Below are 55732 nucleotides of genomic sequence, written 5' to 3'. Positions count from 1 at the left end.
GGAGGACGCGACGCTCGCGGTTGCCGATGTCGCCAAGAAAGTCGGCCTGTCGACGACGCCGTGCTGGCGCCGCATCCAGAAGCTGGAGGAAGAGGGAGTCATCAAGCGGCGCGTCGCCATCCTCGACCACGAAAAGGTCAATGTGCGCGTCACCGTCTTCGTGTCGATCCGCACCAATTCGCACAGCCATGAATGGCTGCGGCGTTTCTCGGAAGTCATCCAGGAATTTCCCGAAGTTGTCGAATTCTACCGCATGAGCGGCGACGTCGACTATCTCCTGCGCGTCGTGGTGCCCGATATCGCCGCATATGACGCCTTCTACAAGCGGCTGATCGCCAAGATCGAGATCCGCGACGTGTCGTCGTCCTTCGCCATGGAGCAGATCAAGTACACGACCGAAATGCCGCTCGACTACATGCTGCTGGACAAGGAATCCGGCGCCAACGCGGCCTGAGCGCGGTTGTCCGTGACTGGGCGGTGACGCTGCACAAGCAGGCGGCGCTTAGTTTTTCTTTTTGTTGAGGAAACTCCAGGGCGAGTTGACCGGGAGCGTGATCGTGTCCGGCACCGTGTCGACTGCCACCACATCGGCTTTGCGTACGGTGTAGCCGGACTGGATGATGCTGACGCCGTCGAGAATGAACAACTGGCTCTTCTCCAAGCCGGGCCGCAAGGCGCCGGTTACGGCAACCGACTCATAGGCCTGCGACATCTTGTAGGGACGGGCCGGCGTCACCAGCACGATCTGGTTGGGCGGCGGCGTCGGCATGTGGCTGCAAGCGCCTGTCCACGGCACCAGCAGGAACTGGTAGACGAGATCGCCATCACGGTCGACCGGCAATGCATAGCCGGCTAATTGTACCGTCTTGTCCTGCAGGTTGAGCGACAATGTCTCGCCACGATCGGGCAGTTTTGCCGCAATCATCGGCAGGCCGGCATCTTCGGCCACCGCCTGCGTCGCAGGACGCAGATCTTTCCAGAAGATGTGCGCGGTTTGGCCTGAGGCGTTGGTAGCGGTGAACACCAACAACGCGGCTGCAAGCGCCAAGGTCGATTTGAGAGGACTGCTCATCGGCCGCTTCCTTTGTGCAGGAGTAAAGACGCCGCGGCCGATCGCGTCAACGCTCGAGCCGCATCACATGTCTGCGAGAGCCGGCCAGGCCGACCTCATGGAACCCGCGAGCGATGAACACGCCGCGAAACCCCATGAAACGGTAGCTCGGCGATGCCTCGTCGACCGGGTAGGCCTCGATCACGCCGGCGCCCTTGGCAAAGGCGTGATCTATGGCAGCGTCAAGCAGCGCTGCCACCAGCCCGCCGCCGCGCAGCGCCCTTGGCACATAGAAGCAGACGATCGACCAGATGCCGGTCTCGTCATCGTCCTGTTGCGACGTCAGCTTCCGACAGGTCTGGCGCGGCGCGACCGAGCACCAGCCGACGGTCTTGCCGTCAATCTGGGCCAAGATTCCCACCGGCGTACCGGCCTCGACAAGCGCCATCATGGCCCGTTTCAACTCGGCGTGCTGGACATGCTCGCGGCGGCCGGGCAGGGGCCGCCAGGCCATGCACCAGCAATACTTCGGACCGCCTTGCGCTTCGAAGAGGCCTTCGAAATCGGCGCGCGTCTGCCGCGTCACCTCGGTGAACCGGACGTTGGCTAGGTCAGCCTTTTCTGGCGGCGATCCGCTCGACGATCTTGGCATTGGTGAGTTCCCGTACGGCGTCCTTGCCAATCCAGCGCGCCGTCTTGTCGGCCGACTGGGCCAGTCGTTCGGCCACGGCAAGGGCAGCGCCGTGCATCTCCAACGATCGCTTGCCGATCGAACGAAGCGCCCAGTTTGCCGCCTTCTTCACGAAATTGCGGCTGTCGGCGGCATGCGCTTCGATGATCGGCAGGAAGCCGAGGAAAGTCGCCACCGGCTCCTGCTTCCGGTGCACGACGGACCACGCCATCATGGCGAAGGCCGTGCGTCGAACGAACTCGCGCTCGTCCGCCGCGAACTCTTCAATCAGCTCCTTCCAGGCGTCCGTGTCGACGAAGAGATCGGAGACGCCGTCGACGATGTCCCAGGAATCGAAGGACGCGGCCCATTGTCGTGCATCCGCGGCTGAGAAGCGCTTCGGGTCGGCCGTGACGGAAGCGATGAACTGCGCCTCCATGATGCCGGTCTGCCAAAGCTCGAAAGCACGCTCGTGGTTGCGCTTGATCTTTTTGGCGATCTGCCGCTGCATGCCATGCGAGATGCCGAGCGCGCGTTCGATCTTGATGCCGTAGCGCAGCATGCCGCGGCGACTGTCTTCCGAGCCGATCGAGCGCAAATGGGCGACGATCTCATCGGCGCTCGATTGGGGCGAAAGCTCGGCCATTGCGAACGCCTATTTTTCCAGGCGCGCCAGCAGGGACGAGGTGTCCCAGCGCTTGCCGCCCATCGCCTGCACATCCTTGTAGAACTGGTCGACAAGGGCGGTCACCGGCAGTCTGGCGCCATTGCGGTCGGCTTCATCGAGGCAGATGCCGAGATCCTTGCGCATCCAGTCGACGGCAAAGCCGAAATCATATTTACCGGCATTCATCGTCTTGTGTCGGTTCTCCATCTGCCATGACCCGGCAGCGCCCTTGGAAATCACCTCGATGACCTTCTCGATGTCGAGCCCGGCCTTCTTGCCGAAATGGATGCCTTCGGCCAGTCCCTGAACCAGCCCGGCAATGGTGATCTGATTGATCATCTTCGTGAGCTGGCCGGCGCCCGACGGACCCATCAGCCCGACCATGCGGGCAAAGGCGTCGATGACCGGCCTGGCTTTGTCGAAGGCAGCCTGCTCGCCGCCGACCATCACCGTCAGCACGCCGTTCTCGGCGCCCGCCTGGCCGCCGGAAACCGGCGCGTCGAGGAAGGAAAAGCCAGCCTTTTCAGCGGCGTCGGCCAGTTCGCGCGCGACTTCGGCCGAAGCGGTGGTGTTGTCGATGAAGACGGAGCCTTTTTTCATCGCGGCGAAGGCGCCATCGGCCCCGGTCGTCACCGAGCGCAGATCGTCGTCATTGCCGACGCAGGAGAAGACGAAATCCTGGCCCTCTGCGGCGTCCGCCGGCGTCAAAGCAAGCTTGCCGCCATGCTGGGCCACCCATTGTTCCGCCTTCGCCGCGGTGCGGTTGTAGACGGTGACGTCGTGGCCGCCTTTGTTCCTGAGGTGCCCGGCCATGGGATAGCCCATCACGCCAAGACCGAGAAATGCCACAGATGCCATGGGTTTGCCCTTCAGACGGAACGGAATTGTCTTGGACAGCTCTAGGCTCTACGCGCCATTCGTCAAGACGCGCATGAGCCGATCGACTGGTACAGCCGAACGCTCAGCGGATCAGATGAATGGTGATCCGCCGCTCGATCCATTCGACGCCGTGGCGCAGGATCTCGACCATCACCAGATAGACGATGGCGACCCAGACATAGGCCTGGAAGTCGAAGGACTTGGCGTAGGCCAGCTTCGCGTTGCCCATCAAATCATAGACGGTGATGATGGCAACGATGGCGGAGGCCTTGATCATCAGGACGAGTTCGTTGCCATAGGGCCGGAGCGCGACGATAAACGCCTGCGGCAGGATGACCTTGCGCAGCGTCTGCAATTTGTGCAGGCCGAGCGAAGCAGCGCCCTCCCATTGGCCCCTCGGAACACTTTCTATGGCGCCGCGCAGGATTTCGGCCTGGTAGGCGGCGGTGTTGAGCGCGAAGGCGAACACACCGCAATTGAAGGCGTCGCGGAAGAACCACCACAGTCCGACGGATTCGAGTTGCACCCGGAATGAGCCCAGGCCGTAATAGACGAGATAGACCTGGACCAGCAGCGGCGTGCCGCGGAAGAAATAGACATAGCAATAAGCCAGGACGGACAAATAGCGGTTCTTCGACATGCGGGCATAGGTGACAGGCAGCGAAAAGAGCGCACCGAGCACCATCGAGATGGCCACCAGCGCAAGCGTGGTTCCCAAGCCCTGCAGATAGGCAGGCGCGTATCTGGCGAAGAATTCGCCATTCCAGGCGTAAACCAGATAGACGGCGATGCCGATGCCGAACAGGATCCAGAAGCCGACCAGCGCGTAGCCGACGATACGGGCCCGCGGCCAGCCTCGCGCCCGTGGTGGTGGCTTCTCGATGTCGACGGCGGCGCGCGTCACGACGCTCATCGTGCCTCCCTCCTCCCGAGCGAACGCAGGATGAAGCCGGTGGCGATCGACGACAGGATGGCAAGGATAAGGAACACCATCGCCGCGACGCTGTAGAACAGGAAGGAATGTTTGGTGACACGGGCCGCCACGCCGGCGTTGCGCAAGGTTTCAGCCAGGTTGACGACCGACACCAGGGCCGTGTCCTTGAGCAGGCTCAGCCAGCAATTCTCAAGGCCGGGGAAGGCGATGCGCAGCAGCTGCGGCAGGATCACCTTGCGCATCGTCTGCCATTTCGACAGCCCGATCGCATAGCCGCCCTCATACTGGCCCTTCGGAATGGCGCGAAAGGCCGACAGGAAGACTTCGCTGGAATACGACGAAAAGATCAGCGACAGCACGATCATGCCGGCGAGGAAGCTGTCGACATCGACCGTCGCTTCCGGCCTGAACAGACGGATGACATACTGCAAGAGGATCGGCATGCCGAAGAAGAACAGGAAAAGCGTCACTAGTTCCGGCAGTCCGCGAAACACCGTGGTGTAGATGTTGGCAGCCACGCGAAGCGACGGCTCTTCGGATTGTTTTGCCCAGGCGACGAAAAAGCCGATCGTCAGGCCGATCGGCAGTGTCGCCAGCGCGAGCGCAATGGTGACCAGTGCGCCATAGGCAATATCGTCAATCCAGCCATCGGGTCCCCAAGTGAGAAGTATCCATATGTTCTGGCTTGGCATTGACGGGTCTTGTCTCCACTTCTGTCAGGCCAAGGCGGCAGCAGGAAACTTCCCCTGCCGCCTTGTTTCAGACGATCAGGACTCGGCGCCGAAGACGTCGAACTTGAAGTACTTGTCGTTGATTTCCTTGTACTTTCCGTTGGCGCGGATTGCGTCGATGGCGCTGTTCAACTTGTTGACCAGATCCGTCTCGCCCTTGCGCACGGCGATGCCGGCGCCCGGTCCAAAGATATCGACCGGCTGCGGCGAAGGCTGGCCGAGAATCTTGCAGCAGGCGCCATCAGGCGAATCCAGGAACTGTTGCAACACGACGATATCGTCCTCGATCGCGTCGAGACGGCCATTGGCGAGATCGGCCTGCTCTTCGGGGCTGCTCGGATAGCCCTTGACCGTGCTGTCCGTATAGGTTTTCGAGGCATAATTGAAATGCGTCGTGGTGGTTGCGACGCCGATGGTCTTGCCGGCCAGGTCTTCCTTGGTCACGCCCTTGAGGGTCGAATCCTTGGGTACCGCGATCGCCGACGGCGTGTTGTAGTATTTGTGGGTGAAGTCGACCTTCTCGGCGCGCTCCGGCGTGATCGACATCGAGGCGACGATGGCGTCGAACTTGCCGGCCTGCAGGGCCGGAATGATGCCGTCCCAATCCTGGGCGACGAAGGTGCACTTGACCTTCATCTCGTCGCAGAGCGCCTTGGCGATGTCGATGTCGAAGCCCACGAGCTGGCCGTCGGAGGTCAGGTTGTTGAATGGGGGGTACGCGCCTTCGGTGCCGATTCTCAGGGTCGTTTCCTGAGCCTGGGCGACGCCGAGCGTCAGCAGCGCAGCCGATGCGGCGAGCGCGATACGCAGTGCAATACGCATGATAGTCCTCTCTTTATGGCTCCCGGCCGTCGTTCCGGAACGGCTCTGTGGGGCGGTGCTTTTGACCGCCCGCTGGCGCGATACTCCCACTGTTTTCGGGAGAAAAGCAACTGTAAAACCGTTGCTTGCGGGATTTGCGGGTCCAGCCAATGCCGACGCCGGGTTAATGCATGTCGCCCAAAAGTGCGCAGCGGTTTTGGGACGACGACATGCATAAATAAAACAACCTGAAGCGCGTCGCATGAGGCCGTTCAGGCGCGACGCGCTTAGACAATGCAACGGCTGAAGAGGGCGGCTGACCCGGGCGAGGGCAGGGGCCTCAAGGTTTGAGGCCGGTCATGCGCTCGATGAAGTCGGCTATCCCTCCCGAGTCGTCGAGATCGAACACAGGCAGGCTTTCGCCGGTAACCGCGAAGTCGGCGGCAATCGCCACGATATGTCCGTCGTTGGCCGACAGCGGCGAGCGGTCCTTGGCCTCCCGCCGCCGGGTCTCGATCTTTTTGTGCGCCTCGCGCTTGTAGCCTTCGACCAGCACGATGTCGCACGGGGCCAACCGCGACAGGACCGTCTCCAGCGTCGGCTCGTCCTCACCGCGCAATTCATGCATCAGCGCCCAGCGTTTGCCCGACACCACCGCGACTTCGGTGGCGCCCGCCTGGCGGTGACGAAAGCTGTCGGCGCCAGGCTTGTCGATGTCGAACTCATGATGGGCGTGTTTGACCGTTGACACTGTCCAGCCGCGCCGGACGAGCTCTGTGACCAGCTTCTCGGTCAGTGTGGTCTTGCCGGAATTCTTCCAGCCGGTGATGCCGAAGATGTTCATGGGCCGATGCTCTGCAACAGACGCTCGGCCACCGCAAGGTCGTGCGGTGTGTTGATGTTGAAGAACGGGTCGATCTCGTCACTGCCGTGGGTCAGCAACGGAAATTCCACTTCGACACAGTCGTGCCGCTCGATGAAGGCGGAGACGCGCCTGTTGTCCTCGTCGATCAGGAAATGCCGCAAGGCCTCACGCAGCACGAGCGGCCACAGCGCGAAGGTCGGATGCCGCCTGCCGCCGGAACTGGCAACCGCCATCGAGCCCGGCCGACTGGTCGCGGCAGCGGCCAGCTTTGCCACCAGATCCACCGGCAGAAACGGCGTGTCGCCGGGGGCCGTCGCCAATGCCGTGCAAGCGGTGTTCGCTGCCGCCCATTCGAGGCCGGTGAGGATTCCGGCAAGCGGTCCGGCATAGCCTTCCACCGCATCGGCGAGAACCGGAAGACCGGCCGCCTCGAAGCGCGCCGGGTCACCATTGGCGCTGAGCGCCAGCGATCCGACCTGCGGCGCCAGGCGGGCAACGACATGGTCGAGAAGCGGACGCCCGCCAAGCGCCAGCAAAGTCTTGTCGCCGCCGCCCATGCGCCGTGACAGGCCTCCGGCCAGGATAATTCCTGCAATGTCTTGGCTCATGGCCAAGCTATATGCCGTCCGGCGCCATGTCGGGTCCAGCGCTTTCGGCTGCGGGTTTTTGCCGGCCGGCGACCCGCTCGCGATAGAGCGCGTAGAGGCCGGAGCCGATGATGATGGCGGAGCCGAAGATCATCGGCAGGTCGGGGACATCGCCGAAGATGATGAGGCCAAGCAGCATCGACCAAAAGAGGGCGGTGTAGCGGAATGGCGCAATGAAGGAGATGTCGCCAGCCCGCATTGCCATGATGATGAACTGGTAGCCGATCAGCACCAGCACCGCCGCCAATGCCAAAAGTGCCGTGCCTTTGCCGGACATTGGCGTCCAGCCGCCCATCGGCGACAGCAGCACGGCGCCAACGATGGTCATGGCGATTGCCGTTGCCGTCGACACCAGCAAGGTCGGGATAGCCCTCGGGATGCGCTTGGTGGCGAGGTCACGTACTGCGCAACAGGCGACGCTGACGAGTGCGTACAGCGAATAGACGCTGAAGCCTTCGAAGCCTGGCCGCACGATGATCAGAACGCCGCCGAAGCCGACCGCGATCGCCAGCCAGCGCCGCCAGCCGACCGTTTCGTTGAATACGAGTGCCGCCCCCATCGTCACCGCCAGCGGCAGCGCCTGCAGCACCGCCGAGACATTGGCGATCGGCAGATGCGCTAATGCCACAAGGAAGGCGACGGTGGCGCCGGCCTCGGCGACCACGCGAAGCGCCACCAGCGGCTGCAGCATCGACCTCGGTCGCGCGAGCGCGCCTTGCTGCCAGGCGAGCAGGCCGACGAGCAGCGACGCAAATGCGCCGCGCACCAGCATGACCTGCGCCATGTTCATCGATTCCGACGAGAACTTGGTGATGGCGTCGTTGAGGGTGAAGCCGATCATGGCCACCATCATGCACAGCGCGCCGCGAATGTTTGGGGAAAGAGGCAAGGGCGTTACCGGTTTTGCAAGAGCAATTCCAGGAAAAGTGTGAAACGGTTTTCCGTCCGGAATTGCGTGAAAACAAAGAATAAAGCGGTTCGACGTTTCGGCGAAACGGTGAACCGCTCAAGCCTGTAGCAGCCGGCGGCAAGACAGCAACGTCAAAGAAATAGGCCACGGATTTTCACCCGTGACCCATAGAAATCCCTGAGAGGGCTGGCCGGATGACCGGCAGGCTCATTTCGGCGTCAGCACCTCGGTGCCGCTGCCGTTCTTACCGGCGATGGTCCACAGGCCGTGCAGCGAGCCGTCAGCCTCTACCTTGTAGACGACGAGACCGATTTCCTTGCCCATGACATAGCCGGCGGAGAAGGCATCGTCGTTGCGCATGCAGATGCCGTCCGACGATGATCCGCCCGTCTCCCAATGGATGGTGCAGGTGGTCTCGCTGGTCAGCGTGATGGTGGCTTCGCCGCCATATTTCGAGCCGTCGAAATTGGTGCCCGCAACGGTGTAGCTGCCACCGATGGACTGTGCTGCTGCCGGCGCGGCGGCAAACCCAAGCATTGCAAGAGAAAGTAAGAATGTGCGCATGTCGTATTCCCCCAAACCGAGCGACGAGCCGCTATAGGCCGAAATTTAGGGCGGAACGCGATGGCGGTAAATCGGGTTTGCAGCGTCGAGAGCGATTTATTCCCAGTGTTGCTCAGCCCCATGCAGGCTGTCGCCGATAGCGCCGACCAGTGGGTCGTACTTGGCCTTGAGCGAGGCGGGATATTCGATCCAGACTGTATGGATTGCATCCTCTTTTTCGAAGACGATTCGGGTATAGAAGATCTTGTCGCCTTTGGTGCCTGAGACCACTGCCCAGTTCTTACCGGTTTTGCTGTAAGTGACCTTTTCCCCAGAGTCAGGGTCGGCTTTTTCCTTTTCAACCAGACTGTCGGGCGTATCTTCCGTCAGCTTGTATCCGCCGTAACAGGACAAGCTCGCACCATCGGGGCTAAGCCATTTTCGACCGTCGCCATTGAGGGACTCAGGCATCGGCTTGCTGAAAATCTGGCTCGGGAACGTGCACACCGTGCCATAGCGCGCATTGATGTAGGTGAACGGCTTTGCGAGCGCCACTGTGGTCGCCAATGATAGGGCCACGACCAGCGCTGACAGCCCGGTTTGGCAAACACGCTGCATGGAAATCCCCCTCGCTTCCAACGGAAGCATTCTGCACCAATCGCGGAGAAAATCAGCCGCCGGTGACGCTCATATGTCTCGACACCGACGGGCGGCTGGTGCGGCGGTCGATGATGAAATCATGGCCCTTCGGCTTGCGGCCGATCGCTTCGTCGATGGCAGCAGCGACCAGTTCGTTGCCTTCGGACGCACGCAGCGGGGCGCGCAGGTCGGCGGCATCCTCCTGACCCAGGCACATATAGAGCGTGCCGGTGCAGGTCAGCCGCACGCGGTTGCAGCTTTCGCAGAAATTATGCGTCATCGGCGTGATGAAGCCCAGCCTGCCGCCGGTCTCTGCGACATGGACGTAGCGGGCCGGGCCGCCGGTCTTGTAGGGGATGTCGCTCAGCGTGAACTGGCGCTCGAGCGAAGCGCGCAGCAGCGACAGCGGCAGATACTGATCGGTGCGGTCGGCGTCGATCTCGCCCATCGGCATGGTTTCGATGACGGTCAAGTCCATGCCGCGGCCATGCGCCCAGCGCATCATCTCCGGCAGCTCGACGTCGTTGAAGTCCTTCAGCGCAACGGCGTTGAGCTTCACCTTCAGCCCCGCCGCCTGCGCGGCATCGATGCCTTGCATGACCTTGCCGAGATGGCCCCAGCGGGTGATGGCGTGGAACTTGTCGGCATCGAGCGTGTCGAGCGAGACATTGATGCGCTCGACACCGCAATCGGCAAGCTCGGCGGCAAAGCGCGACAGCTGCGAGCCATTGGTGGTCAGCGTCAACTCTTCCAGCGCGCCGCTCTTCAAGTGCCGCGACAGCTGGCGCACCAGATGCATGATGTTCTTGCGCACCAGCGGCTCGCCGCCGGTGAGGCGCAGTTTGCGCACGCCCTTTTCGATGAAGACGGTGCAGAGCCGGTCGAGTTCCTCGAGCGACAGCAGGTCCTTCTTGGGCAGGAACGCCATGTCCTCGGCCATGCAATAGGTGCAGCGGAAATCGCAGCGGTCGGTGACCGACACGCGCAAGTAGCTGATCGTGCGACCGAAGGGATCGATCATGTCCATGCGTTCAAGCGTTTCCAATGCTGCGAGTGGTGCCGTTATATACGGCTATGTGATACGATCCAACCCGCCATTCAAGATAGCCGCTCTCGATCTTTGGTGACATTCCCCGGCCGACATCCGATGTCGGCCGGGTCCAAATGGCCTTTTCCGCTCGCGCGAAGCAGCGTAGGGAAGGGCGGATCGATGCGGGATGCAGAACAATGACGGCGCCGAAGGAACTCAGGGTCTCGAAGGACAGAAAACTGCTGTCCGTCACCTTTCCCGATCATCGGCCGTTCGAGCTGCCGGCCGAACTGCTGCGCGTCGCTTCACCCTCGGCCGAGGTGCAGGGCCATTCGCCGGACCAGCGGGTGACGGTTCCCGGCAAGCGTAACGTTGCTATCCTGAAGATCGAGCCGGTCGGCAACTACGCCGTGCGCATCACCTTCGACGATTTTCACGACACCGGCATCTTCACCTGGAATTACCTGCACACGCTTGGCCACGAAAAGGACGCGCGCTGGAATGCCTATCTCGCCGAGCTCCAGCAGAAGGGACTGAGCCGCGACCGCTAGTCGGCACTGTCCGCAAAACGTCATTGACTGGGGGTAACGCCGGCAAAGGTTCGGAGACGGGAAAATGTCTGACATCACCACGGTCGAACAGCTCGAAGCCCTCTACGGCCTGCCCGGCGAAGCGTCGACGATCAAGGAACTCGACCACGTCATTCCCGAATATGCCGCCTTCATCGAAGCCTCGCCTTTTGTCGCTCTGGCGACGAGCGGGCCGGAAGGGCTGGACTGTTCGCCGCGCGGCGATCTCGCCGGCTTTGTGCGCATGCATGACCCGAGAACGCTGATGATGCCGGACCGACGCGGCAACAACCGCGCCGATTCGCTTAAGAACATCATCCGCGATCCTCGCGTCGGGCTGCTGTTTCTTGTGCCGGGTTCGGGCACGACGCTGCGCGTCAACGGCCGCGCCCGCATCGCCACCGACGCCGCGCTTTGCGCCTCCTTCGCCGTCGAAGGCAAGCCGGCGCGCTCGGTCACCGTGGTCGATGTCGATTCGGTCTATTTCCAGTGCGCCCGCGCCATCGTTCGCTCGGAGCTGTGGAACCCGGCAAAGCACGTCGACCCGAAATCGCTGCCGACACCCGGAACAATCCTGGAAGTCACCAGCCGCAAGAATATCGATGCCGGTACTTACGACAAGGAATGGCCGGAGCGGGCGAAGAAGACGATGTGGTGAGGTGGGAGGCGCGTGGATCGAACGGCTCAGGTATCCTTCAGCACGTCATAGATCTTGCGCATCTGTTCGCCGATCATGTCGCACTGTTCCGCTGTCGACTGGCTCATCGCCTTTTCGATCAGCGCCATATGCACCTTCAGCGCTTTCATCAGGAGCTCCGTGCCGGCCTCGGTAAGCGTCAGCCGCAGCACGCGCTTGTCCTTCTCGTCGCCTTCGCGGCGCAACAGGCCGCGCGCCTCGAGCTGCGGCAACAGCATGGTGATGTTGGAGCGGCCGACCAGCAGTTTGCGGGCGAGATCGTGCTGCGACATGCCGGGATGGCGATAGAGGTTCATCAGCACGTCGAGCTGCGCCGGCTTGAGATCCAGCGGCGCCAGCTTTACCGCCAGCGCACGCTCCAGCACATGGCAGGCGCGCGCCACCGCGACCCAGTTGCGAAAGCGCGGGTTGTCCCAGGGCAGCTCTTGTTTAATGTTCATGTTTGAACTATTATGTTCATGCTTGAACGGAATGGATGGATCGCCACTATGGCATCATTTGGACTGAAGGTCATCCGGGGCGTGTTCGGCGCGGCCGAGCTTGTGGCGCCGCGTCTGAGCGGGCGCGCGGCCTTCGAACTGTTCTGCCGCACGCCGAGCGTGAAGGCGCTCAGCGACGGCGAGCGGCGTGCGGTCGACCGCGCCGCCGGCTTCATGGCCGAGGCGCGCCATCATCGGCTGACGACCAAGGCCGGCTGCGTCATGGTGCACGAATTCCGGCCCGAGCCGGGCAGGGCGTCCGCCGGCACGGTGCTGGTGGTCCATGGCTGGCGTTCGCGCACGGAATATATGCGGGCGCTGATCGAAGGCTTTCGCGATGCGGGCTACCGGGTCGCCTCGCTCGACCTGCCGGGCCATGGCCAGTCGCTGGGCCGTCATCTCAATATGGTCAATGCGGTCGAGGCGGTCAGGGTCGCCGGCGAATGGTTCGGTCCGTTCAAGGCGATCGTCGGCCATTCCTTCGGTGGCGCCGTCGCCGCCAATGCCATTGCCGGTTCGATCAAGGGTATCCAGCCCGTCGCGGCCGAGCGGCTGGTGCTGGTCGCCGCGCCAAGTTCCCTGCCGGCGATCTTCGCCGACTTCAGCCGCATGCTCAATGTCGGTCCGCGTTCGCAGGTTTCCATGGCCGATCAGGTGAAAAGGCTGTCGGGCCGGCCGCTGCATGAATTCACCGGCGACCGCCAGTTGGCTGAGGCGCCGGTGCCGACGCTGGTCATCCACGCGCCGGACGACCGCGAAGTCCCCGCCGATCATGCCACACGTTATGCCGGCGCCGGCAGCCATGTGCGGCTGCACTGGGCCGATGGGCTCGGCCACCGTCGCATTCTCGCCGACAAAGGTGTTGTCGAACGCGCTGTGACTTTTGTCAAAAACGAGCGCGAGCTGATACTGCATTGATTCCAATGGGTGTATTGTCGACTCCGACAACGCCGGAGCGGTGAGCTAACCGTTCTTCTTGCCGCCCGGCTCGACGGGCAATCCGGCCGCCTTCCAGGCGGTATAGCCGCCAAGGATGTGCTTGACCGGCGACAGCCCCATATCCTGCGCCGTCTTGGTGGCCAGCGCCGAGCGCCAGCCGCCGGCGCAAAAGAAGACGAAGCTTTTGCCCGAGGCAAAGAACGGCTTGTGGTAAGGGCTTTCGGGATCGATCCAGAATTCCAGCATGCCGCGAGTGACATGTTTGGCGCCGGGGATCTGGCCGTCCCGCTCGATCTCGCGTGGATCGCGCAGGTCGACGAAGATGGTGTCCTCGTCGTCGAGCAGCCCGGCCGCTTCCTCGGGCGAGACCACCTCGATCTCGGCATTGGCCTCGTCGAGCAACTCGCGATACCCTTTTTTCACGGATGATCCCTCCCGGCGCATTTCGCCGCCGACTGGATTTCCAGCACAAGCTCCGCGCTTTGTCACGCTGTTCCGACCAGCCCCTGCCACGCCGCCATCGCTCCGGCCACTGTGGCCATCAGCGCTTCGCACGAGGCGCCGTCGCGGGCCTGGATCGACATGCCGTGCTGGACCGTCGCATAGAAGGTCGCCGCCGCGTTGCTGTCGAAGCCCGCTGGCAATTCGCCTTCCGCCACACCGCGTTCCAGCCGTCTCAGCAAGAGGGTGTGGTTTTCGGCGCGGCGGCGGCGCAAATCATCGCAGATCGCGCCGCTGCTTGAATCCTGGTGCAGTGCGCCCAGCGCGATGAGACAGCCCTGCGGGCGGTCGTCCTGAGAGTACGCTTTTGCCGTCTGGCGCAGGAAATTCTCGATCGCCTGGCATGCCGTCGGCGCTTCGTCCAGCGCGCTCCAGATCTCGGTGCCTTCGTTGCGGGTGTAATACTCGGTCGCTTCCAGAAACAGCGCCTCCTTGCTGCCGAAGGCGGCATAGAGGCTGGGCGAGCTGATCCCCATCGCCGCGGTCAGGTCGGCGATCGAGGTGCCCTCATAACCTTTGGCCCAGAACAGCTCCATCGCCTGCCGCAAGGCGGCGGTTCGATCGAAGGTGCGGGGGCGGCCTCTTTCCGGCATGGCGCTCTTTTCTGTGTTGATCGATACATAATTCACTTGACGTCGCCAGGCAAGGCTGCCAGATATTTATGTATCGAACGTTACATAAAAGGAGAAATGACATGTCAGCGAACGGATTGAACGGCAAGGCAGCACTGGTCACCGGCGGCAGCCGCGGCATTGGTGCTGCGATTGCCAAACGGCTCGCGGCCGATGGCGCCGACGTCGCCATCACCTACGTCAACAGCGCGGCGCCGGCCCAAGCTGTCGTCGCCGAGATTATAGCGGCAGGTGGTCGCGCGATCGCCATTCAGGCCGACAATCGCGACGCTGCCGCCATCGAAAATTCGGTCACCGAGGCGGTGAATGCCTTCGGCCGGCTCGACATCCTCGTCAACAGCGCCGGCATCTGGCGCGCGGCGCCCATCGAACAGATGTCGCTGGCCGACTTCGATGAAACCATTGAGGTCAATCTGAGAGCGCCGTTCGTGGCCTCGAAGGCGGCAGCGGCTCACATGGGCGAGGGAGGCCGCATCATTTCGATCGGCAGCAATCTGGCGGAGCGCGTCACCGACACCAACCTCAGCGCGTATTCGACCAGCAAGGCAGCGCTCGTCGGCCTGACCAAGGCGCTGGCGCGAGACCTCGGTCCGCGCGGAATCACCGCCAATGTCGTTCATCCCGGTTCGACCGACACCGACATGAACCCGGCCGAAGGCCCGCATGCCGAACACCAGCGGCGGAAGATGGCGACGCCCCGCTTCGGCAAGGCTGACGAGATCGCCGGCATGGTTGCCTGGCTCGCCGGTCCGGAAGGGCGCTTCGTCACCGGCGCCGCGCTCACCATCGACGGTGGCGCCAACGCCTGAAGCAGCAGCCGCTTTGACCGGTCTGGAGCGGCAACGCCGCTCCAGACGTCACGATGTTGTGAAACCGTTCTGCAACAGGCCTGCGGAAATTTATGGAAGCTTAACGAAATCGGTATGAATCGGTATAGTAGCGCCTTACATCCGCCATGCGGTTGGCAAGATCGTCTAGCGGCGCGGAACGGGAGCCGGCTTGCAGCCGGAGCGGGTGATTAATGAAATTCCTCGGAAATAAAGCCACCGTGATGCCGCTTGCAGTGGCGGCAGCACTGGCCTTCGGTGTGCCGCAGGCAAGCGCGCAAGGCCTGTTCGACATGCTGTTCGGCGGTGGCGTCAAGCACAGGCCGCAAGGCGAATTCCCGCCGCCGCCAAAGCGCAAGCCGAAGCCCGCCGTATCGGGCGGCGGCGGCACCAGGATCAGCAGCCCGTCCTACTACACCTACAAGGCCGACCGGCTGGTGCGCGTCGACTTTGCCGCGTTGGTGGCAGCACCTCCCCAGGTGGCAACAGCTGAAGACGCCGCCTTTGTGCAGTCGGCGACCAGCACTGCCTTCCGCGAAGCCGTTGCAGGCCTCAGTGACTATGAACTCTATGCCGAGCCCGATATCGCCAAGGCACTGATTGCCTATTACTCTGCCAATCCTGATTTCATCTGGGTGAACGAGGGCAATCCCAATGCCCGCGCCCAGGATGCGGTGCGGGTGCTTGGCGAAGCCGCAAGCTATGGTCTCACGTCGGCCGACTACACGCTCGAGGTGCCGGCAGCCAACGCATCGGCAGTCGATGCCGACGCCCATCTGAAGGAACTCGTCCGCTTCGAGATGGCGCTGTCGGCGCGCGTACTGCGCTATGCCCGTGACGCCCAGAGCGGGCGCGTCGATCCCAATCGCATCACCGGCTACTATGAGTTTCCGCCGAAGCCGGTCGACATGGAAGGCGCGCTCAAGACGCTGGCCCACACCCAGGAAGTGCGCACCTACCTCGAATCGCGGCACCCGCAGAACGCGGAATATCAGGCGCTGCGCGTCGAACTTGAATCGCTGCAGGCGAGCGCCGAAAACGAAATAGTCGTCGATCCCAAGCTGTTGCTGAAGCCCGGCGAGACCAGCGCCGAACTGCCGAAGCTGCTGACGCTGATCGCGCGCAATCTCGACGACGAGATGGGCGGCGCCTATGGCGAGATCCTGTCTCGTCTCGGCACCAGCGATGTCTATGTTCCCGAACTGGTTCCGATCATCAAGGCCGTGCAGGTGAAGGCCGGCATGAAGGGCGATGGGGTCATCGGCCCGCGCACCGTCGCCTCGCTCGCCGGCGCATCCAAGGCAGACAGGCTGCAGAAGGTGCAGGTTGCGCTGGAAGAGTTGCGCTGGCTGCCGTCCGATCTTGGTAGCCCGCGGGTCTTCATCAACCAGCCCGCCTTCACCGCCAGCTATATCGACAATGGCGAGGAGAAGCTGAAGACCCGCGTCGTCATAGGCCGGACCACCAACCAGACCGCCTTCTTCTTCAAGGAGATCAAGCAGGTCGATTTCCATCCCTATTGGGGCGTGCCGCAGTCGATCATCGTCAACGAGATGCTGCCAAGGCTGCGTAGCGATCCGGGCTATCTCGACCGTGCCGGCTACGAGGTGACCGATTCGCGCGGCAGGCGGGTTCCCTCTTCCTCGGTCAATTGGGGCGCCTACGGCGCCAACATTCCCTACAGCGTGCGCCAGCAGCCGAGCGAAGCCAATGCGCTGGGCGAACTGAAGATCCTGTTCCCCAACAAGCACGCCATCTACATGCACGACACGCCGCAAAAATCCTTCTTCCAGCGCGATATGCGGGCGCTCAGCCATGGCTGTATTCGCCTTCAGGATCCACGTGGGATGGCGGCGGCGGTGCTCGGCGTCTCGGTCGACGACATCGCCGAAAAGCTCAAGCACGGCCATGCCAGCGAAGACGTGACACGCACGATTCCAGTCTATGTCTCCTACTTCACTGCCTGGCCGGACCTGTCCGGCAAAGTCGAATATTTCAACGACGTCTACGACCGCGACACGCGGCTGATGCAGGCGCTGGACGCGACCGAAGCGGTGCGTTCGCCGACGAGCTGAACCAGCGGAGTTCCTCGTTCAACGAAACGAGGAACTCACTTTGTCTCTCTGGTTTTATTAGATTTTTGGCCGATAGACGGTCGCCCGTTTCCTGCGATCAGCGCTGGATGAGCGGACGCCGGAAGCCGGCGTCGCGGCCCGCGATCAGCCAATAGACCAGGCCGGCTACGAGGCCGGCGGCGGCGATGATGCCGATATCGGCCCAGCGTCCGGCATCCTCTTCCGCGGCCGGCCAGACCAGGAAGAAGCCGGCTGCAGCGGCAGCGGCGCCAAACAGCATGTGCACCAGGAAATTGCGCAGGGCAAAGAATTCGGCGAGCAGCGCGAAGATCAGCGTCTGCAGGCCGGTCAGCACGATCGTCAGGAAATAGACGACCATGCCGAGCGGCGGCCACAGCAGCACGACAATGGGCGAAAATTGCATGGCGCCGAAATAGTCCGGCGCGTTGGGCAATACGGCGAGTGCGCAATATATCGCCACCACCGCGAACAATCCGATCAGCACCGAAACGAAATAGCCGGCAAGCATCATCAGGATGCGCTTCAAAACATGCTTAACCATGGCCATGCACCCCCCGTGCCCTGCAACTGTTACGCGCACTCAGCCATCAAAGGCGGATCGGCGCAAGAGTGCATCCAGCAGTGCTTTGCGGCAAATCTTCAGGCGCCGCCGCATAGATGTTGTGAATCCGGCAAAACCCATGTGCCTTTTATCGTGAGGTCGACGCCGTAATAGACCCGCCCGCGCTCGTCGCCCTGCGGACAATCCCTCGGGATCGATATCAGGCACATGACGACAGGATCGCCGGCTTTCGAACTGGCAAGGCCAGGCTCCCGCTCGTAGGAAACCCCGGCGCCGCCATTGCTGAACCGCGCCAGGCTGCCGGCTTCAGGGCCGGCGGTTTCCAGCGGGTCGTCGCCGAGCCGCGTCGTCAGCGCGGTGATGTGGGTCAAGGCGCATTGGCCGATCGACGAGGGCAGGGGCTGGTCGGGGCTGCCCGGATGGCGGGCCGCGGTGTCGAGCGCCTTCTTGCCGATCAGGGCGATGTTGTAATCCTGCACCCAGGACGGCGCATTGCCGTAGGTCTGCAGCGCATTGTTCTGGGCGCTGACGATGCAGGCGGCATCCTGCCCGCAGGCGTTCCTGTCAGTGATGAGCGCACGGGCGATCTTGCGCTTTTCGCGGCCAAAGGCTGGCTCGAAACCCGTAAAGGCCTTGGCGACCAAGGCATCAATTGCCGACAGTTGCGGGTCGGCACAGATCGCCTTTTCAACCGGCAGGCTGGCTTTGCGGCAGTCGAAGGACGGCCCGTCGGCACGCGCTGGACCAAGGCAGACCGCCCCGCCAGCAAGTGCGACGACAAGCGCAAACGAGTTGGCAATTCGATTGGAAGAAAGCATGGTCGCCCCGTTGTCCGACAACTGCCACCATTCTAGGCAAAAAACGCAGCGGACGGAATTGCCGAAGCGGTGTCGGTATCGGCGCTATTTCGGTTCGGCGGTCACGGGATCGAAGGTGATTTCGACTTTCGCCTTGTCGGCGGTGTAATAGGTGACGGTGTACCCTTCCTTGTCCCAGTCGACCTCCTTCACATAGCGAAAGCCGTCGCGCTGCTCGACCTTGGCGATGATTGCCGACAGTTTCTGGGCATTCGTCGGCGGCAGTGGGCTGTCATCCGCGGCAAAGGCCGTCGAGCCGGCCAGAAGAACGACGACACCGGTCGCCAGAACAAGATTTCGCATGATTACCCTCATTTCACGTTGGCATGAACCGCACCGGAAACTCGCAGGCAGCACAGTTTGTTCCGAGAGCTGACATCGCGCAGCTTCCGTGAAGCCCTGGATCGCCGCGCTCAGAGCGACGGCACGCCAATATTTGCGCCAACCGCCGGCCAACCATGAGTGCTGCTACGGCCTGGACAACCCGATGGTGGTAGAGCTTTGCCCAAGACCCTGCTAGACTTCTGGTCCTGGCGGGGTGGCATGGCGCGCCAACCCCGCCGGAATCTTCATCTCTCAGCGCGCGGCGAAGTGTTTCAGGAACGGGTCGTCGCCTGTGCTGGACCAGAACCAGAAAGGGAGCGGGGGCTCGAACATGGCTGTACGGAACTACACCCGTCAGCTGGCGACAATCATTTCTATCGATGCCGTCGGGTTCTCCCGGCTGATGGGCATCGACGACGAGTCTGCTGTCGCGGCATTCGAGGAACGGCGCGACATCATCGCCGACAGCTGTGGCACATTTGGCGGCCGCACGTTCGGCGACGCCGGCGACAGCATCATGGCCGAGTTCGGCAATCCGATCGAGGCGTTGCGCGCGGCCTTTGATTTCCAGGGCCGCATCGTCGCCCTCAACGCCGAGGTTGCCGACGACATGCGCATGCCGTTTCGGGCCGGCATCAACACCGGCGACGTCATCGTGCGTGGTGGACGCCTCTACGGCGACGACGTCAACATCGCCGCGAGAATCCAGGAATTCGCGCCGGGCGACGGTCTCGCCGTTTCGGAGACGACCTGGCACCATGTGAAGGACAAGACGGCGGCCGAATTCACCGATCTCGGCGAATTCATGCTGAAGAACATCGCCTTGCCGGTGCGCGTTCTGATCGCCGGCCGCAGTGGCAACGGATCCTCGCCGGCGGCGTCGTTCGCCGCCATTCCCCAGGCCAATGCGCAGCAGAAGCTGTCGTCCAAGGGGCCGCCGGCGATCGCCGTCCTGCCCTTCCACGCCGATGGCGGCGAGCATGACATCGGCTACATGGCCGACGGCATCGCCGAGGACATCATCTATGGTCTTTCCAACACCAGATGGCTCTCGGTCATCGCCAAGGGCTCCAGCTTCCAGTTCCGCGACGACACGCTGGGCACGCGGGTGATCGGCAACGCGCTCGGCGCGCGCTACATCGTCAGCGGCACGCTGATGCGCAATGGTGGCCAGATCCGCCTCAACACCTCGCTGGCCGACGCGTCCAACGGGCGGCTGGTGTGGTCGCAGCGCTTCGATCGCGATCTGGTCGACATCTTCAACCTGCGCGACCAGATCGGCGCTGAGATCGTTTCGATCCTCGACAAGGAGGTCGACCGGGCGGAACAGGCACGCACCTTCCAGGTTCCCTGGGAAAGCCTGGAGACCTGGCAACTGGTGCGACGGGGCCGCTGGCACATGAACCGGCGCACCCGCGGCGACACCGAAACCGCACTCGAGTTCTTCCAGAAGGCCTACCGCGAGGACGCCAACTCGAGCGCCGTGCTCAACGAACTGGCGTGGTGGTATTTCTGGCGGGCATGGCTGCGTTTCGGCGACAGCGACGATTTGAACAAGGTCGAGCAGTTTGCCCGCAAGGCGTTGCTGGTGGACAGCCTGGATGCGCGCCCGCACGCCCATCTCGGCGCCGTCGACATCATGCGCGGCGAACCGCGGTCGGCCGTCGACCATCTCGAGGAAGCGATCCACATCAATCCGAGCTTTGCCTTCGCGCGCTCGGCCATGGGCAGCGCCCAGCTGCTGCTCGGCAATGCCGCGACCGCGATACCGTTCTTTCTCGATACCGAGCGATTGAGCCCGTTCGACCTCTACCGCTTCCACAATCTGGGGGAACTGACGGCGGCCTATTGTTTGGTCGAGAACTGGCCGGCGGCGATCGCTGCCGCTGACCGCTCGCTCAACCTGTCTCCCGGCTATTTCTATTCCAGGTTCCTGAAGATCGGCGCGCTGATGCGAAGCGGCCGGCCGGAACAGGCGCGGCGCGAGATGACCATTTTCACAACCCGGCATCCCGATTTTTCAGAACAGCGTGTGCGCTGGATACCGTTCACCGACAAGGCCGCGAACGAGTTCCTCGTCGCCAATTTCCAACTGGCCAAATGAACATGGCGTCAGTGCTGGCTGGAACATGGACCAACTGTGAAAAGATTCACATACGTGCAACCGATGCAAACCTAGGCCTTGAACGGCCGGCATCGCAATAACGTGGATAGCCGGGGGGCTTGAACGCGCATGACCAAACTGAAGTATTTCGACGCTATTCGCGCGGCCCAGAAAAACCAGCGCCCGCTGTCGGAAATGCCGCCCTTCGATCTCGGCCGGATCCGGAAGACAGGGCTGATTGCGCGCATCGTCGGGTCTCTGGCCGAAGACCCCCGCTGGGCGCTTTCCTTGTTGCGGCGTTTCCGGCCGACCGGCAAGCTCTTCGGTGTTCTCGTGGTCACCAAGAACGCCGATGTCCGCGACATATTGGAGCGCGGCGACGAATTCCAGACCCCATACGGCCCGGAAATGACCGAGCTTGCCCGGGGATCCAACTTCATCCTCGGCATGCAGGACGGCGCCGACTACCGGCGCATGAAATCGTCGGTGCTGAGTGCATTCCCGCCGGCCGAGGTCGAAGCCGCCGTCAGGCCGATCGCGGCGCGTCATTCGCAAGAGATCATGACGCGCGCCAGCCCCGGCTTCGATGCGATCTCCAGGTTGATGAAGATCGTCCCGGTGCATATCTGTCGAGATTATTTCGGCGTCGAGATCGACGATGAATCCGAATTCGCCGACTGGGCGATCGCGCTGAGTGCGCTGTTCTTTTCGGACCCGACGGCGAGCCCCGTCATGCGCGAACTCGCAGTGGTGGCGGGCGACCGTCTTCTCAAAGTCATCGATCGCTCCATCCAGTCGGCTAGGGACCGGGGCTTGAAGGCCGAGCAACCGCTGGCGAGGCTGGTTGTCCAGATGGATCAGGGCCGCCTGTCGCGGGACGACCTCAATTCGATCATGCTGGGCATGATCGCCGGCTTCGTCCCGACCAATGTGCTGGCCGCCGGCAATTGCCTCGACGTGATCCTGTCGCGGCCCGACGCAAGGCAGGCTATCGATGCCGCATTGGCCGAAAACGATACCGCCAAGCTCGACAGGGCCGTCCTTGAAGCCATGCGCTTCAAGCCGATCTGGGTCGGCCCCTGGCGCTACACGGCCCGCGACGCGATCATCGGCAAGGGTACGCGCCGCGAGCGCCTGGTGAAGGCCGGCACGGTGGTGATGCCGGCGACGCTGTCGGCGATGTTCGATGCCGACGCCGTGCAGAACCCGGACCAGTTCGACACATCGCGCCCGCATCGCGACTACATGGTGTTCGGCCACGGCATTCATCAGTGCATCGGCGCCGAGATTGCCAGGATCCAGATCGGCGAAAGCCTGCGCGCCCTGTTCCAGAAGCAGGGCGTGCGCCGCATGCCCGGCAAGGCCGGGCGGATGACCCGCATCGGCGCCTATCCCGAAACCCTCAAGGTCGATTTCGAACGGGCAGAACTCTGCCGCACCGTAACGCAGTCTATGGTGACGGTGGTCTGCCCGGTCACCCGATCCGCGTCGCTGGATGCTGTCCGCGACAAGGTTGCCAGCCTCGGCAACCCGGCCGTCGAAGATATCCGCCCCGCGCTCGACATTGCCGGCACCGTCCACTTCACCAGCCTGACCGTGGTCGGCACCGGCGAGATCGGCGCTGATTCCGGTCAGGAAAAAGGAGCTCTGGTTCTCGAGATTTCCGGTGACGGCAGCATCGACGATGTCATCGATGCGGTCACGCACGCCATCGGGCACCGGCTACGGCCGATCTTCAAGGATGTCTGCGATCTGCGCGATGGCGGCGCATTGAACGATTTCCTGCGCAAGCACAATGTCGACATATCGCCGTCCTTCGGCAGCAATGCCGGACTGGTGTTTTCGGGCACGCCGGGGCACTCGGTCCAGCGTATCAAGGCCGAGCAGCAGCTTTTCGAAGCCGTGCGCGACATCGTCGAGCGGCCACGCAAAGGCGCCGGCAACGCTCCTGCCGTGCTCGCTGAAGTTCGCCAGCATGTCCAGTCATTAGAGACGTTTGCCTGGGCGTTCGAGCCGGCCGAGAGCCTGCTGGAAAAGCCGCCGGGTCATTGGGGCCGTGCTCTGATGACGACGTTGCTGGTACCACCGGTCTTCGTCACGGTGGCGATCATCTGGGCTGCTTGCTGGTACATGACCTACAGTGTGGTGTTCGGCAGATCTATCGACATCAGTTCCCAGGAAATCTCCTTCACCGCTATAGCCGTGGCAATCACCTCACTTCTGTTGTCCGGACTTGGAGTGTTGGTGGCAGCGGCGCTGCTGGCGTTTTCGTGCTTGCTGGCGCTGCGACGCCGCGAGGACAGGGATCGGCCGGAAAGCACATCGATCGGCATATCTGAATTGAACGCGATACTCGTCAAGGAGGGCCACGCGGCACAGAACCATCTGACTGCGATTTCGACGATGAAGGCCGGCATCCTGCGGCGGCTGGCGCTCAGGTTTTCTTTCTACCTGATCTCGATAGCTGCCCAGAAGGTATTCAAGCCAGGCTTCCTCAACACCATCAACACCATCCATTTCGCCCGCTGGATACTGCTGCCCGGCTCCAACCGATTGATGTTCTTCTCCAACTACGGCGGCAGCTGGGAAAGCTATCTTGAGGACTTCATCGCCAAGGCGTCCGCTGGCCTCACCGGCGTGTGGAGCAACACCGTGGGCTATCCACGCACACGATGGCTGTTCCTGGACGGCGCGCGCGACGGCGATCGTTTCAAGCGCTGGGCGCGGCGCCAGCAGGTGCCGACCCTGTTCTGGTACTCCGCCTATCCCCAAATCAACACAGAGCGCATCCGGATCAATTCCCGGGTCAGGCGCGGCATTGCTTCCGCCGTCGGCAACGAGGCGCGCGACTGGCTGAGCTTGTTCGGTTCGCTACGGCGCCCGGCGAGCGAAACAACCACCGTTCAAAAGACCACTTCGCTGCTGGCCAATATCAGCTCTGCCTTTCCGGCGCCTCTCGAACAGCAGCTGGAAACCGGCGAGATCCAGTCCATCTTCTTCGGCCCGCTCGGCCCGCTCGCTTATTCGCATATGCTTGCGATCCGGGTGCCGGACAAGTTGCCGGTGCCCAAGCGCAGAGCCTGGCTCGATTTCGTTGTCGAGCAGACGAGTTTCGGCGAAGGCAGGCCCGCCGGGCGCGCTATGATAGTCGCCTTTGGTCCCGGTGGCCTGCGGCAGTTTGGGCTCGACGAGGGTGTGGAGGGCGATCCACTGGAAACATTTCCGATCGCCTTTCGCCATGGCATGGGCAATCCCGAGCGTGGGCGCATACTGGACGACCGAGGCCGCGACGGCCCGGACGAATGGGAGTGGGGGTCGTTGGAGAACCCTGTGGACCTGGTCATCGTCTGCTATGCCGAAGACCCGGGACGGTTGAAGACCGAGATTGCCACAGTGAGACGAAAGACGACCGGTGCAGGCATGAAGGTCGTTGCCGAACTGCCGCTCGCCGTAAACCGGGGTCAGACCGACACGAAGACGAAATCTTCCGACGGGGCAAAGCGTGACGATCGGTCGGAACGTGGGCCAGCCTACGAGCATTTCGGTTTCGCGGACGGGATTTCGCAGCCGATTGTCCGGGGCACGACCCGCGCCAGCAGGGGCGCCGCGCCCATGCATCTGGTCGCGCCCGGCGAGTTCCTGTTCGGCTATCGTGATGAGCATGGGTTCTATCCAGCCTCGCCCTCGGTAAGCGCATCACGCGATCGGACCGGAATCCTTTCGCAGGTGCGCCGTAGCCGGCTGATTCCGGGCCTGCCGCCACCGCCGCGCGATTTCGGGCGCAACGGTTCATTCCTGGTTATTCGCCAGTTCGAGCAGCACGTCGACGTCTTCAACAACTACTGCAAAAAGGCTGCAGCCTTGGTCGCGAGCCAAGTCGGCAACCAAGCCATCACGCAAGACTGGATTGCCGCCAAGATGCTCGGCCGCTGGCAGAACGGTAGCTCGCTGGTGCGCAACCCCGATCATCCGGGACGCGTCATCGACAACAACTTCGCCGCTGGCGCCGAGGATCCGCAAGGCCATCGCTGCCCGCTTGGTGCCCACATTCGCCGTTCCAACCCACGCGACTCGCTGGGTGAGGACCGCGATACGCAGATCAATATCGGCAAGCGCCATCGTATCCTGCGGGTCGGCCGTACCTATGAGAAGCAGGACGGCAAGAATGGCAAGGTCGAAAAAGGGCTGCTGTTCATGTGCCTCAACGCCGACATAGAGCGCCAGTACGAATTCATTCAGCAGACCTGGGTTTCGTCGGCCACGTTCCAGGGCCTCGTCGCTGAAAAGGACCCGACGATTGGTTCGCGCAGCGGTGATGGCAGGTTCACCATTCCGTCATGGGAAAAGGTCACGACGCTCCGTGACATGCCGCAATTCGTCACCACCAAGGGTGGTGGATACTTCTTCATGCCCAGCCGCTCGGCGCTGCGCTACCTGATTTCGCGGCTCTGAGTCTTAGCCGGGGCTGATTCGGGATCGGCGTCAGTCGTCGTCCTGCGATTCGGCGATATGGCGCAGCGCCCCGGTGTCGGTGATGCGCAGGCCGCCGCGTTTGATGGCAATGAACGAGCGGTTGCGCCAGTCGTTGAGCGTCTTGTTGACGGACTCGCGCGTGGCGCCGAGGAACTCTCCGAGTTCCGATTGCGAGATCGGGATCCAGCCGGCGCTGTCGGCCATCACCTTGGCCAGGAAGACCAGGCGTTTGGCGAGCCTCGCCTCGATGCCGAAGAAGGCCTGGTCGCCGAGTTCGCCGCTGACCCAGCGCAGCCGGGCGCACAGAAGTTCGATCATCGCGCGTGCCAGCGGTGGATTTCTCTCAATGCGATCAAAGAGTTGTGTCCTGCTGAGCGAAACCAGCTCGCAAGCGGTCAGGCAGATGGCGGTGGCGGTGCGTGGCCGCCCGTCAAGCGCGCCGATCTCGCCGACGAGGCTGCGCGACAGCTCGATATTGGCCACCAGCTTCTGCCCGCCAGGCGAATAGATCGAGATTTCCACCGTGCCGCTCATCACCCCGTAGATCCGGTCGGCGGCATCTTCCTGGACGAACAGATGCTGGCCGGCGGCGTAGCGCTCGACCTTGCAGCCGCTGAACAGGATATCGAACAGCTTTGGATCGATGCGTGCCAGGCGCGGCAGATCGTTTCTGTCGTTTGGGCCGCCAAAAGCCATGTTCCAAATTCCCAATTGCCGCAATCGGCGAAGTTTAAGGGCCGAAGTCTAAGGCAAGAGTGCACCGCGTCAAAGGCCGGCGTTCATCCCTTGCGATTACGCCTTCTAAAGGCTTGGCGCAGTGGTCGCGCCCAGTGCCTGGCTCGTGCCGGGCGGAAAGCCGCCTGCACGCGCGGCGACGAGAGGAGCCGCGCGTGCAGGCGCCAACTGATAAAAATGGATAGGTGATAAAATTTCTGTAAAACCGAGCGGCCGCAATGGCCCTTCCACCCGTTGCGATAGGTGGGCGCAAACAGCGTGAGCGTCTGTGACGGAGATCACATACGGCATCGCTGAAATAATGCGAGCGTCATACATCGCGCGAGCGACTGCGGCAAAGAGACATGCCGACGTTGCACTCCGGTCATCTTCGACGCGAGTTGATTTGTTTCCTTGCCTGCCAATCAGAATTGCACCAGTCTAAAATGGGGCAATACAGTTCTTTACTTCGACAGAACCTTTGAGGGCGACTATGCCGGTCAGCAGAGAGCAGCGAATCCGTCAATATCTCGATCTCGTCACCGGGGGCGAGGGGACTGAATCGGTCCTCGGCAACATGGAGACGATGGCAGGCGGCGGCCTGGAATCCCTTGCGCCTGCGGAAGCCGGCAAGACGGAGGCGGCGTTTGAATCGGCGCGCGCTGGCCTGGAGAGCCTCGCGCGGGGCGCCGAAGTCGCGCCCGAGCAGCTTTCCGATCTGGAAGCCATAATCATCCCGGAGTTGCGGCCGGTCTATGACATCAAGGATGGCACCTTTACGACGCTGACTTTCGACGGCGCTCCGACACCTGGCCATTCGCTGTGGACGAAGCTTACCAGCGAGGCCGCATTGAAGCAGCGCATCGAAGCCGCCCTGCCGGCGATCGGGCGTATCGAACTGTTGTGGGACACCAATATCCCTTACGGCGGCACGGGCTTCGTCGTCGGCCGCAACCTGTTGATGACCAACCGTCATGTGGCGCAGATATTTGCGGACGGCCTTGGCGACCGCAATCTGCAATTCATCAACGGCCGCGCCGCCGGCATCGACTTCAAGCGCGATTCGGCGGCAGGAAACGTCTTCAAGATCCGCAATGTCCGGATGATCCATCCCTATTGGGACATGGCGATACTCGAAGTCGAAGGCCTGCCCGACAACATCACGCCGCTGTCGCTCGCGGTCGCCGACGCGCGCGATATGCTGCGCCAGGAAGTCGTCGCCATCGGCTATCCCGCGTTCGACAATCGCAACGCGGTCGATGTCCAGAACGAGCTCATGCGCAATCGTTTCCAGGTCAAGCGCCTGCAACCGGGCATGCTGCAGGGCGGCTTCGATACGGAGAGTTTCGGCAAGATCGTCAGCGCGGCGACACATGATTGCTCGACCACTGGCGGCAACTCCGGCACCGCCATGATCAACCTCGCCACCGGCGAGGTCGTGGCGCTGCATTTCGCCGGCCGCTATCTCGAGCGCAACTACGCCGTGCCCACCGGCGCGCTCGCCAAGGACCAGCGTGTCGTCGACCTCGGCCTCAATTTCGCCGGCGCCGCCAGCGGCGGCCCAAACGATTGGGGCGCATGGTGGAACAAGGCGGACAGCGGGTCGCCGGCCGAGGGCGTAAACCTGGTTGAAGTCGGCGGCGTCCAGCAGATCCCGGGCGTCGCCACTCAGACGCCTCCATCCGGAGGTGTCGTCGTTTCGCCGGGCAGCAGCGTCACCTTCGAAGTGCCGTTGCGCATCACCGTCTCGCTCGGCGCAACGCCAGCCCATGAAGCGGTCACGGAATCGGTCGATCTCGAAGCGGCCAAGCCGACCCCTCCAGGCGGCGCATTCGTTCCCAAAACGGTCGCGGACTATGCCGGCTATAAGGGCTACGACGAGAAATTTCTCTCTGGCGGCACTAAACTCGCGCCGGTCGTTGTGCCGATGCCTGAGGCCACCGACCTCTCCGTGCTGGCGCCGCTCAAGGCCGGCGGCACGCAACTCGACTACCAGAATTTTTCGCTCAAGATGCACGCCAAGCGGCGGCTGGCGCTGTTCACCGCCTCCAACGTCACCGAGGAGAGCAATCTGCGCGAGCCGGAAAAGGGCCGCAACTATTCGCGCGGCGGCCTGTTCAGCGAGCGCTGGTTCCCGGATCTGCGGCTCGATGACGAGTATCAGATCCCCGATGTCTTCTACACCCAGGATCAGGGCGCCTTCGACAAGGGCCATATCGTCAGGCGCGATGACGTGGCCTGGGGCAGCACCTTCGAGCTGCTGCTCAGGGGCAATGTCTGCTCCTTCCATGTCACCAATTGCTCGCCCCAGGTCGAAGGCTACAACCGCTCCGACAGCGGCGAGAAGAACTGGGGCGATCTTGAGAACCACGTCCTGTCGGAGGCGGCCAGCGAACGGCTGTGTGTCTTCGCTGGCCCGGTGCTCGCCGATGACGACCGAACCTTTGCCGGCAAAGGCCCCAAGGGAACAAGTCTTCGCGCGCCGGTGCCGCGCCGTTTCTGGAAGGTGATCGTGGCGCGCGTCACAGACGGGCTCGCCAGCTATGGCTTCGTCCTCGAACAGGATCTGTCGGACACGGAGCTGGAGTTTGCCGTCTCCGACGAATTCATCGGCGCCATGTACCCGCTAACGGAAATCTCCGAAATGACCGGCATCACCTTCGACAAATCGATTGTCGACGCCGACCAGTACGAAACGGTTCGTGGCGGCGAAATTGCAATGCGGGCGGGATCACGGAGACGAAAGAAGAAGGCTTAGGCTCGCGCGGCGCTGCGATGCCTTGCAGGGAACACCATGACCGAATGGACGCAATCCAAGCCGACCTCCCTGCTGCCGGCCACGCGCCCCCGAGCGGTACCAATTAGCGCCAACACAGCGGAGATCTGGATCAGCACATAGCTGACGGCGAGCCGGGCACCGGAAAGAATTCGTTCGTCAAAAAGCCGTGATGCAGCGCTTCAAGATAGCGGCAATAATACGGGCTGGTTTCCATTCGGGGTTTTTACATGCGCACACGTCACGCCATCATGCTTGCACTTTCCGTGCTTTCCATTCCTGCCGTCTCCATCCCGGCGCAGAAGGCACGAGCGCTGGAGCCTGAAAAATACACGGTCTACTGCGCCAACGATCACATCGAGGTTTCGTTCTGGGATCTCGAGCAGATGAAGGTGCGGAACGGATCCGATGTATGCCAGTTCCAGAGCTACACGAGCTACTCAAGCGCCTTGAACTTCGCGCAGAAGAATTTTGGTGGGGAAGGGGCGAGTTGCAGCTGCTAGGAGTGCTGGCTTGGAGTGCGCTGTTCAGGGAAAGAAAATGGTGGGCGATGCAGGGATTGAACCTGCGACCCCACCCGTGTGAAGGGTGTGCTCTCCCGCTGAGCTAATCGCCCGCTCGTTGCCCGAAGGCCAAGCGAGCCGCGATATAAGGGAGGCATGCCGTTGAAGTCAAGGCGATGCGCCCGCCTTCTATGCCTGAAATAGCCGAGGACAGGCGCTGCCGCGGAATCCCCGTTTCGCTCAGCCGGCCGCCGCTGCGATCAGCCGTTCCGCCAGGTCGAGCGTCAGCGCGTCGAAATGCGAAATCACCGCCGATGGTTCGAATTCCCTGACATGGCGGTCGGTGTAGCCGAAATCGACGGCGACCACCGGAATGCCGGCGGCCTTGGCCGTGTCGATGTCGGTCTGCGAATCGCCGACCATCAGCGCATGATGCGGATCGCCGCCGGCGAGCCGGATGGTCTCGGTCAGATGGCGCGCATCGGGCTTGCGGAAGGCGAACGTGTCCTGGCCGGCGATCGCGGCGAAATGCTTGGTCAGGCCGAGCGCCTCGATCAGCGCTTTCGAATTCGCCTCATATTTGTTGGTGCAGATGGCAAGCAGGTAGCCGGCCTTGTCGAAGCGGGCGATCGCCTCGACCACGCCGGGGTAGGGGCGGGACTTGCCGGGGATGTTGAGCGTGTAGTGGTCGAGGAACAGCTTGAGCAGCCGGTCGTGCTCCTCCACCGCCAGCGACTTCTGCTGCGCGGTATGCGCGCGCTCGATCATCACCCGTCCGCCCTGGCCGACAAAACGCCGGAAGCCGGCCTCGTCGACAGCGGCAAGCTCGCTGGCGGCAAGGCTGTGGTTGAGGCTGTCGAGCAGGTCCGGCGCCGTGTCGATCAGCGTCCCGTCGAGGTCGAACACGATGATCGGTTGGGTCATGGCCTGTCCTGTGGCTGATGCATTGCAGGCAGGCGATAGCGGCTGCGCTTCTTTCAGGCAAGCCGGTGCGAGCCAAAGTCTTTGACCCTGCGGGCAAAAGTGCTAGGAGCGCGCATCCAGAAAAATCAGAACCAAGCCAAACCCCTGGGGCGAGCATGGATGCGAGGCAATTGAAAGTCGAGGCCGCGCGGGCAGCCCTTGCCCATGTCAGCGACGGCATGCGCATCGGCATCGGCACCGGGACGACGGCCGACGAATTCGTGCGGCTGCTGGCCGAAAAGATCGCCACCGGCTTGTCCGTCATCGGCGTGCCGACGTCGGAGCGCACCGCAGCCCTTTGCCGCGAACTTGGCGTGCCGCTGTCGACGCTTGAGGAAACGCCCGAGCTCGACCTTACCGTCGACGGCGCCGACGAGATCGACGCGGCGCTGACACTGATCAAGGGCGGCGGCGGCGCGCTGCTGCGCGAGAAGATCGTCGCGGCGGCATCTCAGCGCATGATTGTCATTGCCGATCGCTCGAAGATGGTCGACACCCTTGGCCGGTTTCCCTTGCCGATCGAAGTCAACCAATTCGGCCTGTGCGCGACCGAAATCGCGGTCGCGGCAGCGGCCAAAAGTCTCGGCCTTTCCGGCCCGGTTACATTGAGGATGACGGGGGGCCAGCCTTTTGTTACAGACGGCGGCCATTTTATCCTCGATGCATCTTTTGGCCGCATTCCGGATACAAGAGCGCTTTCGAATGCTCTCCATGCCATTCCTGGTGTGGTCGAGCATGGTCTTTTCATCGGGCTGGCGTCAGCGGCCATCATCGCCGGCGGCGACGGCATCCAAACCGTCCATGCCGCCCGAAAACCAGGGAGTTCTACCGATCATGATGTTGCATAACCGGGTTCGCAATCTTTGCGCCGTTCTGGCGGCTTCGGCCGTTTTCGCCTTCTCCTCCCCGGCGTTCTCGCAGGAGATCACGGAATCGCATCTGAAGGCGGCACGGGCGGCGGTCACGGCAATCCACGCGACCGACTCGTTCGACAACATCCTGCCGCAAGCGGCGGCCTCGCTCGAGCAGCAGCTTATCCAGAAGAACCCTGATATGCAGGAGCTGATCGGCAAGACCGTCAGCGAAAAGGCACTGGCGCTGGCCTCGCGCCGTGCCGATCTGGAGAAGGAAGCAGCGCTGGCCTATGCCAAGGTGTTCTCCGAGAAGGATCTCACCGACATCGCCGCCTTCTACAATTCCGATGCCGGCAAGAAGCTGCTCGACAACGGCCCCAACGTGACGCGCGAACTGGTCAAGGCCGCCGACATCTGGCAGAACGGCCTGGCGCGCGATCTCGCCCAGCAGGTCGGCGAAACGCTGGCAGCCGCCGCGAAGGCCGCTGCTCCGGCCGCGCCTGCGCCGGATAACGCAACTGCCCCCGCCGATGGCGCTGCACCTGCCGACGGCGATGCGCCCGCAGACGGTGACCAGCCGGAAGCGCCGAAGAACTAAGACGTCTGATTTCGCCACCGGCATCCTTGCCGCTGGACCAGAAAGCCCGGTGGAAACCGGGCTTTTCTTTTGGCTTCATGCAGCCTACCTGTCTCAAACATTTCTTGGGGCAAGGAACAGCAGCATGGCCGGCTACGACTACGATCTCTTCGTCATCGGCGGCGGCTCCGGCGGGGTTCGGGCGGCGCGCGTAGCGGCAGCGCTCGGCAAACGTGTCGGCATCGCGGAGGAATACCGCTATGGCGGCACCTGCGTCATCCGTGGCTGCGTGCCGAAAAAACTCTATGTCTATGCCTCGCAATTTCCCGAGCATTTTGCCGACGCCGCCGGCTATGGCTGGACGGTGCCGGAGGCGAGCTTCGACTGGCCGACGCTGGTCGCCAACAAGGACCGCGAGATTGCCCGTCTGGAAGCGATCTACGAAAAGAACGTGAAAGGCGCCGGCGGCGAGACGTTCCACTCGCGCGCCATGCTGGTCGACCCGCATGTCGTGCATCTCCTGGGCGATGACCGCACCGTCACCGCCGACCAGATCCTGATCGCCACCGGCGGCCGGCCGGCGCCGCACCCGGCGCTGCCCGGTCACGAGCATTGCATGTTTTCCAATGAGGTTTTCGACCTCAAGCAACTGCCGAAGGCGATCATGATCGAGGGCGGAGGCTACATCGCCGTCGAATTCGCCAATATCTTCCATGGCTTGGGCGTCGACACCACGCTGGTCTATCGCGGCAAGGAGATACTGTCACGCTTCGACATGGACCTGCGGCACATGCTGCACGAAATCATGGAAAAGAAGGGGATCAAGATCCTCTGCCACGCCGTGTCGGAATGGGTCCGCAAACGGCCGGACGGCAGGCTGGATGCGTTGGTCACCGGCGGCAAGGTGCTGACCGTCGACCAGGTCATGCTCGCCATCGGCCGCCTCCCAAACACCGAGAATATGGGCCTGGAAGGCGTCGGTATCGAGCTCGGAATAACCGGCGCCATCGTTGTCGACCAGTATTCCCGCACCAACATCGACAACATCTGGGCGATCGGCGACGTCACCAACCGCGTGCAGTTGACGCCTGTGGCGATCCACGAAGCCATGTGCTTCATCGAGACCGCATTCAAGGGCAATCCGACCGCGCCCGACCACGACACCATTCCGACCGCCGTCTTCTCACAGCCGGAGATCGGCACCGTCGGGCTGTCCGAGGACGATGCCGTCAAGCGCTACTCCGATATCGAAATCTACCGCGCCACATTCCGGCCGATGCGGCACACGCTGTCGGGCCGCGACGAAAGGATGCTGACGAAGCTGGTGGTCGATGGCGCCACGCGAAAAGTGCTCGGCGCGCACATCCTCGGGCCGGACGCCGGCGAGATGGCGCAGTTGCTCGGCATTCCGCTGAAGGCCGGCGTCACCAAGGATGATTTCGACCGCACCATGGCCGTCCACCCGACGGCAGCGGAGGAACTGGTCACCATGTACAGGCCTACCTACCGCGTGAAGAACGGCGTGCGGGTCGATTGACGCCCGCGCGCTCGATCTTGAAGAACCCCCCATGGCAGCCGCTGTTGCCACCGAGATGGGAGGCCTGAAGCTTATTACAACAAAGTGCCGCGCAGGATGACCAGCGCCACCGAGAAATAGATCACCAGGCCGGTGACATCGACCAGCGTGGCGACGAACGGCGCCGAGGCGCTCGCCGGATCGAAGCCGATCCGTTTCAGCGCGAACGGCAGCATCGACCCCGACAGCGAGCCGAAGGTGACGATGCCGACAAGGGCTGCCCCCACGGTCGCCGCGATCAGCGGCCAATGCGGCCCATAATCGTAGAAGCCCATATACTGCCAGAGCGCGATGCGGCAGATGCCGACCACGCCAAGCATGGCGCCGAGTACCAGGCCGGTTGGCAATTCGCGCAACGCCACCCGCCACCAGTCACGAAGGCCGATCTCGCGCAGCGCCAGCGCGCGAATGACGAGCGAGGTCGCCTGCGAACCGGAATTGCCGCCCGAGCTCGTGATCAGAGGAATGAACAGAGTGAGCACGATCGCCTTCTCCAGTTCGCCTTCATAGCTTTGCATGGCGTTGGCGGTCAGCATCTCCGAGATGAACAGCGCGCACAGCCAGCCGCCGCGCTTCTTGATCATGGCGAGAAAGCTCATCATCATGTAGGGCTCGTCGAGCGCCTCCATGCCGCCGAAACGATGCGCGTCCTCGGTCGTCTCCTCGATCATGGTGTCGATGATGTCGTCGATGGTGACGATGCCGAGGATCTTGCCGTGGTCGACGACGGGAACCGCGAGCAGGTCATATTTGGAGATCGTCTGCGCCAGTGTCTCGCGATCGGTCAGCGGCGTCACCGTCACCGGGGCGCGATCCGGCGCCACCGACAGGATCGGATCGTCCGGCTCGCCGGTGATCAGCCGGCGCAGGCCGGTCGAGCGCACCAGCACATGCGTGTCTGGATCGACGATGTAGATGGCGTAGACGGTCTCCCGCGTCCGCTCCACCTTGCGGATGTAGTCGAGCGTGCGCCCGACGGTCCAGTCCGACGGCACGCTGACGAATTCGGTCGTCATGATCGAGGCGTCGCTGCCTTCTGGATAGCCGAGAATGGAAAGCAGCGTTGCCCGCAGCGGCGGGACCAACCCGCCGAGCAGCTCGGAGCGCGCCGGTTCGTCCAGTTCGCGCAGGATATCGGCGGCGCGGTCGACCGACATGGCGGTCAGGAGCTTGCACGCCTTGGCGCGCGGCAGCGCCTCGGCCAGATCGGAGGCGCCGTCGAGTTCAGGCTGGTCGAAGATCTCGACCAGCCGCTCGAACGGCATTTCGCAAAGCAGTTCTATCGCGGTATCGCGAGATTCCCGGTTCAGGGCCTCGACGACATCGGCGACGTGATCATTGGCAAGGATACGCGCGATAGCGACGGCATCGTCGCCCGCTACGACGGGGGTAAATTCGTTCATGGCTCACTCCTTGCCGTCCGGCGGAACGTGAGCCGTTAGAGGTCACATCGAGGCGGACGGCGGTTGCGTTCGACTACTGTCGCCAGGCATGGCGCGGTGACCTTTCTGCTCGCGGGTTCGAGTTGGAATTCAGCGAGCGGGCGCAACATAGGAGCGCATCTTGGCGAGTCAATCGCGGGGGTGGCGGAAAACAGCCGGGAGCCGGCCCAATCGCGAGACTGTGATGATTATTGAAGGGGGAGGGAGCGAGTGCCCCGCCGCCAGTGGCGGAACGCGCTTCGGCGTGGCTGCTATTTCTGCTTCAGCCGGCGTGAAAAACGCATCCATTTGTCCTCGACCGGCCGCGGCTGCGTAAGGATGGTGGTGAGCTCGCGCGGAAGGTTCGGAACAAGCGGCCTCTTGGTGGCGACGCCGTCGGCGATCGCGACCACGCTATGGTAGAATTCCTCGCCCGAGGCCGAACGTGGCGCCACCGCCTCATGCATGATGCTGATCACCGTGACATCGGGACAATTGTCCTTGATGGCCTGGTGGAAGGCGATCTTCCCATCCGGATCGAGCGCGCCGGTCGCTTCGTCGAGGAACAGCAGACCGGGCTGCTGCACCACGATGCGGGCCACAACCAGCTTCTGCTTCTGGCCGCCGGACAGCAGCTGGTCCCAGATCTTTCCCTCGCGGCTTTCATCGGCCATGTGTTCGATGAAATCGCCAAGGCCGGCCTTGTGCAGGGCTGCCGCGACCTGCGCATCGCCATAGTCGTCCTCGGAGCCGGGCAGGCACACCAACTGCTTCAGCGACACCTGCTGCAGCTTGACCTCCTGGGCGGCATAGAAGCTCCTCACACCGTCAGGGAAGACGATGGTGCCGCGGCCATAAGGCCACAAGCCGTTGATCGCCTTGATCAGCGAAGTCTTGCCGCAGCCGGATTCGCCCTTGAGGAATGCCCACTCGCCGCGCCGAAAGCGCAGATTGGCTGCGCTCAGGAACGGCGTGGCGTCCTCGCCCTGATGCGCCAGTTCAAGCTTCTGGATTGTCAGGCCGAAGACCGGGTTCTGGCTGGCATAGTGGAAGTCGGAACGGCCGGTCTGGCTGTAGAATTCCTGCGGCTGTTGGACGTTTTCAATGGCGTGCGCCAATTCAATGACGCGCTGGCTGTTGGCCCGCAAGGTGGCGAGACTCGGCATGACATGGATGAACCAGGAACATTTGCTGATCAGCGCGTTGACCTGCTCGGAACCGGTTATGTAGCCCTTGAGGTCGACGCCGTTGTGGATGAACGGCACCAGACCAGGTCCGTAGGCGACAACTTTGGCCCCGACGAAATTATAGACCGATTCGAATCCCGCATAGAGGGTGTTGACGATGTTGAGCTTCGACCAGGTCGTATCGATATCGAGATAGAGCCGTCCATGTATCGTCTTTTGCACGTCTTCGCCTTGCGACGCCGACACATGGAAACTGCGGCGCAACAAAGTGATCAGCTCGCTGCGATAGGTGCCTTCGGCCTTCTGCATCCTGACGTTGAGCCACTCCAGCATTCCGCCGAGTTTGATCGCGATCCAGGTATTGACCGGCACGTAGATGGCAACCGCCAGCAGAGCGAGGACGGCGCTGCCATAGCTGCCGAGGGCATCCAGGCCTTTTACCTCCACGGAATTCGCCAGCAAAGCGCCGCCGACAAAATAAAGTGAGGTGAAGACGCCGAACACACCTTGGGCAAGCCCGATGGCGCCGCCCGCCATGTCTTTGATGGATTCCTGCACGCGCTGATCAATGTTGTCGGGCGCTGGCGCATCTGGCGAGCCATTCTGGGCGTGGTAGTGCGTATGGTTGGTATCGAGCAGCGCCGCATTGAAACGCGCGTTCAACCAGGCGCGCCATTTGCGATGCAATGTCGCCGATACAAATTTGCAGGCGCCTATGATTCCCATGTCCTTGAACACGACCAGCAGCACAAGCAGGCCGGCATTGGTGAGCACCGATTCAAGGGGCGTGGTATTCGCGGCGTCGTGAAAAAAAGCGATTGAGGCTGCCAGTTCGCCCGCCAACACGGTAAACCAGACGTCGGCCTTGCTCGACAGGGCTATGATGAGTGCGAGGACGACGGTGAGAGCCCAGGCCTCTCTCCACCGGTCCGAGAACCAGTAGGCCCGCATCAGTCCCCAGAAGGTCCGCATCGACGATACTGGCGTCAGGGGCGACGGCCCGGCGGGGGCGTCGCGGTTCCAAAGTGCCGATATTGAACGTCGCGGTCTGTCGACCCGAATCACAATCCCGCCCAAACCTTTTTTAGTTTTGTTACGGATAGTAACACCAATTGATCATTTTCTATGAATTTTATCCCGGCGAATGTGAGGCAGCCCACCCGCCGTTGCGATCAGGCAACAGTTGCTGCTGCGAGACCGCCGTCTTTGGGCCCAATTTGTCCTTTGTTTCAATGTGTTGCGAGAACGCTCAGGTGTGCGAAAATATTCCCTGGGGGAAGGCTCATACACGGCTTTGTGACCAAAAGGCCTGCCCGTCGGCCGGTTTTCCCACCGCGCGCTAACCGGATCGCCCGAAAAATTGGCCGTCCGTGATCGCCCCAGGCCGCCCGAATCATTTCACCGGCCATCATGGTTGGGCACGCAAGATCGTCGCTCCTGTAAAGCGACTGTTCATGAGGTGGCACGCGCTTTTTAGCTGCAGCTCAACACCGTTTGACAATCAAGCGCACTGGAATGAACCTCGTCGGGCACTGTCGGCACCAATGCATGTCCGGTCCCCAACAAGGAAGCTCCCCAATGCTTGCACACGCCGCCGCTCCCGCGATCCTGTCGCTCTTTGCCTGGCTGCCTCTGGCGCATGCCGGCAGCCAGACCATTCCGGCAAGCGCTGAAGGGCAAATCGAGTTCAATGCGCCGTCCGGCAACATCGGCTGCATCTACACGCCGAAGGGCGGCACCAGCACCTACGAGCCACAGGATGGCGGTCCGGAACTGAGCTGTTCGCGCGTCGAGCCCAGCTACGTCATCGTGATCCTTGGGCCGAACGGCCCCGCGACATTGATCAGGAATCCGGGAGAGCAGGGCTGCTGCAGCGATGTCGCGAAGCTGGCCTATGGCAACAGCTGGAGCAAAGGGCCGTTTAGCTGCCAGTCGTCAACCAAGGGACTGACCTGCACGGGCAGCAACGGCCACGGATTCTTCCTCAGCAAAGCCAAGGTAACGGTGAAATAACCCGAGCATGATCCCGAAAAGTGGTTGCCGGTTTTCTCGGACAAACGGGAAACCGTTTTGTCCAGAGATCATGCTCAGGAGATGGAGCCCATCCCGATTTCCATCGGGATGGAACAGGCTCTAGCCGGCCTTTTCAAGTTCGCCCTTGGCCTTGGCGGCCGCGACCTGGCGGATGGCATCAGCCAGCGTGTCGGCGTCCTGCGCGCCCATGACGGCGTATTTGCCTTCCAGCAGGAAGCACGGCACGCCAGTGATCCCCATCCGCGATGCCGTGGCGATTTCTGTGCGCACCTCCTCGACGTCGGCATCGGTCGGCAGGAGCGTTTCGACCACGGCAGCGTCCATGCCGGCCTCGCGGGCGGCATCGATCAGCACGGCGTGGTCGCCAATATTGCCGCCTTTCTCGAAATACAGTTGGAACAGCCGGCGCACGAGCCGGTTCTGCACGGCTTCACCGGCGGCACCGGCCCAGCGGATGACACGATGCGCGTCCAGCGTGTTGGCGGCGACCTTGATGGCGTCGAAAGCGAAATCGATGCCTTCGGCTTCGCCGAGCGGCTCTATGCGGGCATGCATCTGGCGGATGCGCTCGTCGCTGCCGAATTTGGCCAGCATGTATTCGCGCCGGTCCTTGCCCTCGGGCGGGATGGTCGGGTCGAGCTGGAACGGCCGCCAGCGCACATGAACCTCAACGTCGCCGGCAGCGGCAATCGCTTTATCCAGCCGCTTCTGGCCGACGAAGCACCAGGGGCAGACGACGTCGGAAACCACGTCGACGGAAATGGAATTGTCATCGCTCATCTTGATCTCCTGCAGCCGAACGTTTCAGCGAGACCGATCTCGGCCACGCTCAGTTCGGCTTGCGCCACCAGGTCGGCCATTGATAACCGAATATGGGCGTCTTTTTGGGATGGTCCAGGTAATTCCAGTAAGCGAGCCATTGCTGCGCGTTGTACTGCATCGGCACCATGTAATTGCCGGAGATCAGCAATCGGTCGAGCACGCGCACGGCGGCGACATAGTCTTCCTTGGTCCGTGCTCTCAGCATCGCGTCGATCGCCGCGTCGACCGCCGGATCGGCGACGCCGGCCAGATTGAATGAACCTTCTCTTTTGGCCTCTGAAGAACCCCAGCGAAGGTTCTGCTCCATACCGGGAGACAGCGAGTTGCTGAACCCGCTCGACCCGACAAGAACCTCAAAGTCGAAACGCTGCTTGCGCGACTGGATCTGGTCGGCCTCGAGGCTGCGGATGGTCACCGCGATGCCGATCTTTTCCAGCGAGCGCTGATAGATGGCGGCAAAGCGTTCATCGTCCTGCGACGCCGTCAGGATCTCGAAACCGAACGGGTTTCCCTTGGGATCCAGCAGGACGCCATCCCTAACGGCGTAGCCCTGGCTCTTCAGCAGGTCGAACGCCAGCTTCAGCACCTTGCGGTCCTGGCCGGTGCCGTCATTCACCGGAGGGCGCCAGCTGCCGTCCATGACATCGGCCGGCACGCGGCCGGGGTAGGGCGCCAGCAGCGCCTTTTCCCTGTCGCTGGCGGGATGGCCGAGCGCGGAAAGTTCGGAATTCTGCCAGTAGCTCATCGTGCGCGTGTACTTGCCGCCGAACAGGTTCTTGTTGGCCCATTCGAAGTCGTAGAGCATGCCGAGCGCGCGCCGCACCTCCGGATTGGAAAACTTCTCCAGTCGCGTGTTGAACAGGAACCCGGTCACCACGGGCGGTATGCCGGTGTCGAAGGTCTCGGCGATCACCTCGCCGCGATGAAAGGCGGGAAAATCGATGTCGCGCTCGCGCTTGACCGGATCGCCCTCATCGTAAATGGCGCAGATGCCTTTCTTGAACGCTTCCGTCTTGGCATTGGCGTTGAGGAAGTACTCGATGGTGATCTGGTCGTAATTGTCGAAGCCGCGCTTGGAAGGGATGTCCTTGCCCCAGTAATTCGGATTGCGCTTGAAGACGATGCGCTGTCCCGGCTGCACCTTGTCGATGGTGTAGGGACCGCTGCCGATCACCGGCTTCAGCGTCGTCTTGTCGAAGGTATCCTTGTTGAAGGCGTGCTTTGGGATGATCGGCGTCAGTGCGATGATCAAGGGGGTCTCGCGATTGGCCTTGTCGTTGAAGGTGAAGCGCACGCTGTGATCGCCGGTCTTTTCGAGCTTGGCGATCAGGCTCATGCGGTCCCTGTAGGGCGGGCGGCCCTTGTCGGTGAAGACATCGTAGGTGAACAGCACGTCATCCGGCGTCACCGGCTCGCCATCGGACCACTTTGCATTTGGGTTGAGATGGAACTCGATCGACTTGCGCTCGGGATCCATATCGGCTGTGTCTGCGAGCAGGCCATAGAGGCTGAAGGCCTCGTCGTAGTTGCGCATCATCAACGGCTCGAAGACGAGATTGCCGAAAATGAGGTCCTGCATGCCGCGCGCCGTGGTGCGCAGGCTCTTCAGGATGAACGGGTTCAGATTGTCGAAGCTGCCGACGACGCAGTAAGTGATGTTGCCGCCCTTGGGCGCATCGGGATTGACGTAGTCGAAATGCTGGTAGTCGGCTGGCAGCGCCGGCTCGCCCTGCATGGCGATGGCATGTTTCGGTTCCGACATCGCCACGCCGGGTGCAAAGGCGAAGAACGAGATTGCGGCGATCAGCCAAACAAGAATGCGGCCCATGACCGTCTCCTTACTGGGCGGCTTGATGATTCGGAGTGCACCCTAACATGGCGCCGCGGCGCTCCGGCCAGATACATCAATCCAAATCGCACGACCCAAATTGCGAGGCCAAGAATTGCAGGCGGCGGGCTGGATTCGGCTGCTCATGCAGTGTAACACGCGCTCCGAAGTCATTCTGTTGCCTCAATTCGGCAACAGGTAGCAGGACCACACGGCGCGAAGAAGCCGGTCCCGGGATCATTTGAGAGGAAATGCACGACATGACGAGCCTGAACAGCAACGCATACCGCCTTTCGGTCCTGGCCGCGGGCGTGGTCGGCTTTCTGGGCGCCGGACTTCCCACCGCTTCGGCACAGCAACAGATTCCGCAGGGTTGGTTCAAGGCCTGCACCAAGCAGGAAGATGTCGACATCTGCAATGTCCAGAACATCATCACTGCCGGCAACGGCCAGTTCGTCACCGGGGTCAGCCTGATCGAGTTGAAGGGCAAGGTAAACCGCAAGGTCTTCCAGGTCACGGTTCCCCCAGGTCGCCTGGTGCCCCCCGGCATCGCCCTGCAGATAGACGCCGGCAAGGCGACGAAGCTGGATTATGTCATTTGCTTCGCCGACCGTTGCGTTGCCGAAGTGCCGCTGACCGACGCGCTCGTCGCGTCCTTCAAGAAGGGACAGGCGATCACGCTGACCTCGATCAACTTCCAAAGTCAGCCAAATCCCATCAAGGTTGCCTTGACCGGCTTCAGCGGCGCCTTTGACGGCGCGCCGCTGCAGCAGTCGGACATCGAGGATCGGCAGAAAAAACTTCAGGATTTCGTCGTCAAGAACAACCAGGACTTCGCCAAGAAGCTCAAGGACGAGCAGGCCAAGGCCAAAGCCGCCAACTAATCGCCGGGACAGATACCGGAGCGACAAAAAGCGGGGTCATGCCCCGCTTTTTTGTTGTCGTCACGTCGATGCAAGGTGATGTCAGTGTCTCGACTGGCGTTTTGGCTCATAGCGTCCGTCGGGCCGCTTGTCGAACATCTCGCCGATCTGTGGATGCCGGACCGGTTCGCCCGATTGATCCTCGAGCAGGTTCTGCTCGGAGACATAGGCGATGTATTCGGTTTCCGAATTCTCGGCGAGCAGATGGTAGAACGGCTGGTCCTTGCGCGGCCGCACGTCGGCCGGGATGGCTTCGTACCATTCGTCGGTGTTGGCAAATTGCGGATCGACATCGAAAATGATGCCGCGGAACGGAAACAGCCGATGACGAACCACCTGTCCGATCGAAAATTTGGCCGTTTTCATCATACTCACCACTAAGCCTCTAGAGCGCCCGGCGTCCCCTCGAATGTGCGAAGAGCGCTCTAAGACTTTGAATTTACACACGCCGTGGCCAAAAATCGAGCCCGACTTAGGTCTGGGATCAGGCTTTATTTGGCGCAGATGGCGTGTCAGTTCAATGCCGAAGCGCTTGACGCCCGATGAAGCTACGGGCTAGCCCGGTCCCGGGGTTTCGGGCCAGGGCAAAAATGTCTGACATTGTCGGTCTTGTTATTCCGTTCTTCGGGCTGATTTTCATCGGCTTTCTGGTTGCGCGCATGACCAGGCAGCCGCTGGAAGCGCTTGGCTGGATGAACACCTTCATCGTCTATGTCGCGCTTCCTGCCCTGTTCTTCCAATTGCTTGCCCGCACGCCGTTCGAACAGTTGACGGAATGGCGCTTCATCTTCGGCTCGGTATTTTCCACCTACACGATCTTCTCGATCATGTTCGTATGGTCGGCGACGGCGTCGCGCGGCGAGATCGCCCAGTCGACGATCAAGGCGCTGGCCGCGGCCTACGGCAATATCGGCTATATGGGGCCGGGGCTGGCGCTGCTCGCCTTCGGCGAACAAGCGGCGGTCCCCGTTGCGCTGATCTTCTGCTTCGAAAATATCATGCATTTCGCCATCGCGCCGATGATGATGGCGCTGTCGGGCGACGACAAGACATCGCCGTGGCGGCTCATCCTCGGCGTAGTCAGGAAAATCGTCCTGCACCCGTTCATCATCGCGACCGCGCTTGGCGTCGGCGCCGCCTATCTCGGCTTTCACCCACCGCAGCCGGTCGATCGCCTGCTCGAATATCTGTCTCGGGCGGCCGCCCCTTGCGCCCTGTTTGCCATGGGCGTGACGCTTGCGCTCCGGCCCCTCAACCGCGTGCCGCATGAGTTGGCGTCGATCGCGGCGCTGAAGCTGATCCTGCATCCATCGCTCTGCTACGTCGTGCTGAGCTGGATCGGGAACTTTTCCGAAATCTGGGTTTTTTCAGCCGTGCTTTTGGCGGCATTACCGACTGCAACCAACGTCTTCGTCATCGCCCAGCAATATGGCGTCTGGGTGCAACGCGCCTCGGCCAGCGTCATGATCACCACCTGTCTCTCGGTGCTGACGGTGACCGGGCTGCTCTACATGATCCGCCACGGCATCTTACCGCCGGACCTGTTTCCCTGAACCGCCGGTAAGCGCCGCAAAGCCGCTGCCCGGCCTCAAGCCTTCGCGCATGAAAAAGGCGCGCAGCGGCGCGAAACTGCCGAGCACATTGAGGCCGGCGCTGCGTGCCATCTGCGCCGGCAACATGTCCGACAGCAACGACATGTTAAGCAGATTGACCGCGCCCGAACGCGCCAGAACGTCGGGACGGCGCCTGGAATCATAGGCGGCCAAAGCCCTTGCGGCGCCAGGGTCGCCGCGATTTTCGCGTGCGATTCCAATCAGATCCTCAACGTCCCTGATGCCGAGGTTGAGACCTTGGGCTCCGATCGGCGGGAACACATGTGCAGCCTCGCCGACCAGCGCCACACGGTTTTGCGCGAAGCGCCCCGGTGATGCCGCTGAAAGCGGGTAAATTTGTCGGCCGGGCTCAACCGACACCCGGCCCAGCATCGACTGCATCTGCTGCTCGACACGCTCGGAAAGTGTCACGTCATCGAGTGCGGCGAGGTCCTTCGCCGTCTCCGGTTTCACCACCCAGACGAGGCTGGAGCGGTTGCCGGGCAGCGGTACCTGGGTGAACGGCCCGGTCTCTGTGTGGAACTCGGTCGAGGTGAAACCATGCTCGCTGCGATGGCCGAAATTCAGCACCAGCGCCGCTTGGCGGTAGGATCGCACCGAGGCCACTATGCCCGCCGCCTCACGCGCCGGCGACAGGCGCCCATCGGCAGCGACCGCGAGCGAGGCCGAGACTTCGCGGCCATCAGCCAAAACGGCATGCGCCTGATCGGCGTCCAGACGCCAACTCTCGACCATCGACGTCAGCCATTCGATGCCGGAATGTGCCGCGACGGACTTGGCCAGCGTCGGGTTCAGCTCACTGTTGGGCAGGTTGAGCCCGAACTGCTCCTCGCCGATCTCTATGGCGCGAAAAGTCACCACCGGGCTGCGGATCAGCCGGCTGGTCGCATCGACGATGCGCATGACCTTCAGCGGCGCGGCCTTCGGCGCAAGTTCGGCCAGCACGCCCAGCCGATCGAGAACCTTGAGAGCAGGGTTCATCAGCGCCGTGGTCCGGCCATCGGGCCCGCCTGCTTCGGGTCCGACCAGGGTTACCGGAAAGCCCGCCTCGGCGAAACCGAGCGCCGCGATCAGTCCGGCAGGGCCGCTGCCGGCTACCAGTATCCGTGCTGTCTCGCGATGATCCAAATTGGACTTCCAGTTTGCGATGCAGGTGTCTACCCATGGATATAGGTCAGACCATGCGGCTTGATCAACGCGGCGATTAGGCTCATTCGGTTGTCATGACCGGCCAGCAGGACGATTTCAGCCATCTCGACCGCGCCGGCCGCGCCACGGCAAGCCTGGCCCGCAGCCCCCGCCTGACGGTCAACATCGCCATCGTCGGCGGCATTCTGCTCGCCTGGTTCATTCTCGGCGCCATGGCGATCCGCGGCGCCGAAGGCCGGCTCCCCGGCGTACCAGGCGATGTGGTCCTGCGATATCTGCCGCAACTGCCGCTGCCGGATGTCCTCGACCGCTTCTTCGGCATGTGCCTGATGCCCGCACCACTTGATGCCGGCGGCGCACCGGTTCTGGCGCTGATCGTGATGTGGTTTTTGATGGCCGTGGCGACGATGCTGCCGTCGGCGGCGCCGATGATCCGTACCTATTGTGAAATCGCCGACACCGCCCGCATCAAGGGCGAGCCGGTGGCCCACCCGCTGGTCCTGGTCGCCGGCTACCTCTCGACATGGCTTGTCGCCTCTATCGGCTTCGCGGTGCTGACGTTGCTCGTCCACGCATTTGCGTCCTCCGCTCGATTGCTCGATGCGGTGAGCGGCCTTGCCGCGGCGGCCGCGCTGCTGGTTGCCGGCCTCTACCAGTTCAGCAGCCTCAAGCAGGCCTGCCTGACAGAATGCCGGAACCCGTTCTCGACACTGTTTTCCAACTGGAGCGCGGAGCCGGGTGGCATCTTCCGGCTAGGGCTGAAGCAGGGCCTGTGGTGCCTCGGCTGCTGCTGGGCGCTGATGCTGGTGATGTTTGCCGTCGGCGCGATGAACGTGTTCTGGATGGCGCTGATCGGCCTGTTCACATTGATCGAAAAACAGACCACCGGCAGCCTTCCAACCCGAGTGGCCGGTGCGATACTGCTTGTCTGGGCAGTCGCCCTGCTAGTAGTCTCGGCATGACGGGGGATAATTCCATGGCAGAGCAAGGCTGGGCAATGAAAGGAGAGCTCGTACTCTCCTGCAATTGCACGGTTTTTTGTCCTTGCGTACTGTCGCTTGGCAGCCATCCGCCGACGGAGGGTTATTGCCAGACCTGGGCGGGCTTCCGCATCGACGCAGGCCATTTCGGCGAGGTCGACCTGTCCGGCCTCAATCTCGGTCTGGTCATGGAAATCCCAGGCTATATGAGCCGCGGCAACTGGACCGCAGGCCTGTTCATCGACAAGCAAGCCTCCGTCTATGCGGTGAAAGCGCTGACCAGGATCTTCACCGGGAAGGCCGGCGGAACCACCGCGCTGTTGTCGATCCTTGTCGGCAAGTTCCTCGGCGTCGAGCAGGTGCCGATCACCTACGAGACGCGTGACAAGACCCGTATTTTCCAGATACCGAAGATCATCGACGGGGCGGTCACACCGATTCCCGGCAAGGATCGCGAGAAGGATACCGTGATCGGCAACTCGGAATACTGGATCGCGCCGGAGATCATCGTGGCCAGGTCCGATAAGAGCAAGATGCGGGCTTTCGGCCGCAACTGGAACTTTGCCGGCCGCTCGGCCGAAATCTGCAAACTGGATTGGCGGGGCCCGTGAGCAAGAACACAACGGCCAGAAACGCCGCCAAAAAGATCACCGACCGGATACCCAGGCCGAAGAAAAAGGTCACCTGGCCGCAGGCGCGGGCATTCTCGGTGCATCTGTTGACCGCGTCTGGCTCGTTCCTGGCTTTCCTGTCGCTGGTGGCGGCAAGCGAGCAACGCTGGACGGCGATGTTCTGGTGGCTGGGGTTGGCGCTGTTCGTCGACGGCATAGACGGGCCGATCGCGCGCAAGCTCGAGGTCAAGGAGATTTTGCCGACCTGGTCGGGCGAGCTCCTCGACAACATCATCGACTATGTCACTTACGTGCTGATCCCGGCCTTCGCACTCTACCAGCGCGGCTTCATGGGCGAAGGGCTGTCGTTCCTGTCGGCGGCCATCATCGTGGTGTCCAGCGCCATCTATTATGCCGACACCGGAATGAAGACGAAGGAGAACTTCTTCAAAGGCTTTCCGGTGGTCTGGAACATGGTCGTGTTCACGCTGTTCGTCATCGAGCCCGGACAGTGGGTGTCCTTCGGCGTCGTCGTGGCGGCCGGCATCCTGACCTTCGTGCCGATCAACTTCATCCATCCCGTGCGGGTGGTGCGGCTGCGGCCAATCAATCTTGGCATGACGCTGCTCTGGTGCGCTTTCGGTGCGCTGGCGCTGGCGCAGGCGGCCCTTGCCGCCTTCTACGACCAGATCGGCGTTTTGGGCGAACAGGTCGGCGTCTTTACCAAGGTCGGCATCACCATCACCGGACTTTACCTCGCCTGCATCGGCGGTATCATGCAGTTCTTCCCCAAACTCGGCGCCAAGCCGGACACTAAGAAAGCCTGACCGCAGGAAAGCCCACAAATGTCCAAAGCAATCCGTATCCACGCCCATGGCGGTCCGGAAGTCCTGACCTATGAAGACGCCGATCCGGGGCAACCCGGCGCCGGGCAGATCCTGGTCAGGCACACCGCGATCGGCCTCAATTTCATCGATGTCTATCACCGCATCGGCCTCTATCCGCCGCCCGGCGGCTTCCCGCTGATCCCGGGCGGCGAGGCGGCAGGTGTGGTTCTCGAGGTCGGCGCAGGCATCGACTGGCTGAAGCCGGGCGACCGCATCGCCTATGCCGTCAATGTCGGTGCCTATGCCGAACAGCGCATTGTCGCCGCCGACCGCGTGGTCAAGGTACCGGACCGCATCAGCGACGAACAGGCCGCCGGCATGATGCTTAAAGGCATGACGGCGGAGTATCTGTTGCGCCGGACCTTCAAGGTGAAGGCAGGCGACACCATCCTGTTTCATGCCGCCGCCGGCGGCGTCGGGCTGATCCTGGGACAATGGGCAAAACATCTCGGCGCCACCGTGATCGGCACGGCAAGCTCAACCGACAAGATCGAGCTCGCCAAGGCGCATGGCTTCGACCATGTCATCAACTACAAGGAGCAGGATTTCGTCGCCGGCGTCGCCGCCATCACCGGCGGCAAGAAATGTGACGTCGTCTACGATTCGGTCGGCAACGACACATTCCCGGCCTCGCTCGACTGTCTGAAGCCGCTCGGCATGTTCGTCTCTTTCGGTCAGTCCTCTGGACCGATCCCGCCATTTTCGATGTCGGTGCTGGCGCAGAAGGGCTCGCTGTTCGCTACCAGGCCGACGCTGTTCGTCTACAACGCCAAGCGTGAAGACCTCGAAATCTCCGCCGCGGCATTGTTCGATGTGGTGTTGAGCGGCGCGGTCGAGATCAAGATCAACCAGCGCTATGCGCTGAAGGACGCCGGCAAGGCGCAAGCCGATCTCGAAGGGCGCAAGACCACGGGTACGACAATACTGATCCCCTGACGGAGGTTTGCCTTCCTTTCAGTGCTTTGCCGCGGCGCCCAGGCACTGTTTGCACGAAAAACCGGTCGGTCGGTTTGTTGTGCGAAACGGGTCTATCTTTACCCCTTGAGTTTCCGCTGAAATTCTTGAAGCTCTTTCAAGGTGGGTGCTGCTTTCGCACGAGAGCGGCCAGCGCATACGATGTTGGCGGGAACACAGAACATGTCCGGGAACCGGATGGGAGGCACTGTGAGTGCAGATCATGATGGAGCGAACCTGCTTGAGGTTCGTGGCCTGACCAAGATATTCGGCACGCTGACGGCGTGCGATCATATCGACCTCAACATCGCCAAGGGCGAGATCCACGCGCTGCTTGGCGAAAACGGCGCCGGCAAGTCGACGCTGGTCAAGATGCTGTTCGGCTCGCTGGAGCCCAATTCCGGCGAGATATTCTGGAACGGGGAAGCGGTGCGGATCACCAGTCCGGGCATGGCGAAGAAGCTCGGCATCGGCATGGTGTTTCAGCACTTTTCGCTGTTCGAGGCGCTGACCGCGGCCGAGAATATCGCTCTGTCTCTGGATGACGGCTCACCGATCAGCTCGATCGCGGCCAAGGCGAGGGCGCTTTCCTTCAGCTATGGCCTGCCGCTCGATCCGGACTCGCTGGTCGGCGATCTCTCGGTCGGCGAACGCCAGCGCATCGAGATCATCCGCTGCCTGTTGCAGACGCCGCAGCTCATCATCCTCGACGAGCCGACCTCGGTGCTGACGCCGCAGGAAGCCGACAAGCTGTTCGAGACGCTGGAGCGCCTGCGCTCCGAGGGCAAATCCATCCTCTACATTTCGCACCGGCTGGAAGAGGTCAAACGCATTTGCGACCGCGCGACCGTGCTGCGTCACGGCAAGGTCGTCGGCCATTGCAATCCGCGCGAGGAAACGGCTTCGTCGCTGGCCCGCATGATGGTCGGCAACGAGGTGAAGGCCGTGGTGCGTGCGCCGGCCGAAGGCATCGAGACCGCGCAGCCGCTGCTCGAAATCCGCGCCCTCAGCCGCAAGCCGGCAACGCCGTTTTCGATTCCGCTGAAGAATATCAACCTCACTGTGCGCGCCGGCGAGGTGATCGGCATTGCCGGTGTCGCCGGCAACGGCCAGGGCGAGTTCTTCGAATCCGTCTCCGGCGAGGTGCTGCAGCAGGACGCCGCATCCGTGCGCATCCGCGGCAAGGATGCCGGCTCGCTCTCGATCACAGGCCGGCGGCTGATGGGCGCTGCCTTCGTGCCGGAAGAACGCCTCGGCCATGGCGCGGCGCCACGCATGAAGCTTTCGGAAAACCTGCTTCTGTCGCGGCACGCCACCGACGGCAAGGTTTTTGTCGGCGCCGGCGGCGCCGTCAAAAGCGGTGCGGTCTATGCCGCCGCCCAGCGCATCATCGTGGCGATGGATGTGCGCAAGAGCGCGCCCGATCCGGAAGCTGCGGCCCTTTCGGGCGGCAATTTGCAGAAATTCATCGTCGGTCGCGAACTCGACCGCAGCCCTGCCGTCATGGTCGTCAACCAGCCGACCTGGGGCGTCGACGCCGGTGCCGCCGCCCACATCCGCCAGGCGCTGATCGAACTGGCGCGCAGCGGCTCGGCAGTTCTGGTCATCAGCCAGGACCTCGATGAGCTGTTCGAGATTTCGGACGCGATCGCGGTCATGCACAATGGCGAATTGTCCAAACCGCTGCCGATCGCCGAGGCAACTTTCGAAAAGGTCGGTCTGTTGATGGGCGGCGCCGAGCCTGGCCACGCCGAACATGGTCTGGAGACGGCATGATGCGCCTCGAACTCGTCAAACGCCCGCAGCGCTCTATGCTCTTTTCGGCGCTGTCGCCCTTCATCGCCTTCGCCCTAACGATCATCGCCGGCGCGGTTCTGTTCGCGCTGCTCGGCGTCAACCCGCTGAGCGCATTTGAGATCTATTTCATCGAGCCGATCAGCCAGGTCTGGCAGCTGCATGAGCTGGCGATCAAGGCCGCGCCGTTGATCCTGATCGCGGTCGGCCTGTCGGTCTGTTACAAGGCCAACATCTGGAACATCGGCGCTGAGGGACAGTTCATCCTCGGCGGCATTTTCGGCTCGGCCATTCCGGTGCTGTTTCCCGGGTTCGAAGGCCCGCTGGTGCTGCCGCTGATGCTGTTGTTCGGCATGGTCGGCGGTGCCGCCTATGCAGCAATCCCGGCTCTCTTGAAGACGCGCTTCGGCACCAACGAAATCCTGACCAGCCTGATGCTGGTCTATGTCGCCCAGCTTTTCCTCGACTGGCTGGTGCGCGGCCCCTGGCGCGATCCACAGGGCCACGGTTTCCCGCAGACGATCCAGTTCAATGACTCGGCGGTCCTGCCGGAACTGATGCCGGATGCCGGCCGCGCCAATTGGGGTTTTGTCTTCGCGCTTGTTGCAGCCGTGCTGATCTGGGTGCTGATGAGCCGCCTGCTCAAGGGTTTTGAGGTCCGCGTGCTCGGCTCCAGCCCGAGGGCAGGGCGCTTCGCCGGTTTCGGCCTCAACCGCATGGTGTTCTTCGCCTTCCTGCTGTCAGGCGCGCTGGCTGGGCTTGCCGGCATTTCGGAAGTCTCCGGCGCCATCGGCCAGCTCCAGCCGGTGATCTCGCCCGGCTACGGCTTCACCGCCATTATTGTCGCGTTCCTCGGCCGGCTCAATCCGCTCGGCATTGTCGCCGCCGGCCTGGTGCTGGCGTTGACCTATCTCGGCGGCGAGGCGGTGCAGAGCGCGCTCGGCATTTCCGACAAAGTGGCACGCGTGTTCCAGGGCATGCTTTTGTTCTTCGTGCTCGGCTGCGACACGCTCATCCACTATCGCATCCGTCTGGTCGGCATGGCGCTGACGAAAAGCGCGGCGAAGCTTGAAGCCGCGCCGAAGTTGAAGGAAGCCCGCTGATGGACATCGCCGTCAACATCCTTTTGACCATCGCCACGGCGGCGACGCCGCTTTTAATAGCGGCCATCGGCGAACTGGTGGTCGAGCGCTCCGGCGTGCTCAACCTCGGCGTCGAAGGCATGATGATCATGGGCGCCGTCGGCGGCTTCGGAGCCGGCTATCTCACGGGATCGCCCTGGATGGGCCTGTTGGCGGCAATTGCCATGGGCGCGGTGTTCTCGCTGCTGTTTGCGGTGATGACGCTGTCGCTCGCCACCAATCAGGTGGCGACCGGCCTGTCGTTGACGCTGCTCGGCCTCGGCCTTTCCGGCATGATGGGGACCAGCTTCGTCGGCCAGCCCGGCGAGCGGCTGCCAAACCTCTACGTTCCGGTGCTCACCGACATTCCCGTGGTCGGCAGGCTGTTGTTCGGCCAGGACCCGATCTTCTACATCTCGATCGCGCTGACGGCGGCCGTCATGTGGTTCCTGTTCAAGACCCGCACCGGCCTCACTCTGCGCTCGATCGGCGACAGCCACACATCGGCGCATGCGCTCGGCATCAAGGTCATCCGCTACCGCTATCTCGCGGTCATCTTCGGCGGCGCCTGCGCCGGCCTTGCCGGCGGCCATCTGTCGCTGGTCTACACGCCGCAATGGGTGGAGAACATGAGCGCGGGCCGCGGCTGGATCGCGCTGGCGCTGGTCGTCTTCGCCTCCTGGCGGCCGTGGCGCGTGCTCGCCGGCGCCTACATCTTCGGCGCGGTGTGGATCGGCCAGCTTCATGCACAGGCATTTGGCATTCCGGTGCCTTCGCAGCTGCTTTCTTCTCTGCCCTATCTGGCAACCGTCGTGGTTCTCGTTCTAATCTCGCGCAACAAGCGTCTGACGATGATGAACACGCCGGCTTCCTTGGGGCAGCCATTCGTTCCGGATCGTTGACAACAAAAACAAACGGGAAGCTCCAAGGCTAAACTCAGAGAGGTAACACAATGAAAAAACTGTTTATCGCGTTGATGACCACGACCGCCGCCATGTCACTGGCGGCGTCGGCGCAGGCCGCCGACAAGTTGAAGGCATGCTGGGTCTACACCGGCCCGATCGGCGATTTCGGCTATTCCTACCAGCACGACCAAGGCCGCCTCGAGGTGGAGAAGGCGCTCGGCGACAAGGTCGAAACCGCCTATCTCGAGAACGTCTCGGAAGGTCCCGATGCCGATCGCGCTTTCGAGCGTCTGGCGCGCGAAGGCTGCAAGATCATCTTCGGCACCTCTTTCGGCTTCATGGACCCGGAAGTGAAGGTCGCCAAGAAGTTCCCCAAAGTGATGTTCGAGCACGCCACCGGCTACAAGACCGCTGACAATCTCGGCATCTACAATGCGCGCTTCTATGAAGGCCGCTACGTGCTCGGCCAGATCGCCGCCAAGGAATCGAAGGCAGGGGTCGCCGGCTATATCGTTTCTTTCCCGATCCCCGAAGTGGTGATGGGCATCAACTCCTTCATGCTCGGCGCGCAGTCGGTCAACCCGAACTTCAAGGCCAAGATCGTCTGGGTGAACTCCTGGTTCGATCCGGGCAAGGAAGCCGACGCGGCCAAGGCGCTGTTCGACCAGGGCGCCGACATCATCGTCCAGCACACCGATTCCACTGCGGCACTGCAGGTGGCGGAAGAGCGCAAGCTGCACGGCTTCGGCCAGTCCTCCGACATGATCAAGTTCGCGCCGAACGCGCAGCTGACCTCGCTGACAGACGAATGGGGGCCGTATTACATCAGCCGCGTTCAGGCGGCGCTCGACGGCACCTGGAAGCCTGACAATGTCTGGCTCGGCATCAAGGACGGCGCCGTCAAGCTGGCGCCCTTCACCAACATGCCGGACGATGTGAAGGCGATGGCCGAGGCAACCGCCAAGAAAATCGCAGATGGCTGGAACCCCTTCACAGGACCGGTCGCCAAGCAGGACGGCACGCCGTGGCTCAAGGACGGCGAAGTAGCCGACGACGGCACGCTGCTCGGCATGAACTTCTATGTGAAGGGCGTCGACGACAAGTTGCCGCAGTAAGTATCGGAAACGCAAAAGAGAAGGGGCGCCGCCCGGCGCCCTTTTTCACTTCGCGGGCTGCACGCTTCGACTGCGAAACCGCGCCGAGGGCTGTGCCAAAAATCCGAGGGCGCCGGGAGGCGCCCTTTTTGGTAATTTTCTAAACCGCCGAGCCGTAAAGGTCGTAGGCGTCGGCGCGGTCGATCTTGACCGTGACGATGTCGCCTTGGCGCAGCGGCCGGCGCGACTGGATATGCACCGAACCGTCGATCTCGGGCGCGTCGTATTTTGTCCGGCCCTTGGCAGACGTGCCATGCGCCTCGTCGATCAGCACCGGCAGGCGCTTGCCGACCTTCTTGGCCAGCTGCGTCGCCGAGATCTTCTGCTGGCGCTGCATGAAGCGATGCCAGCGCGCTTCCTTGATCTCCTGCGGCACCTGTTCGAGGCCGAGATCGTTGGAGCGGGCGCCGCGGACCGGCTCGTATTTAAAGCAGCCGGCGCGATCGATCCTGGCCTCGTCCAGCCAGTCGAGCAGCATCTCGAAATCCTCGTCGGTCTCGCCGGGGAAACCGACGATGAATGTCGAGCGTATCGCCAGATCCGGGCACACCTCGCGCCAGCCGCGAATGCGCTCCAGCGTCTTTTCGCCATGGGCTGGACGGCGCATGTTCTTCAGCACCTGCGGCGAGGCGTGCTGGAAGGGGATGTCCAGATAGGGAAGGATTTTTCCATCCGCCATCAGCGGGATGACATCGGCGACATGCGGGTAGGGGTAGACATAGTGCATGCGTACCCAGATGCCGAGCTTGCCCAGCTCCTCCGACAGGTCGAGGAATTTCGCCCGCACTTCGCGGTCGCCGAACATCGACGTCTGGTACTTGATGTCGATGCCGTAGGCGCTGGTGTCCTGCGAGATGACCAGCAATTCCTTGACCCCGGCCTTGGCCAGCTTCTCGGCCTCGCGCAGCACATCGGCCGCCGGGCGCGAGACGAGGTCGCCGCGCAGTGCGGGAATGATGCAGAAGGTGCAGCGGTTGTTGCAGCCTTCGGAAATCTTGAGATAGGCGTAGTGGCGCGGCGTCAGCTTGACGCCTTGCGGCGGCAGAAGGTCGATATAGGGATCGTGGCTGGGCGGCGCCGCCTCATGCACCGCGGCCATCACGCTCTCATAGGCCTGCGGGCCGGTGATGGCGAGGACGTTGGGGTGCTTCTCTCGGATGACGTCCGGCTCGGCGCCGAGGCAGCCGGTGACGATCACCCGGCCGTTTTCCGAAAGCGCCGAACCAATGGCGTTGAGCGATTCGTCGCGGGCTGAGTCGAGAAAGCCGCAGGTGTTGACGACGACAAGGTCGGCGCCGTCATGCTTGCGTGCGATCTCATAGCCTTCGGCGCGCAGGCGCGTGATGATGCGCTCGGAATCCACAAGCGCCTTCGGGCATCCAAGGCTGACGAAACTGACGCGAGGCGCAGACATGAGAAAACATCCGGGGTTTTTCGGGATCGGCGGCCAGTACCACACTTATTGCGGCATTGGTATGGGCAGCGGCTGCGGCGAACGCGACCACTGCCTCCGGCAGATACCCATGCTGCTACAGAAGCTGTGGGACCGGCAGCGTCAGCTCACCACAGGACTGACATGCGGCCAGACCTCGACAACGCCGCGATAGACCATATCGATCGCGACGTAGAGAATGATCAGCAAGCCGACATAGGCGATCCAGCGGTGGCGATGCAGCAGCTTGGCAATGAAGCTCGCGGCCAAGCCCATCAAGGCAATCGACAGCACCAGGCCTATGACAAGCACGGGAAAATGATCGCGCGCCGCACCGGCGACCGCCAGCACATTGTCCAGCGACATCGAAACATCGGCGACGACGATCTGCAGGGCCGCCTGGCCGAGCGTCTTGCGCGGCGCCTTGCCACCCACCGTTCTGTCGCTGTTGAGGTCGGAATCGGAGAGCGCCTCGGTCGCCTCGAACTCGTCGGCATGCGACGTCCGCAGCTCGCGCCACATCTTCCAGCACACCCACAACAAAAGGATGCCGCCGGCCAGCAGCAGGCCGACAATGGCAAGAAGCTTGACGGTGACGGCGGCAAACAGGATGCGCAGCACAGTCGCCGCCAACACGCCGATCAGGATGGCTTTCTTGCGCTGCTCGACCGGCAGGCCGGCGGCGGCAAGGCCGATGACGATGGCATTGTCGCCGGCAAGCACCAGATCGATAGCGATGACCTGGAGGAGGGCCGTCATGCTTGCAGCGCTGAAAATGTCCATCGACCGGAGCCCCTTGCTGTATCGGCGTGTTCGTCGTCGGATATGCCGACGCCCTAACGTGTATGGTTCCCGCGCGTCAAGAGACTGCCGGCGCAATTCCAGGAAAAGTGCGTAGCGGTTTTCCGTCCGGAATTATGCAAAAACAAAGAGTTAGAGTGGGTCGGCTGCTCCATAAAAAGCTGAACCGCTCTAACGGCCGACGCTGAAAGCACGGGAATAGGGAAGGTCGTTCTGCCAGAGAGAATTCTGGTCGCAGAGAATTCAGTCGTAGAGATTGTACTTCGCCCAGTCGGCTTCCGGAATCTCGTCGCCAATGCGGTAACGGAACTGCAGGACCTCCATATGGTCCGGCGCCGTCTCGCATTTGAACTTCAGCCGGTACCACTGCCCCTTGCTGCGGAAGGCAGCGCCCGGGCTGCGGATGGCATCGGCTTTCATTTCCGGCGTCGCGAAGGCGTAGGCGACGACGCGGTCTGCCTTGTACTTGTGGTCGTCATGGCTGATGCGGTCGAGCACTTCGGCGTCGCATCTCTGCTCCAGCCGGGTCTCCGGGTCGAGTTTCAGCAGGCCGGCGCGCAGGGCGGCGTCCATCGCGTGGGCGGGCCAGGCCAGCGTCACCGAAGCCAGCGCCGCAAGGAATAGTTTTTTCATGGGCGGGAGAACGACCATATCTCGCGTGAAAAATCAACCGGAGTGCCATTTTGGGGCAGCCGGATGTGCCCGGAATCGCCGTTGGCCGGGCAG

General features: G+C 62.4%; 54 protein-coding genes and 1 tRNA gene (1 of these 55 only partly in view). 24 read left to right on the top strand and 31 right to left on the bottom strand.

Annotated features, from left to right (window positions below; all coding sequences use genetic code 11):
- Window positions 1-454: the 3' portion of an Lrp/AsnC family transcriptional regulator gene (locus NKH54_RS23230; RefSeq protein WP_023669013.1), read on the top strand. Its footprint begins 38 nt before the window's first position; only the last 454 of its 492 coding nucleotides appear in the window; the start codon falls outside the window, past its left edge; it ends in the stop codon at window positions 452-454.
- Between the two features lie 48 nt (window positions 455-502).
- Here the strand turns inward: NKH54_RS23230 and NKH54_RS23225 are convergent, their stop codons facing one another.
- The 13 genes from NKH54_RS23225 to moaA all read right to left on the bottom strand — a co-directional run bounded on the left by NKH54_RS23225 (window position 503) and on the right by moaA (window position 10364).
- Window positions 503-1072 (bottom strand): DUF3299 domain-containing protein, encoded by a 570-nt coding sequence (locus tag NKH54_RS23225; protein WP_023690736.1) that lies wholly within the window; start codon window positions 1070-1072, stop codon window positions 503-505.
- A gap of 46 nt (window positions 1073-1118) precedes the next feature.
- A complete protein-coding gene (locus tag NKH54_RS23220) occupies window positions 1119-1703 on the bottom strand; it encodes a GNAT family N-acetyltransferase (protein ID WP_353028986.1) in 585 nt (194 codons plus the stop codon).
- Window positions 1663-2367 (bottom strand): DNA alkylation repair protein, encoded by a 705-nt coding sequence (locus tag NKH54_RS23215; protein ID WP_353028985.1) that lies wholly within the window; start codon window positions 2365-2367, stop codon window positions 1663-1665. The genes NKH54_RS23220 and NKH54_RS23215 overlap by 41 nt, the downstream gene beginning before the upstream one ends.
- 9 nt (window positions 2368-2376) lie before the next feature.
- Window positions 2377-3246 carry an NAD(P)-dependent oxidoreductase gene (locus tag NKH54_RS23210; RefSeq protein WP_023690739.1) on the bottom strand — a complete coding sequence of 290 codons (870 nt, stop codon included), beginning with the start codon at window positions 3244-3246 and terminating at the stop codon, window positions 2377-2379.
- Between the two features lie 103 nt (window positions 3247-3349).
- Window positions 3350-4180, bottom strand: coding sequence for an ABC transporter permease (locus NKH54_RS23205; RefSeq protein ID WP_023688511.1), 831 nt, complete (start codon window positions 4178-4180; stop codon window positions 3350-3352).
- Window positions 4177-4893 (bottom strand): ABC transporter permease, encoded by a 717-nt coding sequence (locus tag NKH54_RS23200; protein ID WP_023669007.1) that lies wholly within the window; start codon window positions 4891-4893, stop codon window positions 4177-4179. The genes NKH54_RS23205 and NKH54_RS23200 overlap by 4 nt, the downstream gene beginning before the upstream one ends.
- 75 nt (window positions 4894-4968) lie before the next feature.
- Window positions 4969-5754 (bottom strand): ABC transporter substrate-binding protein, encoded by a 786-nt coding sequence (locus NKH54_RS23195; protein ID WP_023688509.1) that lies wholly within the window; start codon window positions 5752-5754, stop codon window positions 4969-4971.
- A 319-nt stretch (window positions 5755-6073) separates the two neighbouring features.
- Window positions 6074-6577 (bottom strand): molybdopterin-guanine dinucleotide biosynthesis protein B, encoded by a 504-nt coding sequence (gene mobB / locus NKH54_RS23190; protein WP_023714210.1) that lies wholly within the window; start codon window positions 6575-6577, stop codon window positions 6074-6076.
- A complete protein-coding gene (gene mobA / locus NKH54_RS23185; protein WP_353028984.1) occupies window positions 6574-7206 on the bottom strand; it encodes a molybdenum cofactor guanylyltransferase MobA in 633 nt (210 codons plus the stop codon). Before mobA ends, mobB begins: the two co-directional genes overlap by 4 nt.
- Window positions 7207-7213: 7 nt before the next feature.
- Complete coding sequence (locus NKH54_RS23180) at window positions 7214-8134, bottom strand: DMT family transporter (RefSeq protein ID WP_353028983.1); 921 nt, start codon at window positions 8132-8134, stop codon at window positions 7214-7216.
- 228 nt (window positions 8135-8362) lie between these two features.
- Window positions 8363-8719 (bottom strand): hypothetical protein, encoded by a 357-nt coding sequence (locus tag NKH54_RS23175; RefSeq protein WP_353028982.1) that lies wholly within the window; start codon window positions 8717-8719, stop codon window positions 8363-8365.
- Between the two features lie 96 nt (window positions 8720-8815).
- Window positions 8816-9316: a hypothetical protein gene (locus NKH54_RS23170; protein WP_023820731.1), complete on the bottom strand. Its 501-nt coding sequence runs from the start codon at window positions 9314-9316 to the stop codon at window positions 8816-8818.
- A 52-nt stretch (window positions 9317-9368) separates the two neighbouring features.
- Window positions 9369-10364, bottom strand: coding sequence for a GTP 3',8-cyclase MoaA (gene moaA / locus NKH54_RS23165; RefSeq protein ID WP_031193366.1), 996 nt, complete (start codon window positions 10362-10364; stop codon window positions 9369-9371).
- 200 nt (window positions 10365-10564) lie between these two features.
- Here moaA and NKH54_RS23160 point away from each other — a divergent pair, with 200 nt between their 5' ends.
- Complete coding sequence (locus NKH54_RS23160; RefSeq protein ID WP_353028981.1) at window positions 10565-10918, top strand: gamma-butyrobetaine hydroxylase family protein; 354 nt, start codon at window positions 10565-10567, stop codon at window positions 10916-10918.
- A gap of 64 nt (window positions 10919-10982) precedes the next feature.
- Window positions 10983-11594 (top strand): pyridoxamine 5'-phosphate oxidase family protein, encoded by a 612-nt coding sequence (locus NKH54_RS23155; protein WP_023726591.1) that lies wholly within the window; start codon window positions 10983-10985, stop codon window positions 11592-11594.
- A gap of 26 nt (window positions 11595-11620) precedes the next feature.
- Here the strand turns inward: NKH54_RS23155 and NKH54_RS23150 are convergent, their stop codons facing one another.
- Window positions 11621-12073: a MarR family winged helix-turn-helix transcriptional regulator gene (locus NKH54_RS23150; protein ID WP_023668997.1), complete on the bottom strand. Its 453-nt coding sequence runs from the start codon at window positions 12071-12073 to the stop codon at window positions 11621-11623.
- Between the two features lie 48 nt (window positions 12074-12121).
- Between NKH54_RS23150 and NKH54_RS23145 the strand changes: the two genes are divergently transcribed.
- Window positions 12122-13030, top strand: a complete 909-nt coding sequence (locus NKH54_RS23145; protein ID WP_023710493.1) for an alpha/beta hydrolase — start codon at window positions 12122-12124, stop codon at window positions 13028-13030.
- A 45-nt stretch (window positions 13031-13075) separates the two neighbouring features.
- Here NKH54_RS23145 and NKH54_RS23140 read toward each other — a convergent pair whose 3' ends face one another.
- Together NKH54_RS23140 and NKH54_RS23135 are read right to left on the bottom strand one after the other, a co-directional pair.
- Entirely contained in the window at window positions 13076-13474 is a 399-nt protein-coding gene (locus NKH54_RS23140) for a rhodanese-like domain-containing protein (RefSeq protein ID WP_023688500.1), read from the bottom strand.
- 62 nt (window positions 13475-13536) lie between these two features.
- Window positions 13537-14145 (bottom strand): TetR/AcrR family transcriptional regulator, encoded by a 609-nt coding sequence (locus tag NKH54_RS23135; RefSeq protein ID WP_023710494.1) that lies wholly within the window; start codon window positions 14143-14145, stop codon window positions 13537-13539.
- A gap of 101 nt (window positions 14146-14246) precedes the next feature.
- On the opposite strand from NKH54_RS23135, the gene NKH54_RS23130 reads away from it, so the two are divergent.
- A complete protein-coding gene (locus NKH54_RS23130) occupies window positions 14247-14993 on the top strand; it encodes a 3-oxoacyl-ACP reductase family protein (RefSeq protein WP_023829840.1) in 747 nt (248 codons plus the stop codon).
- A gap of 212 nt (window positions 14994-15205) precedes the next feature.
- Window positions 15206-17086: a L,D-transpeptidase family protein gene (locus NKH54_RS23125; protein WP_353028980.1), complete on the top strand. Its 1881-nt coding sequence runs from the start codon at window positions 15206-15208 to the stop codon at window positions 17084-17086.
- Between the two features lie 97 nt (window positions 17087-17183).
- On the opposite strand, the gene NKH54_RS23120 is transcribed toward NKH54_RS23125, so the two are convergent.
- The 3 genes from NKH54_RS23120 to NKH54_RS23110 form a co-directional block, all read right to left on the bottom strand.
- Complete coding sequence (locus tag NKH54_RS23120; protein WP_023668992.1) at window positions 17184-17654, bottom strand: hypothetical protein; 471 nt, start codon at window positions 17652-17654, stop codon at window positions 17184-17186.
- Between the two features lie 92 nt (window positions 17655-17746).
- Window positions 17747-18487, bottom strand: a complete 741-nt coding sequence (locus tag NKH54_RS23115) for a lysozyme inhibitor LprI family protein (RefSeq protein WP_050588903.1) — start codon at window positions 18485-18487, stop codon at window positions 17747-17749.
- Between the two features lie 84 nt (window positions 18488-18571).
- Window positions 18572-18829: a PepSY domain-containing protein gene (locus tag NKH54_RS23110; protein WP_023690752.1), complete on the bottom strand. Its 258-nt coding sequence runs from the start codon at window positions 18827-18829 to the stop codon at window positions 18572-18574.
- Between the two features lie 352 nt (window positions 18830-19181).
- Between NKH54_RS23110 and NKH54_RS23105 the strand changes: the two genes are divergently transcribed.
- Together NKH54_RS23105 and NKH54_RS23100 are read left to right on the top strand one after the other, a co-directional pair.
- On the top strand, window positions 19182-20954 hold the full coding sequence (locus NKH54_RS23105) for an adenylate/guanylate cyclase domain-containing protein (RefSeq protein WP_023690753.1): 1773 nt from the start codon (window positions 19182-19184) through the stop codon (window positions 20952-20954).
- Between the two features lie 129 nt (window positions 20955-21083).
- Entirely contained in the window at window positions 21084-25406 is a 4323-nt protein-coding gene (locus NKH54_RS23100; RefSeq protein WP_353028979.1) for a cytochrome P450, read from the top strand.
- Window positions 25407-25436: 30 nt separating this feature from the next.
- Here NKH54_RS23100 and NKH54_RS23095 read toward each other — a convergent pair whose 3' ends face one another.
- Window positions 25437-26123: a Crp/Fnr family transcriptional regulator gene (locus NKH54_RS23095; RefSeq protein WP_023668987.1), complete on the bottom strand. Its 687-nt coding sequence runs from the start codon at window positions 26121-26123 to the stop codon at window positions 25437-25439.
- A 511-nt stretch (window positions 26124-26634) separates the two neighbouring features.
- Here NKH54_RS23095 and NKH54_RS23090 point away from each other — a divergent pair.
- Both NKH54_RS23090 and NKH54_RS23085 read left to right on the top strand, forming a co-directional pair.
- Window positions 26635-28899: a DNA/RNA non-specific endonuclease gene (locus tag NKH54_RS23090; protein ID WP_353028978.1), complete on the top strand. Its 2265-nt coding sequence runs from the start codon at window positions 26635-26637 to the stop codon at window positions 28897-28899.
- 248 nt (window positions 28900-29147) lie between these two features.
- Window positions 29148-29420 (top strand): hypothetical protein, encoded by a 273-nt coding sequence (locus NKH54_RS23085; protein ID WP_023706833.1) that lies wholly within the window; start codon window positions 29148-29150, stop codon window positions 29418-29420.
- A gap of 38 nt (window positions 29421-29458) precedes the next feature.
- On the opposite strand, the gene NKH54_RS23080 is transcribed toward NKH54_RS23085, so the two are convergent.
- Together NKH54_RS23080 and NKH54_RS23075 are read right to left on the bottom strand one after the other, a co-directional pair.
- Window positions 29459-29533 (bottom strand) — tRNA-Val (locus tag NKH54_RS23080).
- A gap of 127 nt (window positions 29534-29660) precedes the next feature.
- Window positions 29661-30344 (bottom strand): phosphoglycolate phosphatase, encoded by a 684-nt coding sequence (locus NKH54_RS23075; RefSeq protein ID WP_353028977.1) that lies wholly within the window; start codon window positions 30342-30344, stop codon window positions 29661-29663.
- 155 nt (window positions 30345-30499) lie between these two features.
- Here NKH54_RS23075 and rpiA point away from each other — a divergent pair, with 155 nt between their 5' ends.
- From rpiA to gor, 3 genes are all read left to right on the top strand, one after another.
- On the top strand, window positions 30500-31231 hold the full coding sequence (gene rpiA, locus NKH54_RS23070; RefSeq protein WP_023820739.1) for a ribose-5-phosphate isomerase RpiA: 732 nt from the start codon (window positions 30500-30502) through the stop codon (window positions 31229-31231).
- Entirely contained in the window at window positions 31218-31835 is a 618-nt protein-coding gene (locus NKH54_RS23065; protein WP_023668979.1) for a DUF2059 domain-containing protein, read from the top strand. The genes rpiA and NKH54_RS23065 overlap by 14 nt, the downstream gene beginning before the upstream one ends.
- Window positions 31836-31959: 124 nt before the next feature.
- The gene (gene gor / locus NKH54_RS23060) at window positions 31960-33351 is read left to right on the top strand and encodes a glutathione-disulfide reductase (protein WP_353028976.1); all 1392 of its coding nucleotides are present in this window, start codon (window positions 31960-31962) and stop codon (window positions 33349-33351) included.
- Window positions 33352-33425: 74 nt separating this feature from the next.
- Here the strand turns inward: gor and mgtE are convergent, their stop codons facing one another.
- On the bottom strand, window positions 33426-34793 hold the full coding sequence (gene mgtE / locus NKH54_RS23055) for a magnesium transporter (RefSeq protein ID WP_353028975.1): 1368 nt from the start codon (window positions 34791-34793) through the stop codon (window positions 33426-33428).
- Window positions 34794-35083: 290 nt separating this feature from the next.
- Window positions 35084-36970, bottom strand: a complete 1887-nt coding sequence (locus NKH54_RS23050; protein ID WP_353028974.1) for an ABC transporter ATP-binding protein/permease — start codon at window positions 36968-36970, stop codon at window positions 35084-35086.
- Window positions 36971-37576: 606 nt separating this feature from the next.
- Between NKH54_RS23050 and NKH54_RS23045 the strand changes: the two genes are divergently transcribed.
- The gene (locus NKH54_RS23045) at window positions 37577-38011 is read left to right on the top strand and encodes a hypothetical protein (RefSeq protein WP_023816069.1); all 435 of its coding nucleotides are present in this window, start codon (window positions 37577-37579) and stop codon (window positions 38009-38011) included.
- A gap of 120 nt (window positions 38012-38131) precedes the next feature.
- On the opposite strand, the gene NKH54_RS23040 is transcribed toward NKH54_RS23045, so the two are convergent.
- Complete coding sequence (locus NKH54_RS23040) at window positions 38132-38812, bottom strand: DsbA family oxidoreductase (protein ID WP_353028973.1); 681 nt, start codon at window positions 38810-38812, stop codon at window positions 38132-38134.
- Between the two features lie 49 nt (window positions 38813-38861).
- Complete coding sequence (locus tag NKH54_RS23035; protein WP_352444308.1) at window positions 38862-40682, bottom strand: extracellular solute-binding protein; 1821 nt, start codon at window positions 40680-40682, stop codon at window positions 38862-38864.
- Window positions 40683-40942: 260 nt separating this feature from the next.
- Here NKH54_RS23035 and NKH54_RS23030 point away from each other — a divergent pair, with 260 nt between their 5' ends.
- Window positions 40943-41566, top strand: a complete 624-nt coding sequence (locus NKH54_RS23030; RefSeq protein WP_023668972.1) for an invasion associated locus B family protein — start codon at window positions 40943-40945, stop codon at window positions 41564-41566.
- Window positions 41567-41647: 81 nt separating this feature from the next.
- Here NKH54_RS23030 and hspQ read toward each other — a convergent pair whose 3' ends face one another.
- Window positions 41648-41971 carry a heat shock protein HspQ gene (gene hspQ, locus NKH54_RS23025; protein WP_023668971.1) on the bottom strand — a complete coding sequence of 108 codons (324 nt, stop codon included), beginning with the start codon at window positions 41969-41971 and terminating at the stop codon, window positions 41648-41650.
- A 224-nt stretch (window positions 41972-42195) separates the two neighbouring features.
- Between hspQ and NKH54_RS23020 the strand changes: the two genes are divergently transcribed.
- A complete protein-coding gene (locus NKH54_RS23020) occupies window positions 42196-43158 on the top strand; it encodes an AEC family transporter (RefSeq protein WP_023714197.1) in 963 nt (320 codons plus the stop codon).
- On the opposite strand, the gene NKH54_RS23015 is transcribed toward NKH54_RS23020, so the two are convergent.
- On the bottom strand, window positions 43135-44346 hold the full coding sequence (locus tag NKH54_RS23015) for a UbiH/UbiF family hydroxylase (protein ID WP_023714196.1): 1212 nt from the start codon (window positions 44344-44346) through the stop codon (window positions 43135-43137). The two genes, NKH54_RS23020 and NKH54_RS23015, sit on opposite strands and share 24 nt — an antisense overlap.
- Before the next feature lie 95 nt (window positions 44347-44441).
- Here NKH54_RS23015 and NKH54_RS23010 point away from each other — a divergent pair, with 95 nt between their 5' ends.
- The 8 genes from NKH54_RS23010 (at window position 44442) to NKH54_RS22975 (ending at window position 52734) form a co-directional block, all read left to right on the top strand.
- Entirely contained in the window at window positions 44442-45329 is an 888-nt protein-coding gene (locus tag NKH54_RS23010; RefSeq protein WP_023682520.1) for a DUF2182 domain-containing protein, read from the top strand.
- Between the two features lie 14 nt (window positions 45330-45343).
- The gene (locus tag NKH54_RS23005; protein ID WP_023706821.1) at window positions 45344-45958 is read left to right on the top strand and encodes a DUF1326 domain-containing protein; all 615 of its coding nucleotides are present in this window, start codon (window positions 45344-45346) and stop codon (window positions 45956-45958) included.
- Window positions 45955-46785, top strand: a complete 831-nt coding sequence (pcsA, locus tag NKH54_RS23000) for a phosphatidylcholine synthase (protein ID WP_023682522.1) — start codon at window positions 45955-45957, stop codon at window positions 46783-46785. Before NKH54_RS23005 ends, pcsA begins: the two co-directional genes overlap by 4 nt.
- An 18-nt stretch (window positions 46786-46803) precedes the next feature.
- Entirely contained in the window at window positions 46804-47781 is a 978-nt protein-coding gene (locus NKH54_RS22995; RefSeq protein WP_023682523.1) for a quinone oxidoreductase family protein, read from the top strand.
- Between the two features lie 216 nt (window positions 47782-47997).
- Window positions 47998-49575, top strand: coding sequence for an ABC transporter ATP-binding protein (locus NKH54_RS22990; protein ID WP_023682524.1), 1578 nt, complete (start codon window positions 47998-48000; stop codon window positions 49573-49575).
- Complete coding sequence (locus NKH54_RS22985; RefSeq protein WP_031193354.1) at window positions 49572-50696, top strand: ABC transporter permease; 1125 nt, start codon at window positions 49572-49574, stop codon at window positions 50694-50696. Before NKH54_RS22990 ends, NKH54_RS22985 begins: the two co-directional genes overlap by 4 nt.
- Window positions 50696-51616, top strand: coding sequence for an ABC transporter permease (locus NKH54_RS22980; protein WP_023682526.1), 921 nt, complete (start codon window positions 50696-50698; stop codon window positions 51614-51616). Before NKH54_RS22985 ends, NKH54_RS22980 begins: the two co-directional genes overlap by 1 nt.
- A 50-nt stretch (window positions 51617-51666) precedes the next feature.
- Window positions 51667-52734 carry a BMP family ABC transporter substrate-binding protein gene (locus tag NKH54_RS22975; protein WP_023668961.1) on the top strand — a complete coding sequence of 356 codons (1068 nt, stop codon included), beginning with the start codon at window positions 51667-51669 and terminating at the stop codon, window positions 52732-52734.
- Between the two features lie 139 nt (window positions 52735-52873).
- Here NKH54_RS22975 and rimO read toward each other — a convergent pair whose 3' ends face one another.
- From rimO to NKH54_RS22960, 3 genes are all read right to left on the bottom strand, one after another.
- Complete coding sequence (gene rimO, locus NKH54_RS22970; protein ID WP_023691314.1) at window positions 52874-54187, bottom strand: 30S ribosomal protein S12 methylthiotransferase RimO; 1314 nt, start codon at window positions 54185-54187, stop codon at window positions 52874-52876.
- 141 nt (window positions 54188-54328) lie between these two features.
- Window positions 54329-54988 carry a TerC family protein gene (locus NKH54_RS22965; protein ID WP_023668959.1) on the bottom strand — a complete coding sequence of 220 codons (660 nt, stop codon included), beginning with the start codon at window positions 54986-54988 and terminating at the stop codon, window positions 54329-54331.
- A gap of 261 nt (window positions 54989-55249) precedes the next feature.
- Entirely contained in the window at window positions 55250-55657 is a 408-nt protein-coding gene (locus tag NKH54_RS22960) for a DUF930 domain-containing protein (protein WP_032889884.1), read from the bottom strand.
- Between the last annotated feature and the right edge of the window lie 75 nt (window positions 55658-55732).

Source organism: Mesorhizobium sp. M1004 (genome assembly GCF_040318795.1).
Taxonomy (GTDB): domain Bacteria; phylum Pseudomonadota; class Alphaproteobacteria; order Rhizobiales; family Rhizobiaceae; genus Mesorhizobium.
This window is presented reverse-complemented; position numbering and strand designations above follow the sequence as displayed.

Bases quoted from the DNA above. Each gene is read 5' to 3' on its own strand.
- NKH54_RS23005 (WP_023706821.1), top strand. From the start codon at position 45,344: ATGGCAGAGCAAGGCTGGGCAATGAAAGGAGAGCTCGTACTCTCCTGC.
- NKH54_RS23160 (WP_353028981.1), top strand. From the start codon at position 10,565: ATGACGGCGCCGAAGGAACTCAGGGTCTCGAAGGACAGAAAACTGCTG.
- NKH54_RS23100 (WP_353028979.1), top strand. From the start codon at position 21,084: ATGACCAAACTGAAGTATTTCGACGCTATTCGCGCGGCCCAGAAAAAC.
- NKH54_RS23065 (WP_023668979.1), top strand. From the start codon at position 31,218: ATGATGTTGCATAACCGGGTTCGCAATCTTTGCGCCGTTCTGGCGGCT.
- NKH54_RS23035 (WP_352444308.1), bottom strand. From the start codon at position 40,682: ATGGGCCGCATTCTTGTTTGGCTGATCGCCGCAATCTCGTTCTTCGCC.
- NKH54_RS23135 (WP_023710494.1), bottom strand. From the start codon at position 14,145: ATGCCGGAAAGAGGCCGCCCCCGCACCTTCGATCGAACCGCCGCCTTG.
- NKH54_RS23145 (WP_023710493.1), top strand. From the start codon at position 12,122: ATGGCATCATTTGGACTGAAGGTCATCCGGGGCGTGTTCGGCGCGGCC.
- NKH54_RS22975 (WP_023668961.1), top strand. From the start codon at position 51,667: ATGAAAAAACTGTTTATCGCGTTGATGACCACGACCGCCGCCATGTCA.
- NKH54_RS23045 (WP_023816069.1), top strand. From the start codon at position 37,577: ATGCTTGCACACGCCGCCGCTCCCGCGATCCTGTCGCTCTTTGCCTGG.
- NKH54_RS23010 (WP_023682520.1), top strand. From the start codon at position 44,442: ATGACCGGCCAGCAGGACGATTTCAGCCATCTCGACCGCGCCGGCCGC.
- rimO (WP_023691314.1), bottom strand. From the start codon at position 54,187: ATGTCTGCGCCTCGCGTCAGTTTCGTCAGCCTTGGATGCCCGAAGGCG.
- NKH54_RS23030 (WP_023668972.1), top strand. From the start codon at position 40,943: ATGACGAGCCTGAACAGCAACGCATACCGCCTTTCGGTCCTGGCCGCG.
- NKH54_RS23115 (WP_050588903.1), bottom strand. From the start codon at position 18,487: ATGCTTTCTTCCAATCGAATTGCCAACTCGTTTGCGCTTGTCGTCGCA.
- NKH54_RS23220 (WP_353028986.1), bottom strand. From the start codon at position 1,703: ATGCCAAGATCGTCGAGCGGATCGCCGCCAGAAAAGGCTGACCTAGCC.
- NKH54_RS23110 (WP_023690752.1), bottom strand. From the start codon at position 18,829: ATGCGAAATCTTGTTCTGGCGACCGGTGTCGTCGTTCTTCTGGCCGGC.
- moaA (WP_031193366.1), bottom strand. From the start codon at position 10,364: ATGGACATGATCGATCCCTTCGGTCGCACGATCAGCTACTTGCGCGTG.
- rpiA (WP_023820739.1), top strand. From the start codon at position 30,500: ATGGATGCGAGGCAATTGAAAGTCGAGGCCGCGCGGGCAGCCCTTGCC.
- NKH54_RS23120 (WP_023668992.1), bottom strand. From the start codon at position 17,654: ATGGCCATGGTTAAGCATGTTTTGAAGCGCATCCTGATGATGCTTGCC.
- NKH54_RS23105 (WP_023690753.1), top strand. From the start codon at position 19,182: ATGGCTGTACGGAACTACACCCGTCAGCTGGCGACAATCATTTCTATC.
- mobA (WP_353028984.1), bottom strand. From the start codon at position 7,206: ATGAGCCAAGACATTGCAGGAATTATCCTGGCCGGAGGCCTGTCACGG.
- NKH54_RS23210 (WP_023690739.1), bottom strand. From the start codon at position 3,246: ATGGCATCTGTGGCATTTCTCGGTCTTGGCGTGATGGGCTATCCCATG.
- NKH54_RS23020 (WP_023714197.1), top strand. From the start codon at position 42,196: ATGTCTGACATTGTCGGTCTTGTTATTCCGTTCTTCGGGCTGATTTTC.
- NKH54_RS23175 (WP_353028982.1), bottom strand. From the start codon at position 8,719: ATGCGCACATTCTTACTTTCTCTTGCAATGCTTGGGTTTGCCGCCGCG.
- NKH54_RS23095 (WP_023668987.1), bottom strand. From the start codon at position 26,123: ATGGCTTTTGGCGGCCCAAACGACAGAAACGATCTGCCGCGCCTGGCA.
- hspQ (WP_023668971.1), bottom strand. From the start codon at position 41,971: ATGAAAACGGCCAAATTTTCGATCGGACAGGTGGTTCGTCATCGGCTG.
- NKH54_RS22985 (WP_031193354.1), top strand. From the start codon at position 49,572: ATGATGCGCCTCGAACTCGTCAAACGCCCGCAGCGCTCTATGCTCTTT.
- mgtE (WP_353028975.1), bottom strand. From the start codon at position 34,793: ATGAACGAATTTACCCCCGTCGTAGCGGGCGACGATGCCGTCGCTATC.
- NKH54_RS22995 (WP_023682523.1), top strand. From the start codon at position 46,804: ATGTCCAAAGCAATCCGTATCCACGCCCATGGCGGTCCGGAAGTCCTG.
- NKH54_RS23215 (WP_353028985.1), bottom strand. From the start codon at position 2,367: ATGGCCGAGCTTTCGCCCCAATCGAGCGCCGATGAGATCGTCGCCCAT.
- NKH54_RS22990 (WP_023682524.1), top strand. From the start codon at position 47,998: ATGGGAGGCACTGTGAGTGCAGATCATGATGGAGCGAACCTGCTTGAG.
- NKH54_RS23050 (WP_353028974.1), bottom strand. From the start codon at position 36,970: ATGCGGACCTTCTGGGGACTGATGCGGGCCTACTGGTTCTCGGACCGG.
- gor (WP_353028976.1), top strand. From the start codon at position 31,960: ATGGCCGGCTACGACTACGATCTCTTCGTCATCGGCGGCGGCTCCGGC.
- NKH54_RS23075 (WP_353028977.1), bottom strand. From the start codon at position 30,344: ATGACCCAACCGATCATCGTGTTCGACCTCGACGGGACGCTGATCGAC.
- NKH54_RS23205 (WP_023688511.1), bottom strand. From the start codon at position 4,180: ATGAGCGTCGTGACGCGCGCCGCCGTCGACATCGAGAAGCCACCACCA.
- NKH54_RS23155 (WP_023726591.1), top strand. From the start codon at position 10,983: ATGTCTGACATCACCACGGTCGAACAGCTCGAAGCCCTCTACGGCCTG.
- NKH54_RS23090 (WP_353028978.1), top strand. From the start codon at position 26,635: ATGCCGGTCAGCAGAGAGCAGCGAATCCGTCAATATCTCGATCTCGTC.
- NKH54_RS23150 (WP_023668997.1), bottom strand. From the start codon at position 12,073: ATGAACATTAAACAAGAGCTGCCCTGGGACAACCCGCGCTTTCGCAAC.
- NKH54_RS22980 (WP_023682526.1), top strand. From the start codon at position 50,696: ATGGACATCGCCGTCAACATCCTTTTGACCATCGCCACGGCGGCGACG.
- NKH54_RS23225 (WP_023690736.1), bottom strand. From the start codon at position 1,072: ATGAGCAGTCCTCTCAAATCGACCTTGGCGCTTGCAGCCGCGTTGTTG.
- NKH54_RS23085 (WP_023706833.1), top strand. From the start codon at position 29,148: ATGCGCACACGTCACGCCATCATGCTTGCACTTTCCGTGCTTTCCATT.
- NKH54_RS23040 (WP_353028973.1), bottom strand. From the start codon at position 38,812: ATGAGCGATGACAATTCCATTTCCGTCGACGTGGTTTCCGACGTCGTC.
- NKH54_RS23195 (WP_023688509.1), bottom strand. From the start codon at position 5,754: ATGCGTATTGCACTGCGTATCGCGCTCGCCGCATCGGCTGCGCTGCTG.
- NKH54_RS22965 (WP_023668959.1), bottom strand. From the start codon at position 54,988: ATGGACATTTTCAGCGCTGCAAGCATGACGGCCCTCCTCCAGGTCATC.
- NKH54_RS23130 (WP_023829840.1), top strand. From the start codon at position 14,247: ATGTCAGCGAACGGATTGAACGGCAAGGCAGCACTGGTCACCGGCGGC.
- NKH54_RS22960 (WP_032889884.1), bottom strand. From the start codon at position 55,657: ATGGTCGTTCTCCCGCCCATGAAAAAACTATTCCTTGCGGCGCTGGCT.
- NKH54_RS23200 (WP_023669007.1), bottom strand. From the start codon at position 4,893: ATGCCAAGCCAGAACATATGGATACTTCTCACTTGGGGACCCGATGGC.
- NKH54_RS23125 (WP_353028980.1), top strand. From the start codon at position 15,206: ATGAAATTCCTCGGAAATAAAGCCACCGTGATGCCGCTTGCAGTGGCG.
- mobB (WP_023714210.1), bottom strand. From the start codon at position 6,577: ATGAACATCTTCGGCATCACCGGCTGGAAGAATTCCGGCAAGACCACA.
- NKH54_RS23170 (WP_023820731.1), bottom strand. From the start codon at position 9,316: ATGCAGCGTGTTTGCCAAACCGGGCTGTCAGCGCTGGTCGTGGCCCTA.